Raw genomic sequence first — 57,671 nt, 5'->3', positions numbered from 1 at the left:
TGCACCTCTATCCGAGTGCCAAGCTCCTTGTTGCTACCAAGAAGGATTTTGAAACAGCAAACCGCAAGAAGTTCTGCGCTCGTATCGCAACGGGTGACTATGATGCAGTCATCATCGGTCACAGCCAGTTTGAAAAAATCCCGCTTTCTGCTGAACGACAGGAACGGCAGCTGCGGGAGCAGATTGATGAGATTGAGGGTGCGATTGCGGAGCTGAAATGGCAGCGTGGCGAAAACTTCACGATCAAGCAGATGGAGAAAACACGAAAATCACTGGAAGCCAGACTGGATAAGCTCCTTGCCGCCGACAAGAAGGATGATGTCATTACCTTTGAGCAGTTGGGTGTAGACCGGCTGTTTGTAGACGAAAGCCATGCGTTCAAGAATTTGTTCCTCTACACAAAAATGCGAAATGTGGCAGGTCTGTCCACCTCCGAAGCTCAGAAATCTTCGGATATGTTTATGAAGTGCCGCTATATGGATGAGCTGACCGGCGGGCGTGGCGTGATCTTTGCAACCGGTACCCCCGTAAGTAACTCGATGACCGAGCTTTATACGGTCATGCGCTATCTCCAGTACAGTACGCTCCAGCAAAAGAACCTGACCCATTTTGATTCCTGGGCATCGACCTTCGGAGAAACGACGACTGCGATTGAGCTTGCACCGGAAGGCACTGGCTATCGTGCCAGAACCCGATTTGCGAAGTTCTTCAACCTGCCTGAACTGATGAATATGTTCAAGGAGGTTGCCGACATCAAGACCTCTGACCAGTTGCATCTCCCTGTTCCCGAAGCAAAGTTTGAAACGGTTGTGGTTCAGCCATCTGAGTATCAGAAGGATATGGTGGCTTCCCTTTCAGAGAGAGCGGCGGATGTTCATGCCGGTATCGTTGACCCGTCCGTCGATAATATGCTCAAGATTACCAGTGACGGGCGAAAATTGGGACTGGATCAGCGGCTGATGAACCCTCTGTTACCTGATGACCCTGACAGCAAGCTCAATGCCTGCGTGGGAAATATCCTGCGTATCTGGCAGGACGGTCAGGCTGACAAATTGACCCAGTTGGTGTTCTGCGATCTCAGCACACCAAAAAATGATGGAACCTTCAATGTCTATGATGATGTCAAAACTAAGCTGATTGCAAACGGTGTGCCTGCGGAAGAAGTTGCCTTTATCCATGATGCAGATACCGAAGCAAAGAAAAAAGACCTCTTTGCCAAGGTTCGTACCGGACAGGTACGAGTGCTGCTTGGAAGTACGCAAAAGATGGGCGCAGGAACCAACGTCCAGGACAAACTGGTGGCAGTTCACCACCTGGATGTGGGCTGGCGTCCGTCTGATATGACCCAGAGAAACGGTCGTATCATCCGTCAGGGCAACCGGAACAAAGAGGTTCAGGTGTACCAGTATGTGACCGAGGGAACCTTCGATGCTTACCTGTATCAGACCTTGGAAAACAAGCAGAAGTTTATTTCTCAGATTATGACCTCCAAATCGCCGGTTCGCTCCTGTGACGATGTGGACGAGCAGGCGCTGTCCTATGCGGAGATCAAGGCGCTGTGTGCCGGCAATCCGCTTATCAAGGAAAAGATGGACTTGGACATTGATGTGGCAAGGCTGAAGGTGCTGAAAGCCGACCACCAGAGCCAGCAGTACCGCATGGAAGATAAGCTCCTGAAATACTTCCCGGCTGAGATTGAAAAGCAGACAGGCTATATTCATGGCTTTGAAGCTGATATTAAAACCGTGGAAGCACACCCGCAGATTGCCGATAGTTTTTGCGGCATGGAAATCATGGGCAAAGCCTACACCGAAAAGGCAGATGCCGGTGAAATCCTCCTTGCGGCTTGCAAGGACACGAAAAGTGCCGATCCGGTTCCGCTTGGCAGTTACCGTGGCTTTCAGATGGAACTTTCTTTTGACAGCTTCCGGAACGAGTTTGATGTGACCTTAAAGGGCGCTGTGAGCCACAGAGTAGCCCTTGGCACGGATGCACGAGGAAATATCACCCGACTGGACAATGCCCTTGCAGGCATTCCTGAGCGCTTAGAACGAGCCAATGAACAGCTGAATAATCTCTACAATCAGCAAGAAGCAGCCAAGGCGGAGGTTGGAAAACCGTTTCCGCAGGAAGCAGAGCTGACAGCAAAAAGTCAGCGACTGGCAGAACTGGATGCAGCCCTGAATATGGAGGACTCTGCGGAAAAACGTGACGAAAGAAGCGAGTCGGAGCGTCCTTCTGTGTTGGCTGATCTGAAATCCAAAGCGGAACATATCCCACCTGCAAAATACTCTGAACCCCGTGAGGAGGTGTTATAATGGCAAAGCGAGACCAGGATGTTCATTTCCTTGCATCCAAGGAGGAGGTCGAGCGAATCCATGAGAAGATGGACGAGCTTGGCATCCGCAGCATGGGAGCCTATCTGCGGAAAATGGCTCTGGACGGGTACTGCATCAGACTGGATTTGCAGGATGTGAAAGCCCTGGTTTCGCTCCTGCGAATCTGCTCCAACAACCTGAACCAGTACGCAAAACGAGCGAACGAAACAGGCAACATCTATCATGCTGACATTGAGGATTTGCAAAAACGGCTGGATGAAATCTGGACGGATATGAGAGAAGTTCTTGTCCGTCTGTCCTCAATCCAGTAATCCGACAACTTGTCGGGAAGTCGCAACTGCGGTTGCGGCTTTACATAGGGACGTATAACCTTGTTTAGCTGATAGAATTATTCATATTCATGTGCTACAATTATTTCTAGTATCGAACAGAACGTTGTTGTATTATGATTTGCTTTTAATTGTCACGGCAGTGTTTAAGGGACGGAACAAAGGCCTTGAGTTTATTGGTTTTAAAGAGGTGCGGTGTAGAAGTTGATTATCAATGTAATCGCAAGAAAAAAGCAAGAATCTAAGCATGGAGTTTTTTTAAGATAATGTTAAAATAAATATACCGGTATTGAGAAAGGAGTCAAGCCTATATGCCTAAAACTACACTGATCGATTGTTGTATTAAGAAATATGCTTATCGAGAAGTATCACAAATATATCAGGAATTAGAGATATCAGGGGAAGGCCTGTCACAATCACAGGTTGAATTGATGAGGGAGAAGTATGGTATAAATAGTTTTTCGCAAAGAAGAAATGATACCATGTTACGACTACTGCGGCGTGCCTTCATCAATCCATTTAATATCATTCTTTTAGTTCTTGGAATCATTTCACTGGCTACAGACGTGGTTCTTGTATCGAATTTTGCCAGAAATGCAACGACTGCGGTTATTATCTTTTCAATGATTTTGATTAGCGGAACGATCCGTTTGGTTCAGGAACTTCGTGCAAAGAATGCATCAAAACAGCTAAACCGGCTGATACATGAAAGCATTACTGTACGGCGTGCGGGAGAAGTGAAAGAGATTCCAGCTGAGGAACTGGTGGTTGGAGATATTGTTCTGCTTGCGGCAGGTGATCGTGTTCCGGCTGATCTGAGACTCACCAAAGTAAGTGATCTATTTCTTTCCCAGGCAGCAATTACAGGTGAAAGTGCGATCCTGGAAAAAAATGCACAGGCAATAAGTTACAGTAATTCGGAATCCTTGACGCAGCTTGAAAATCTTGCATTTATGGCAACGACTGTCATCAGTGGAAAAGGTGAGGGTATTGTGCTTGCAGTCGGAAAAGACACACTATATGGTAGTTTTACGAAAGAAGATCCAGATGAAAAACAGTCTTTTCAAAAAGGAGCCAACTCTATTGCCTGGGTCATGCTTCGGTTTATTGCAGTATTGATTCCTATTGTATTCATACTATTGCAGATCACAGGTGGAAGGTGGCTGGAATCCTTTGCCTTTGCACTGTCTGTTGCCGTTGGCTTGATGCCAGAAATGCTGCCGATGGTGATCACAGCCTGCCTTGCAAGGGGTAGCCTGAGTATGAGTAAAAAGCAGACAATCATTAAAGACATTAATGCAATGCAAGGATTTGGCAGCATGGATGTGCTCTGCATGGATAAAACAGGAACACTGACCAATGAAAGTATCCTATTGGAATACTACATGGATGTGTTGGGAAACGAAAGTGGGAAGGTATTGGATCTTGCTTTTTTAAACAGTGCTTATCATTCCGGTGTATGTAATCCAATCGATAATGCAATCCTTGCCTGTCAGACAATGCCGGGGCATGAACAACATTTTGCGGATCTTCTTATGCGGTATCAAAAAGAGGATGAAATTCCATTTGATTATTCCCGCAAATTTGTCAGTACACTGGTGACAGATAAAAATGGAGATTGCCAGCTTATTATGAAGGGTAATATTTCCCAGATTGTGTCTCGGTGCAGTCATGTGGAATTTCGTGGCGAAATCCTACCGATGGAAAAAAAAGGGATGCAGAGTGTTGCTTCTGTAGTGGATGAGATGCTGCAGGATGGAATGAAAGTGATTGCTGTTGCACGGAAAAAGATTGAGAAACAGGATCAGATCATACCGACAGACGAAAACAATATGATCCTGATGGGATATCTTGCATTCTTTGATGCACCGAAAAAGACAGCAAAGACATCTGTGGAGGCTCTAAAAAGACTGCAGGTAACACCGAAAATACTGACAGGTGATCATGCTGATGTGGCAGCTTCTATTTGCCGAAGGGTCGGAATCTCGTCAGAAATCATATTGACTGGTGTAGATTTGGATCAGATGACGGACGATGAACTCGGCAAAACAGTAGAAGATATTCATGTATTTGCAGAATTAACACCAGGGCAGAAAGTCCGTATTGTTTCTGCTTTAAGGCAAAATGGACATACTGTAGGTTTTCTGGGCGATGGAATTAATGATATCCCAGCTCTTTGTGAATCTAATGTTGGTATTTCAGTAGATACAGCGGTAGATGCAGCGAAAGATGCAGCGGATGTCGTATTACTTCAAAAGGATTTAGGTGTATTAGAGCAGGGGATTCTGGAAGGGCGTAAAACATTTACAAACATGCTCAAGTATATTAAAATCACGGCAAGCTCTAATTTTGGCAATATATTTTCTATCGTTTGTGCCAGTGCATTCTTACCATTTTTACCAATGACATCTTTGCAGATATTATTATTAAATCTGTTATATGATATTTTATGTATTATCCTTCCATGGGATAATGTGGATGAGGAAGAAACACTCTCACCAAGAGACTGGTCCGGGAAAACACTGGGACGATTTATGTTATTTTTTGGTCCTATCAGTTCGATATTTGATATCGTGACATTTTTGTTTTTGTATTATATTCTCTGTCCATTATTGTGTGGCGGTACAACGTATCTGAATATGGTAGATCCAGTGATGCAGTCGCAGTATGTTGCTTTGTTTCAGACAGGATGGTTTTTAGAATCAATGTGGACGCAGGTTTTGATTCTTCATTTTCTCCGGACAAGGAAGATACCATTTGTGCAGAGCAGTCCTTCCATTCCGGTTGTTTGTACGACCTTTGCAGGAATTATTGTATTTACTTCACTTACTTTTACCAAAAGCGCAGGTGTTATTGGATTGGCGAAATTGCCAATCATGTATTTCCTGTTTTTATTTGTTGTAGTCTTACTCTATATGCTTCTGACTACGGTGGTCAAAAATGTTTATCAAAAGAAATATCATGAGCTGATCTGAAAGGAGGGAAACCATCGTGAAAAAGAATATCAGTGTTATTTCCATGGATTCTGTCCTGCAGGAATGGCTCATTCAAAAGCTGATCAAAGAACCACCAGATAGTGACAGTGCGAAAGAACTGCTTTCCGGTATCTATGATATGGTGAGTGGAGAGGTAAATTCATTGCTGCTCAGCACTGTAAAGAATTCAGAAATTGCATCTCTCAATCTTTCAGATGAAATGAAAATTGGGGAATTAGTAATCAATCCGAAAAGCAGGAGCGTTACAAGGATGGACCAAGCGGTTTCCCTGACTCCTAAGGAGTTTGATATCCTGTATTTCCTGGCTGAAAACAGAGGAGAAGTATTTACAAAGGAGCAGATCTATAAGGCGGTATGGTCTGAAAACTATCTTTTAGACGACAGTAATATTATGGCATTTATTCGAAAATTGCGAAAGAAGATCGAACCGAATCCGGATGAACCAAAGTATATACTTACGATTTGGGGGATCGGATATAAATTTAATGATAAGGTGTAAAACTGGCGGGCTGATTTAAGTCCGCCAAATTTTTATAATTCTTGCTAAATCGCAAGGAAATCGCAAGACTTTGGTCATGTGATTCTCCTTGCTTTTTTTGTATTCTTTAGGAGTCGAAGGGAGGCGGTATGTATGGTATACACAGATTTTGTATTAAGAATTTCCTTATCCGTGTTGCTTGGATTTTTTATTGGACTGGAAAGGCAGTTAACAGGGCATCCAGCAGGAATACGGATTAATGTTCTAATCTGTATGGGAACAAGTTTTTTTACTTTATTTCCAATGCTTTATGGTTCCGATCAGGTGTTTCGTGTAGGAAGCAGCATTATCTCCGGTGTTGGATTCCTATGCAGCGGTGTGATCTTTAAAGACAGCGGTACGGTAAGAGGAATGAACACAGCAGCAACACTTTGGTGTACAGCGGCAATTGGCATTCTTGCCAGCACAGGAATGTTTACAATGGCAGTCTCCGCTGCAGGCATTTTGATTGGTTCAAATCTGATCCTGCGTCCGCTTGCAAGAAAGCTGAATCCGATTGCTGTTGGAGATGAATCTGAAAAAGAATACTGCATCACAGTACTTTGTCAGGAAATTGCAGAACAGGATATAAGACTTTTACTGATTAACAGTAATTCCAGTAAGACTTTGTATCTGAATCATCTGGAAAGTGGAGATGTAGTGGGGGATAAAGTCGAGATTATAGCGAAGTATTGTTCTGCAGGAAAACCGAAAAGTAATGTTCTGGAAAGTATTGTTGGTCAGGCATTGGAACTTCCGGAAGTAATCAGTGCAGGTTGGGAGGTGTTGTAGTTGAAAAAAAACAAATGTGATAGATGGATAATTTTTTTCTTTCTTTATATTTTGTTCACTGCAGCATGCAGTTGTGTGAGCCTTATATTTTCGGCTCACCAAATTTTGGTGATAGAGGTCTGGTATCAAATATCTGTTGTTGTTTGGATTATTTTGGCAGTTACAATGGTGAAATTGCTTATCAGGCTTCAGAAAATAAATAAGCTCAGAATGAGATGAATCAATGAAAGGAGAAGAAAACCATGAATTTAACCTGTATCTTTTTTGGCATCATTTTCACGATTAGCGGTTTTTTGTTCGCCTGTGGAAAAGGTCATATTTATTTATCTTCCTGGAAAAATATGCCGCAGGAAGAGAAAGAAAAGATCAAAATTGTGCCGCTTTGCCGTAACATTGGTGAAGTCATTGCATTAAATGGTTTGATTTTTTTGCTGAAAGGTCTATGGTCAGGCTTTGAAAATCACTGGTTTGTGACTGCTATGATCGCATGGTTTATTGTGGCAGGATTTGATCTTTGGTATATCGAGAAAAGTGATCGATACTATAAAAAATAATTGCAAAACAAGGAGGTAAAGACCAATGAATAAGAAAGAAAATCGTATGGCTGTTCGTCAGGCAGCACAGCAGGCTGTGATCCGTGACGAGCAGAACCATCGCATCGAACATGCGGCCACCAATCCGATTAAGGAGGTTTTGAAGAGTCTGCACACAACACTTCGTGGACTGGATGCTGAAAATGTAGCGGTAAGCCGGACAAAATATGGATCAAATAAAGTAACACATGAGAAGAAACAATCCCTTGTGAAACGTCTGGCAGGAGCATTTATCAATCCATTTACAGCGATCCTTTTCTGTCTGGCAGTTGTTTCTACTATGACAGATATGGTTTTTCCATATTTTTCTCTGTTAGGAAGTTCACCAGAAGATTTTGATCCATTAACAGTGGTGATCATTCTGACCATGGTTATGATCTCCGGTACGCTTCGTTTTGTACAGGAATCCAGAAGTGGAAATGCAGCAGAAAAACTGTTATCCATGATCACAACTACTTGTACCGTTACAAGAAGAGAACAGGAAAAAGTTGAGATTCCTATGGACGATCTGGTGGTAGGAGATATCGTACATCTTTCAGCAGGAGACATGATCCCAGCAGATGTCCGTATTCTGGATGCCAAAGACTTATTTATCAGTCAGGCAAGCTTAACAGGTGAAAGTGAACCGGTAGAAAAGACACCGAAGGTATGTGCACAGAAAGAAAGCATCACCGATTACAGCAATATTGCTTTTATGGGAAGCAATGTAATTTCCGGAAGTGCAACGGCAGTGGTTATCTGCACGGGAGACCGCACTTTATTTGGTTCCATGGCATCTGCAATTGCAGGTGAAGCAGTGGAGACAAGCTTTACCAAAGGCGTGAATGCAGTGTCATGGGTTCTGATCCGGTTTATGCTGGTCATGGTTCCGCTGGTATTTTTTATCAATGGTATCACAAAGGGAGACTGGCTGGATGCCTTTCTGTTCGGTATTTCCATAGCTGTCGGACTGACTCCGGAGATGCTGCCGATGATCGTAACAACCTGCCTTGCAAAAGGTGCCGTTTCCATGAGCAAAAAGCAGACGATTGTTAAGAATCTGAATTCCATCCAGAATTTCGGTGCCATTGATATTCTTTGTACAGATAAAACAGGAACATTGACACAGGATAAGGTTGTGCTGGAATATCACCTGAATGTGAATGGAGAAGATGATACAAGAGTACTGCGCCATGCATATTTAAACAGCTACTTCCAGACAGGTTATAAGAACCTGATGGATCTGGCGATCATTCACAGAACAGAGGAAGAAGAGGCGGCAGATCCAAAGCTCCTCGATCTGTCAGAAAACTATGTGAAGGTAGATGAGATCCCATTTGATTTTACACGTCGTCGTCTGACTACGGTAGTACAGGATAAGAAGGGAAAGACACAGATGGTGACAAAAGGAGCTGTAGAAGAAATGCTATCCATCTGTTCTTTTGCGGAGTGTGATGGCACTGTGAAGCCACTTACTGAAGAAGTTCGCATGCGTATTCTGAAAACGGTAGACGAGCTGAACGACAAAGGATTCCGTGTGCTTGCCATAGCACAAAAAAGCAATCCTTCTCCAGTGGGTGCATTTGGTATAAAAGATGAGTGTGAGATGGTACTAATCGGATATCTGGCATTCCTTGATCCACCAAAGGAGTCTACTGCAGATGCAATCCGGGCATTGAAAGCACACGGCGTAACGACAAAGATTTTGACAGGTGATAATGATAAGGTGACACGTACAATCTGCAAACAGGTAGGACTTGAAGTACGCAACATGCTTCTGGGCTCTGATCTGGATCATATGACAGATGACCAGCTTGCAAAAGCAGTAGAGACAACAGAGGTATTTGCAAAGCTTACACCGGATCAGAAAGCTCGTGTGGTTTCTGTTCTCAGGGAAAACGGTCATACCGTAGGATTTATGGGTGATGGAATCAATGATGCTGCGGCTATGAAGGCTGCCGATATCGGAATCTCTGTAGATACTGCGGTAGATGTGGCAAAAGAATCCGCAGATATCATTTTGCTGGAAAAAGATCTGATGGTTCTGGAAGAGGGAATCATAGAAGGACGCAAAACTTATGCCAATATGATCAAATATATCAAGATGACAGCTTCCTCTAACTTCGGAAATATGTTTTCTGTATTAGCTGCTTCTGCACTTTTACCTTTCCTTCCAATGATGAGTGTACATCTGATTTTCCTGAATCTGATCTATGATCTGTCCTGTACAGCGATTCCTTGGGACAATGTAGATGAGGAATTTATTGCAATACCACGTAAATGGGATGCATCCAGTGTGGGTAGCTTTATGATCTGGATTGGACCTACAAGTTCGATTTTTGATTTTACAACTTATATTTTCATGTACTTTGTATTCTGTCCGTTATTTGTGTCAAAGGGCATCCTGTTCAATGATTTGGCAGCCCATTACAGCGGTGCAGAGCTTGCTGCTATGCAGGCACGTTATATCGGAATGTTCCAGGCTGGATGGTTTGTAGAATCTATGTGGAGCCAGACATTAGTCATTCACATGATTCGCACACCAAAGCTTCCGTTTATCCAGAGCCGTGCATCAGCACCGGTAACATTGCTTACCATGACAGGTATTGCAGTTCTGACTGTGATTCCGTTCACACCATTTGGAACTGCACTTGGTCTGGTAGCATTACCGGCATCATACTTTGCATATCTGATACCATGTATTCTGCTGTATATGATGCTGGCAACAAGCTTGAAAAAAGCATATGTCCGCTATTATGGCGAACTGCTCTAGGAGGTGGAAAGAATGAATTGGAAAGAATTATGGATGACACTTTTTGGAACCTGTGAATGGCTCGGACTCAATATGGGATTCTGGGTATCTATGGCTGCTGTGCTGTTGATCGTAATAATTATGAATGTGGTATTCTGGGGAATAAAGCCAAAGAATAAAAAATAGTATGGTTGAAAATAAACTGTACCCTAGATAGTAGACAGTTTAAAAAGTGGTTTAGAAATGTTATTTATAGTGTCAAAGTATCAGCAAAGAAAAACAATTGTAGCTTTCCACAAAATTAATTCTACGATAATAACATACCGTCTAGATTACTTGTTAAACCAGTAAAATCAGCAATTAGTTATATGCCGACAGCTCCGTATGAATTACCCTATGAGGGAGCAAAAGAGATGTTGTTGGTAGATGAAGTTGATAATAAGGAATTTTTGACAGGCTTGTTTCATGCAATGTATGATGAACTGCCAGCCCCAAAACCGAAAAAGAAGAAATAAACAACTTCAAGTTTGTTAAACTGAATCCGAAAAACATTAGGGCGCAGAGGAGATAAAATCCTTTGCGTCCTTCCTTTTTATACAAGGGTTGACATCATTGCGTTATGGCAGATACCCTTGTACAATGTAGTTAGAAGAAAGGGGTTGAGCCTATGAAGCTGGTATTGAAGATATTGGCACTGCCGGTACTGTTCGTTGTAAAATTGATTTGCGTTCTTGGAAATCTGCTTACAAATGTTGTATCCTATGTGATTGGCATACTACTTTTGGTTATTGGTGGCTCTGCGATTTACTGCATTGTAAAGGCTTTGTGGCAGTCCCTGCTTATCCTTGTGGTTCTTGGAATTGCGACAATAGCAGCGGTGTTCCTGCTCGTCTGGGCGGTTATGAAAGTCGAGAATATAGGAGAAAGTCTGGGCGCATTTATCAGGTCATAAGATAATATCAGAGAAAAGTCACCGACCGGTGGCTTTTTCTTTTTGGGAAGGAAGTGATGGGAATGGCAGCAACAAGATTGATTGCGCTCCATGTGAATAAGGGAAAGACGGTCGCTCAATGTTTGGCAGACAGAACCGACTACTCACAAAATGCTGCAAAAACCAATGATGGCGAATTTATCAGCTCCTATGAGTGCGATCCAAAGACAGCGGATGAAGAATTTCTGCTTTCCAAACGGCAGTACCAACACATTACCGGCAGGCAGCAGAAGAACAATATCATCGCATACCAGATACGCCAGTCTTTTAAGCCAGGAGAAATCACTCCGGAAGAAGCGAACCAGGTCGGCTATGAAACAGCGATGCGATGGACAAAGGGAAAACACGCTTTCATCGTTGCAACTCACATCGACAAATCCCATATTCACAACCATATCATTTATAATTCGACCTCGCTGGATGCCACACGGAAATTCAAAAACTTCTTCCTTTCCGGTCTTGCGGTGCAACGGCTCAGCGATATGGTTTGCCTGGAACACGGTCTGTCCATTATTACTCCAAAGCCGTATCGGGAGCGTCAGAAAAGAACCGTTTATCCCAAGAAGCGTTCCCAGCGTGACGAATTATGTGATGCGATTGATGCGGTGCTGAAGCAGAAACCAAAGAGTTTTGATGGCTTTGTTCAGGCATTGACTGACATGGGATTTGAGTTCAAGGATGGAAGGCAGCCTGCGTTCAAGGGCAAGAATCAGAAGCGTTTCATTCGGCTGCGTTCTCTGGGCGAAGGATATAGCAAAGAGGAAATTCAAGCAGTTATCTCCGGTAAGAACCTGCACAAATCAAAAGGTAGCTCTGCCAAGGCTCCTGCCCCGAAGCAGTTCCAGATGCTGATTGATATTCAGGCAAAGATGGCCGAGGGTAAGACGGTCGGTTATGAAAAGTGGGCGAAGAAGTTCAACCGCAAAGAAGCTGCCCGTACTGTGATTTTGCTGAAGGAAAAAGGCTTGGGCAACTACGACGATCTGACTGCTCATATTGAAAATCTGTCTGCTCGGTTCGATGCGCTTTCTGATTCTATCAAGGCCGCAGAGAAAAGGATGGTTGAGGTTCAAGCGTTGCAGCAGCACATGAAAAATTATCGCAACACAAGGCAGATCTATATCGAGTACCGCAAGTCTGGATATAGCAAAAAGTTCTTTGAGGAACACCGTCAGGAAATCACAATTCATAAAGCGGCGAAGCAAGCCTTTGACGAATTGCAGATTACAAAGCTCCCATCCTTGCAATCATTGTATGAGGAGTTTCACCAGCTGGCAGTCCAGAAAAAGCAGGACTACGCTGAGTACCGTCAGATCAGAAAAGAGAAAGAAGAACTGCTGATTGCCAAACGGACGGTTGAAACGATTTTGAATATCGACAGACAGAAAGAGCAGGAAAAAGAAAAAGAGAAAGAGGAAAAGAAGAACTTCCGTTAAAGCAAATAGCCACGGTCTGCACTCCCCAAAGGGTGCGGATCGTGGCTACTTTTTTATTTTTCGACCTCGGCACTTTCAGCCATTTTAATAATTTCAGAGTCGTCAATTTTGCTTGGATCATATTCCAGAACATAGGTGATTTCGGGAGAATATGTCCAGCAGAGGAACGCCTTGTCATCGTTTTTGTAGAGGGCGCCATACCAATCCTTAATCATCATTTCTTCGCAACTGTCCATGCTATCGACCGGGAAAAGCACCCCAAGAGCTTCTGTGTGCAAGCCGGTGATCTCAGCCGGATCGCCATCATAAAATGTCGTTTTCAAAATACGGTAGTAGATGGTTCGGTCTTTATCGGTCTGATCTCCGTAAGTAAGCGTTGCTGCGAGTTCTGTTTTTGCGACCTTCTTTACATCTTCTCCAAGAACTTCTTCAGCGCTTTTTTCAAAACGGTCAGCAAATTCATCGAAGTCCATTTCCTTTTTCTGATGTGAAGTCACCGCAATTATGATTCCAACCGCCACAACAAGAATGACGGCAAAAAGAATAGCTATTCGTTTCTTTTTATTCATGTTCTTCCTTTCCGAGAAAAATAAAGCGAAGTCAACGAGGTACATCTGTCAGATTCATGATCTTTGCATCTGACTTTTTTGCATATTTCATGGTCTGATAGGCTCCGCCAGAATTGTGTTCTATGCAGAAAATAACTAAATCCGACCGGTCAACCATGGATCGATTTCTGACTTGATGGGCGGACTTGAAGTGCTTTTCTGCGGATTCGAGACAGATTTCAATTTCATCATAATACTCATGAAAAGACTCCTCGTTGTTCCGGTATTCCGCCGTCATATATGGCAGTACAAGAACGAGAGAACTGTTGTCATCACGGATGGTTCGCTTGCATCTGCGAACCGTTGATGAAACAAGCTGATCAAATTCTCCGTCTCGCCCAACAAGGAATTCGACATATTCTTTGGTAAGAAGCAGCTCACGGATGATTGATTCCAACTGTTGCTCAATCCAAAACGGATCATCAACTTGTCTGTGTCCAAAGAAACTGACAGCGAATAAATTCATAGAAATCTCTCCTTTGGAGATGCTTAGTACTGGTATCACCAATCAAGCCAAGATATTGATAATTATATCACCAATACAAGAAAGGATAAAGAGAAAATTCGTTTTCTCGCTACCAACGTCGCCTTCCGATTCATACTACAATAGTTGAGAAAGGAGGGACAGGAATGGCCAACACGCAGTATGATGAATTTATTCGTATCAGGATTACAGAATTAAGAATAGCAAAGAATATTTCCGAACACAAAATGAGCTTGGATTTGGATAAGAGTGGCTCATACATTCGTGGAATAACCAGCGGAGCAGCCTTGCCGTCTCTCAGGGAACTGTTCAACATCATCTCGTATTTTGATATGACACCGGCAGAATTTTTCGCCCCGCTGGACGATGCGAATACCCCGTATCGTGAATTGTGCGAGAAGCTGAGAACCATGAATGAGGAAGAACTCGAAAAGGTCAGCACCTTTATTGGCTGGATTGAGAAGAAAGAATAATCAAATGGAATTAAGATTTTAACCTGGATGCCAAATGGCAGTCCAGGTTTTTTCTTTCTCAGGAAAGCGTTCAGAATGAACGAGTAGCCGGTATCGTAGATACCGATCAAAGGGGATTGGGGATGCTTCCCCAACAAGCAAATTTGCGAAGATTGCACCGAAGGGAAAATCGAGAAAATGAGTGAACCTGTACAGGTTTACACTGCTTGCCAATTTGTAAAACCCCAAAATTCCGCTTCTCTAAGCTCTAAAAGTCCTTCCGCTTCAAAAATTCGGATAATTCTTTGAAATGAGAAAATAAAATGTAGTGGTAGCTCACTTTCTTGTTGGGTTTACCTATTTGCGTGCTATAATTATAAGCACAGGTACTTTTTGAACGAAATAGCTGGAAGAAAGGAATGGTGAAATGATGGCTGTCAGCTATAAGAGACTATCTTAAATTTTCTAACTTTTTCTTGAGAGCTATTATCAGAAAATGTACAGATGCTGATTTTGACCTTCCGGACGATGAGCCTGTTTGACTTCCTGATGACAACTAAAAAGTCCACCAGTCATGATGCACTACGCATCGTACTGGTGGACTTTTTCTGTAAAGATATAAAAATAGATATTCATATATCGCCATAACCAATGTCGCTATCGTAGGCATGAAGATCTTCTTTCAGGAAATCTGCTTTACGAATATACATCGAATTTACCAGCTCTCCTTTTTCGTGGAGCAGGCTGAATTTGTAGTCTAATAATGCTGCCGGTACATAGAGCATTTTAGCCGTTTCAAAAAATGTGTGTTCCGAAAGGCATTCCAGGACTTCCCCATCTTCTAACAGAAGCTCCGCCGCAAAGAAGTTTGCTTCATTTTCTTCGATTGATCTATCATCAAAAACTTCCATTTCTTGAAAGCCGTGCATCATGGCGATTTTTGTATGCAGGACAGCGTGTCCTAATTCATGTGCGACTAATATACGCTCCAGGATACCGTTCACATTGTGATCTATCACGATATTCTTTTGTCTGGACTGGTAATAGAAGAAGCCCTTCAATTTCTTCTGTAAATCGTAATAGTGGATTTTGATACCTAACAGCTGACATAGCTCGTAAGGGTCTCTGGTGTGATATTTTCGCACAAGCTTATCGACAGTTTCAATGATATGCTCTGCCGTTTTCATTTGCTTCACCTCCGAATCGCACACAGAAAACATATTCTGTGCTTGAGGATTTTACTCTTTATCTTTATGCTTTCTGTATTTCTTCGGAGTGTACTTTTCCCGTGCTGTTTTCTTAGAGTCCATATAAACTGACATAATCGCCTGGAAGAATACATCTTTTGCGTCCTCGTCCAATTCTCCACCGGCAAACAGAGAATTTACACGACCCAACACTTCCTGAGCTTCTTTTGCTCCTTTTGAACCGAAGTTTTCCTTTGCTTCTAAAATAAACATATCCTGATCTATATGGCTCTGGCTATCCGTTTCAGATTCGTCCAAAAGATAGGACACAGAGATATGCAGCGCTTCAGCAAGTTTTCTGATGTTGCTTTTTCTGGGGAGTGTTCCGAGCTGCTCATAGGTGTAAAGGGATCTTTCGGAAATGCCGGTCATCTGGGCAAGCTCCGTTTGAGATAGGTTCATAGCCAAACGAGCTTCTTTAATTTTTTCTCCAAATGTCATGGTAGTATCCTTCCTTTCAAAAAATATTTATTCGTAACTTCCGATTATTTGTTGACAAACTTCTGGAAAATGCTATAATGAGAATCAGAACAGAAGTTTTAGTTCCACTTAATTATATATCGGAACTTTTATAAAGTCAAGAACTTCCGATTTCACTTCTGTTATTTTAATCAAATATCGGAAGTTATAGTCATTCTTGTCCCATGGTATTTGTTTCCCTTTAGCCAAGTGACAGGAGTTAGAAAGGAATTCTTATTTTATGGATTAGGCTGAAAGGAGATTCTGAATGAGCAGATATAATACACTGGTATTAAGCAATATTCGAATGCTTTGCCGGATGCAGAACATTGACGAGAAGGTTCTGTATGAAAGAGCAAAGCTGATTTTATCCATATATCGAGAGGTGTGCTGGTCTACCATTGATCGTGCGAATGATGTATGTGATACCCTTATTTGTACTTACGGTGACAGCTTAGATGGTGCATTGATTTATCTGGAGAACTTTGCTCCGGATGAAGCGAGAGAACGATTTGAAGAACGCATTCGCAGCTTATTTGAGACAAAGTGGATCATTGAACTGGTAGATATGGCTATGTTGAAAATCAGAGAATATCCAGATAAAGGCGCTCTGTACTGTGAGATTATCTCCAAGGCATATCTCAACCGCTTCAAGTACAGGGAATCAGAAATGCTGGAGGTTTTGAATATGGAACGCAGCACCTACTATGACCGAAAGAAAGAAGCGATACTGTTATTTGGTCTGTCACTTTGGGGAACAGCCATTCCTAAATTGAAAGATTTCCTGGAAAGTGCCAGGGAGGAAGAAGCCTTGTGTTATTGTGAGTGCTAAGGCAGGATTTTAGTCCGACTAAAATCCGATGAAAATACGACGGTTTCCCTACTGAAAGTCCGACTTGTTCAGTGTTAAAATGGCTATGCTGGGAGATAGCGGCATAAAATTGAATAGAGAGAGTTACGCCTCGTGCCTGTAATGGGTACGGGGCTTTTTTTATACCTGCCTATCTTCCTTCATTTTAACACAAAGGCATGAACGAGAGCTTGGAGTAATTTACTCCGGCTCTTTTTTTATGCCTGCAAGGAGGACAGGCAGATGGCAAAGGGTATTGAGAATCGGGCACGATCTCCTCCCTCTGTTTTTGATTTTGCAACTTCACAAATTCAAAAACACGGAGGAACGAAAATGTATTACGACTTGGTTGAAAGCGGAAAAAGAATTAAAGCCTTGAGAAAGGAACATGGGCTTACACAGGAACAGCTTGCGGAGCAGTTAGGTGTTGCCGCAAACACCATTGCACGAATTGAAACCGGCAACAGAGGTATCTCTATTGATTTGGCAATCGAACTGGTTGTGCGCTTTGAGACAACCCTTGATTACATATTTTTAGGTCGTGAATAACCTCAAAACTATACCTACGAGGCAATAAAAACCTGCATTTGGAACAGGTACAATTTAGATACAGCCAAAGAAAACGGCTGATTGTTCCTTGAAAACTAAATAGTCATTCATCAGATACATTCCTGTTGTCGGTGCGAGAGCATCAGCCACATCAGCGATACGCAATGACCTGCTACTTAGGAGATAGAGTCACTTACGTTACTTTTGTCTGTCCTTCCTGTGGCAAGAGCGAGAACTATCGGCTCGTAAATATCGGGTTGCTCCCGATACGGCAATGAAAACAACAGGCACAATGATACTTCTGCCCAGCCACAGCCCCTTTTCTCTTTTCAGGGAACGGGGATCACGCAATGGGGGTAGCCCGGTGAGAACCACGGGGAGGTTAGATTCCTATGGAGTCGGTTAGCAGCTGACCGTCTGATGATTTCCCAGACAGTATTCTGTCTCCCAGGGGTGTCGAGGACAAATATGGGAACGACATAGTAAACACGAAGGGGCAGTTTCTGCCCCTCTTACATAAGACGATGAAAGGAGGGCAAACAGGTGATGGATAAAAATTGGGAATACCGCCGTGGCGATATATATTTGGCTGACCTGTCTCCGTTCTGCGGCTCTGAACAAGGTGGTGTTCGCCCGGTTGTTGTTATTCAGAACAACACCGGCAACCGGCACGCCCCTACTCTGGTTGTGGCAACCGTCACAGCCAGAACCAGAAAAAAGACAAAACAGCCAACCCATTTTCTGATTAGAGATAACCCGGCTCTCAGCAGACCTTCTATGGTGTTGTTGGAGCAAATCAGAACCATTGATAAGCAGCGAATTGAAAGATATTTGGGTAGAGTTACCCGACAGGAAATGTTCGGTATCAATAGAGCGTTGCTTGTCAGTCTTGATTTGAATACATCCTCTCGTCAGTGAAAACTATGGGCAGACCTACCTTTGTGGGGCTGCCTATACTTTTGCCGATGAGGTTCCATGAATAACTCAGGGAGATTTTGGCAAGAATGATAAACGAAGGTGGTGATTGCAGATGACAAGAAGTGAAGCGACAAAATCTACAGCAGCTGAACAGCTGGTGGATATTCGAGATGTGAAAATTGATCGCTCTTTGCCGAGTGAGGAAAGAATCAAATCCTTTATCGAGCAGATTAAAAATCCTTACCAGTTCAAAGTAGGCAACACGGTTGTGAGAGTGTCGTTTGCAAATACGCAGAATACGATTACTGACAACTTCATCAACATGATTGCTTCTATGTAACGGATAAATCCGTTGGAAGAAATTGGCGAGATACTAATGCGGTGACAAACTGGATTTTCGCAGTCCGCTATGGTAACATAGCCTTGGACAAAATCATGCGAAAACTCCGGTTTGTTTTTTCAGCTTCGGACGATTAACAAACAGGAGTGGCGCACTATGCAAAAAAGTATTGATAAGATTTACTATGCCGCCATCTACCTGCGTTTATCGAAGGAAGATGGTGACCTTTCTTCTGGCGAGAAGAAAGAAAGCAACAGTATCGCTAACCAGCGAAAGCTGATTGAAGATTATTTGAGCAGAAACCCTGAGATCACTTTGGTTCAGGAGTTCTGCGATGATGGTTATACAGGTGCTAATTTTGACCGTCCTGACTTTCAGCGAATGATGGAACAGGTCAAAACAGGAAAAATCAACTGCATCATTGTCAAAGACCTTTCCCGTTTTGGTCGTGACTACATTGATTCCGGCAGATACATTGAGAAGATTTTCCCGTCCCTGGGCATCCGTTTTATTGCCATCAACGACAACTACGACTCTGCACAGTCTCAGCAGGCAGGCAACGAAATCATTCTTCCGTTCAAAAACCTGATTAACGACTCTTATAGCAGAGACATTTCCATCAAGATTCGTTCCAACTTGGAGACCAAGAGAAGAAATGGCGAATTTGTTGGAAGTCATGTGGTCTACGGCTACCGTAGATCTGACGATGATAAAAACAAACTGGTCATCGACCAGACAGTTGCTCCGGTCATCCAGAGCATTTTCAGCATGAAGATGGATGGCTTCAGTCCTGCACAGATTGCAGACAAGCTGAATAAAGACGGTGTTCCGTCCCCTTATGAATATAAGAGACAGAGTGGTTCCAAATACCAGTCTGGTTTCAAGAAACAGATTCAGACCGATTGGGGCGCAAAAGCGATTTATCGCATTTTGAAAAATGAGATGTACACCGGCACTCTGGTTCAGGGAAAGACAACAACTCCAAACCATAAAATCAAAAGCAGAACCACAAAAAATGAAGCGGATTGGATGAGAACGGAGAACGCACATGATGCGATTATCTCTCCTTCCATTTTCGATATGGTTCAGAAGCTCATGCTTGAGGACACAAGAAGTCCTTCGGGTGATAATTCTGTGCATCTGTTTTCAGGTAAGGTGTTCTGTGCTGATTGCCAGAGTACCATGACCAGAAAGAAAACCAAGTCCGCAGGCAAGGAGTATGTGTACTTCGTTTGCAATGCCAATAAGGTAGATCGCAAGGTATGTGATGCACACACCGTAAAGGAACAGGTTGTTTACGATGCTGCTCTTGCGGTCATTCAGGCACAGGTTTCTCTTGCCTTAAACTTGGAAATTGCCCTTGGGGAATTGAACGGTATCTCTTGGGAGCGCCGTGAAATGGAGCGTATCGCTTCAATAATTGCCAGACAGGAAGAAGTTATCGAACACAACAAGCAGATGAAAGCTCATGTGTACGAGGACTTCAAGACAGAAATGATTACTCGTGAGGAATACTTTATTTTTAAGGCTGAGTTCGACAAGAACATTCAGGAAGCCAAAGAAGCTATTGCCCGTCTGGTAGGTAATAAAAATCAAATCAGTTCTGGTCTCACGGAACAGCAGAGCTGGCTTGCACAGTTCAGAGAATACGAAAACATTCAGGAACTGAACCGCAGAGTCGTAGTCAATTTCATTGATAGAATTGAGATTACCGAGGATAAGCAGGTTCATGTTGTTCTGAATAACGCAGATCAGTTCCAGGCGATTATGGAGTTCCTGGAGGAAGAAAAAGCGAAAGCCGACGCAAAGAAGGTGATTTCGTTCATAAGGGAGGTGAGCTAAATGGCAAGACCGTCAAAGCGCCGTCAACAGGCATTAGCCAGTCAGACCGTTGCTGCGGAACAGTTTACTGTCGTTCACAAGACTGCTATCTACGCTCGTCTTTCTCGTGAAGATAATCTGAATAGCTCTGATTCCATCGAAAATCAACTGGCATTGCTCAATGAGTATGTAAGCAATCGTCCGTATCTGGAACTGGCAGGAACCTTTGTTGACAATGGCTATACCGGAACGGACTTTGACCGTCCTGAATGGCAGAAGCTGATGGAAGCAGTTCAGGCAAAAGAGGTTGACTGTATCGTAGTAAAAGACCTTTCCAGACTTGGACGTAACTATATCGAGACCGGTGAGTTCCTTGAAAAAATCTGTCCGTTCTTCGGTATCCGTTTCATTGCTATCAATGATGGTTTTGATACCGACACCGTAGAAGCAAGCGGTCAGCTTTCTGTGTCCCTTTCCAATATCATCAACGATTACTACGCCAAAGACATCTCTCGCAAGGTATCATCTGCCCTGAGAAACAAGATGGAAAACGGCGACTTTATTGGTGCATGGGAAAAGTATGGATACCTGAAAGACCCAAACAATAAGAATCAGCTGATTATTAACCCGGAAACCGCACCTGTCGTAAAGCAGATTTTTCTGTGGCGTAGCGAAGGTATGAGCTACATGGGTATCAACAAGAAGCTCAATGACAGCGGTGTTCTCTCTCCGGGGCAGTACAAAGCAAACCGTGGCATTGTTACGAACAACAACCAAAAAGACCGTGTTATCCTCTGGAACAAGCACATGATTACTGAGATCCTGAAGGATATTACTTATCTGGGTCATTTGGCTCAGAGAAAGGCTTCTCAATGTTTATATGCCGGTATTTCCTTCCATCGTACAGAGGAACAGAACTGGATCATCGTTGAGAATACCCATGAGCCTATTATTGAACAGGAACTGTTCGATAAGGTTCAGGCTATCAACAATGCTGCCGCTGAAAAGTCAAAGGCAAACAGCGGTAAGTATGACCACTTACCGAAAGCCGTAAACATCTATGGGAAGAAATTCACCTGTGCTGACTGTGGCTCTGTAATGAAACTTGTCCGTTCTTTCAGCACAAAGAAAGACAAGGTGTACTTTACCTTTAAGTGTCCGACCTATGCCGAGCATGGCACAAGAGCCTGCAATGCGAAAAAGATGCGTAAAGCAGACTTGGATGAAGCTGTGCTTTCTACAATCCAGGCACAACTTGACCTGTTTGTAGATATGCAGGACAGTCTGCATCAGTTGTTGGCTATGAAGAAAGCCATGGCGAAGCAGAATGGACAGAAAGATGAACTCAAGTCTCTGAAAAAGAAGCTCGACCAAAAAAAGGGGTTGTTTGGAGGGCTTTATCGAGATTTGCGTGAGGGTCTTATCTCTGATGAGGATTATGCACAGACCCGTGAAGTCATTCTGGGCGAGATCAAACGCTTGGAAAAGCAGTTGGCAGAGCTTGAAGGAACCACGAACAGATTTGAAGAACAGCTCCGTGGTGAAAAGAAATGGGCTGAACTTGTAAAGAAATATCACAATGCCACCGAGGTTACTGCCGAAATGGTGGATGCAATGATTGTTTCTATGAAGATGAACAAAGATAGCTCTCTGAGCATTGAGTTCAACCACATGGACGAGTTCAAGGCTATCTACGATACTATCGACATTCTCAGGAAGGAGGTTGCGTAATATGAAAAAGTGCATTGGCATCTATCTCCGTCTTTCTCTGGAAGATGTAGACAAGAGAACCAACAGGACGAAGGATGAAAGTAACAGCGTTACTGCACAGCGTCAGCTGATCCAGCGACATATCGAACAGAACCTTTACCTTTCTAATCTGCCGCAGATGGAGTTCTGCGACGATGGCTTTAGTGGCACGAACTTTGAGCGACCGGACTTTCAGAGGATGATTGATCTTATCCGTGCCGGTGAAATCCATATCGTGATTGTCAAAGACCTTTCCCGTTTTGGTCGTGACTATCTGGAAGTAGGCGACTACCTGGAACACATTTTTCCGTTCCTTGGTGTCAGAATGATTTCCATTAACGACCATTACGATAGCGAAAAGTATCTTGGCAATACCGCAGGTATGGACATTGCCTTTCGTAACCTGATTTACGATTACTACAGTAAAGACCTTTCCAAAAAGGTCAAGTCGGCTATGAGAACAAAACAGCGTAATGGTGGCTATATCACCTGCTGTACTTATGGCTACAAGGTTTCTCCGAAAAACAAGCATCAGATGATTATTGACCCCGAAACGGCACCGATTGTACGCAGGATTTTCACCGATGTTATCGCTGGTAAATCCACCAGTCAGGTTGCCAGAGAGTTAAATGCTGAGGGCATCCTCACTCCGCAACAGTACAAAGGTGTTGCCAGAAGAAAAGACAGCCCTTCCAAAGCGTTATGGACACATAACCGAATATTGGATATGTTGAAGAATGTCAAGTACACCGGTTGCATGGTGAATCACACTCGTGAGAGCATGGTGATCCGTGCGAAGTCACAGCGTAGAGTTCCAAAGGAAGATTGGATATACCATGAAAATGCCCATGAAGCCATTGTGACAACAGAGGAATTTGAAGCAGCACAGGCGGCTCTGCGTAAGGTCAGACCCCACACAAAAAAGAACAAAGAAAACTCATTTCCATTCTATTGTGCTCATTGCGGTCGTAAGCTCCAAAGAACCTTTGGCACGGATGTCCACTTCTACTGCGTAACTCCGTATTGGGACACCGATGCAGAACCGTGCAAATCAGTCAGATGGGACAGGACGGATATTGAAGAAGTTGTTCTGGCTGCGTTAAAGGCTCAAATTGCCGTTATGACGGTCGAAACTGTGGGTAAAACTCAGAATACCATTTCCGAAGGAGCTTTGCTCAGACAGCGTCTGAAGGTACTTGCAAGCCAGTTGGAAAGTGGTGATACCCAGAAGGTCAAAAGTTACCTTGACTATCGTGAGGGACGCATAACCAAGGAGGATTTTATCGTTCTCCGTTCTGAGCGTGAAAAACGCATGGAAGAATTAAAAGTTCAGATTGCGGAAACAGAAGCTGCGTATGAAGATTTTCTTGAAAAGGAAAATCAGGCAAAGCAGGAACAAGCAATCGTTGAGCGTACAAGCTCCATGAATGATGAAGCTCTGAAAGAACTGATGTATGATGCGGTTGAGCGTATCAATGTCACGGACAATCAGAATATTGAAATCATCTGGAAGTTCGATGATCTGTTTGCAACAGCATAACAAAGAGCCAGTCAGAAACGACTGGCTCACATCTTTGAATAAGATGTCGATTTTTGTCCTAAAATGACTCAATGAGTAGGACGGGTGTGAAAGCTCCAAAAGCTGAAGAATCCTTATATTTCAATGCTTTTCGGGGCTTCACAAAAATTTTTTGCACCTGATTGACACAATCAGATGATCTGGGTCGCGTTGTCATCCCGAAAGAGATACGCCGGACGCTGCGCCTTCGGGAAGGGACGCCGCTTGAGATATTCACGGACCGCGAGGGCGAGATTATATTGAAAAAATATTCACCGATGGTGGAGCTGGCGGCATTTGCCGTGCAGTACGCGGAGGCGATGGCGCAGTCCACGGGGCTGATGGTCTGCATCGCGGACCGGGATCAGATCATCGCGGTATCCGGGGGACCAAAGAAGGAATATTACCAGAAGACGATCAGCCGGGCGCTGGAGCTGGCAGTCTCCGAACGTCAGAATATCTGTGCGGCGCGGGGAGAAAAAGCATTTATCCCGATTACCTCGGATGAGGTGGAGGAGAGCAGCGCCGAGGTGATTGTGCCGATTTTGAGCGAGGGAGATGCGATCGGGGCGGTGATTCTCCTCAGCCGGGAGGCAAAGCAGGCGCTTGGAGGGGCGGAGATGAAGCTGGCAGCGACGGCAGCCGGATTCCTGGGACGTCAGATGGAAGGATAAAAAAGATAAATGAGATAAATCTGCCTGGAAACAGGCGGTGAGAGAAAAAAGAAGACGGGATCGATGGAAAACGTAAAGAGAGATAAAACTCCTGGGCGGTTGTCCATCGATCCTGTTTTTGATAGTCCTGTATTTGATAAAAACTGGTATTTGATATAACAGATATATCGAAAAGCAGACGAAAGCGCAAGGAAGTTCACAGATACTCCATGATTTTTCACAGAAAAAACACAGCAAGGCGCACGACAAACGCATGAGTAAATAAATTGTGAACACGCCCTCTTTTTTGTTAAAATTAAGAAAGAGAGGTTATATAGTGAAACTTCGAGATATTTCATAAAAGAGCTGTCTGATGACGAGAAAGTCGGACAGCTCTTCTTATGTTTAGCTTTTTATGTGTACAGTGGAAAGGGTTCCGCTGTTATTTTTTTGCCTTGACACGGTCTCCGCGCTCTGGAAGCAGAAAGATACAGATTAAAGAACTGATAAACAGCATGCTTGGATAGAACAGAAGCGGCATGACCTCAAAGGCAGACAGTTCATAGCCCAGCTCATGAACCGCCGATAATGCTACCAGCATCTGAGCACCGTAAGGCAGGATTCCCTGGGAGATACAGGAAAAGGTATCCAGAAGGGAGGCTGTCTTTCTGGCACTGATGCCATAATCTTCAGAAATTTCCTTTGCAATAGGGTTGGCCATAACGATAGCTACTGTGTTATTGGCAGTTGCGATATCCAGCAGGGTAACTAAAAGGCCGACACCAAACTGACCGCCGCGTTTTCCACGGAAGATGCGATGAATAACGTTAAGAAGAACGTCGAAGCCACCGTTTTCACGGATCAGTGCGCACATAGCTGCAACTAAGATGGCAACCATACTGGTCTCAAACATGCCGGAAGTGCCGGAACCCATGTTGGTAAGCATTTCCCAGGGAGTAGTCTGGCCGGAGCCCAGCATAATGATGGCACCGGATACGATTCCGACTAACAGAACGACAAATACCTGAATACCGGCAATGCCGCCTGCTAATACCAGAAGATAGGGGATCAGCTGAATCAGGTTGTATGGTTTTATGATGGCAGCTCCCGGATCCTGATGGAAGGAAACGACCAGGATAAGTGCCAGGGAAGCGATGGCAGCCGGAAGTGCGATGCCGAAGTTCTCACGGAATTTATCCTTCATAGCACATCCCTGACCGTTGCAGGCTGCGATGGTTGTATCGGAGATGAAAGAGAGATTATCTCCAAACATGGCACCGCCGATGACAGATGCGACGCAAAGGGCCAGAGAGAAACCAGAGGTCTCAGATACGGCAGTGGCAATCGGAACAATCAGGGTGATGGTTCCAACGGAGGTTCCCATGGAAGTAGAGACAAAGCACGCTACCACAAAGAGAACAGCAACGGAAAAACGGGCCGGGATAAGAGACAGCATCAGATAAGCAACGCTTTCAGCACTGCTTCGTCCTACGACACCGACAAAGGTTCCGGCTGTCAGGAAGATGAGAAGCATGGTGATGATGTTCTTATCTCCGATGCCTTGCCCCATCAGCTCCAGTTTCCGGTCAAAGGAAAGAGAACGGTTCTGGAAACAGGCCGTCAGGATCGCAAGCATAAATGCGACAACAATCGGAATGTTGTAAAAGCCCATCGGGATCTTCATGATATATTCTGACCAGATTCCTAGCCCCAGATAAAAGATCAGAAATACAGCGATAGGCAGAAGGGAAGATAGTTTTTGCTTTTTCATAATAATTTTCAGCCTTTCTATATGTTTGCCGTAATAGGCCGGATATACATTATTTGATCTTACCATAAGAATGGGATTCAGGCAAGTAAAGAAGACAGTGTAACTGTAACGAAAAGGTTGACGAAAGCCTGTAAAAACGATATTCTGAAAGACGGAGAAAAGCATGCAAAAACGATAGAAAACATGATCGGAAATGAGATAAAAGCACAAGGGATTTCACAGATACTACACGGGTTTTCACCAGAAAATCACAGTGTGAAGTGCTTGCGTGTGCTTCACACTATGATTTTGGCGATGCTTCGCATTTAAAATCGGAATAATCTGCTGCCTCAACGGCATCGTACGGAATTTTCAGTTTAGAAAATTCCTATTTGCGAGTCGTAACGATTGTCGGTTCGGAATGTGAGGAAAAGTGCAAAAAACCTTGACAAAGCAAGGAGAAATGTATATAAATGTAAAGTAAGATTTGCGGGCATGTACGAAGAAAACTAAGAGGATTCATGTGCAAAGATATAAGCTAGGAGGAATATACGATGAACAAGACAGAATTAATCGCAGTTGTAGCTGAGAAAGCAGAGCTTTCCAAGAAAGACGCAGAGAAGGCAATCAAGGCTTTCACAGATGCAGTATCCGAGGAACTGGTTAAGGGCGGAAAGATTCAGCTGGTTGGCTTTGGTACTTTTGAGGTAGCTGAGAGAGCAGCTAGAGAGGGAAGAAACCCGAAGACCGGCGAGACCATGCCGATCGCAGCTTCCAAGACTCCGAAGTTCAAAGCTGGTAAAGCATTAAAGGATATGGTAAACGCATAATTATCTCAGACATATATGTGTGACAGACAGCCCTTCGTGATGATACATCATGGAGGGCTTTTGATATTATGGGGATTGAGGGAAATCCGCTATGATGAAAATGCCCTGCAAGGGTTATGGAAAGGGAAGATATGAGATTAGACAAGTATTTGAAGGTATCCCGCATCATCAAGAGAAGAACCGTAGCCAATGAAGCGTGTGACAGCGGACGAGTGATGCTGAATGATAAAGTGGCAAGAGCCAGCGCGGAGGTCAAGGTTGGGGATGTGATTGAAATTGCCTTCGGCAATAAATCGGTGAAGGTCCGCATTACAAGCGTACAGGAGACCATCCGCAAGGAAGATGCCAAAGAAATGTTTGAATACCTGTAAAAATCCAAGAGACGTCAGTAAAAGGCGCGGAGGACGAAATGCCAAGAAATATAGAGCGGGATGAAAAAGAGGCGATGCGCCGGAAAGAACAGCTGATGGAAGCTGGATTCAGGCTGTTTTCGCAATATGGGATCGAGAATGTCAGTTTACAGAGGGTGGCGGACGCTGCGGAAGTGGGCGTTGCGACCCTATATAACTATTATCAGACGAAGGTCAAGCTTGTGATAGCGATCAGCGGAAAAATCTGGGGCGATCTCTGGAAGGAGATTCTGGAAGAAAAGGGACCGGAGATATTTGAATCATTCACGGCGTATCAGTACATTGAGTTTTATACGGACCAGATCATCCGGATTTACCGGGAACGACCGGAAATGCTCCGGTTCAGTAATAACTATAAAAACTTTATCTCCCGGGAGAAGGTCAAGGGTGAAGTGCTGGCTGAACATCTGGATGTTTTGAAGCCGGCAGGAGCGCTGTATCATAAGTTCTATGAGCAGGCGAGGAGTGATAAAAGCATCCGGACCGATATTCCGGAGCAGCAGTTATTTACAAGCGTTGCGATTGCGATGCTGGCAGTGGCTGAGCGCTATGCACAGGGAATTGTGTGGGCGGACGATCACAAGGCAGACCATACGCAGGAACTGGAATTTTTAAAAGAAATGCTCCTGACATGGTGCAGAACCCCGGAGACGCTGAAGAAATAATCATATAAAGAACGGAAATAAAAAAAGAAGTCAAGAGAATGCAAGCTTTTCGGGCTTCTTTTTTGTTTATGCGCTTAAAAGAACAGCTCCTGTCTTGAAATCGCGAGGGATGTTTATTATAATACAAATATAGTTATGACTCATTTGTGTATGTACACTTTATGACTAATAATAAAGATTTCGAGAATGAGAGGAAAAAGCGTATGAGAAGGAGAAAAAGAAGAATCTTGGCAGCAGGAATGGTGGTAGTGATAACGTGCAGTTCATATGGCTCTGTGCCGAGAGTTTATGCGAACTCGAATTTTTATCAGATCAGGGAGATCGAAAGTTTATCGGAACAGGTTCTGTATCAGAAAGTTCCCTATGGCACCCGGTATCAGGATCTGGAGATGCCGGACAGCATAGACGTTTTTGTCAGCGGGGGGGGCAAAATGAAGATGTGCCTGACGCAGGGAACGATGAGAATGTAGTTGCGTTTGCCAACCGCACAGATGATGATGCCGTGCTGGAAAAACTGGACAGCGAAGCGAAGGGAGAAAACGAAGATACCGAAGGAAAAGATGCCGGAGAGGATAGCAAAGACAAAGGCGAAGAGGACTTAGAGAAAGAGGAATCCGGTTCAGATGAACAGGGAGATTCTGGGAAAGATGGAAATTCGGCAGGAAATGGGGACTCCCAGGATGAAAATGCAAATCCGGGAAACGGTGAATCGGACGGAAAAGGCGAAGATTCGGATTCTGGAGAGAATGGATCGGATGAAAGGGGCGAAAATTCAGATTCTGGGAAGAAGGAATCCGATGAAAAAGATGATTCCGGTAAGACAGATTCCGGTTCTTCGGGTGGAAATGCAGATTTGAATGAAGATGCCGATTCTTCGAATGGAAAAACGGATGAATCGAATGAAGATGTCAAGACGGATGAGAAAACCGAGGAAGAGATTGACGAAAAGGAAGGTTTCTGGCGAAAAGTAAGGGTGCGCTGGGTTCTGGATGAAGAAGAGAGCCAGGCATCCCGTTATGATGGGGAAAATCCGGGCATCTACCTGTTCCGTGCAGAGCTGAAAAGCAGCAATTATGAGGTAGATGAGGACGAACTCCCGGTGATCCAGATCACGGTCCTGGAAGAAGAGCAGGCGAAAACGACGCTGGAATTTGCACCGTTGGAAGAATCGATCGCCGATCAGCTTCTCCCGCTGGGAAGCAAGGAATCCGACATCCGGTTCCCGGAGACTCTTGCCGTGCGTGAGACGATGGGAGAAGAAACCACCGAGCGGACCTTGTCGGGTGTTACGTGGAAACTGGATGCGGAAAACAGCGCCTATTCCGAATTTCAGGGCGGACTGGCACCGGAGGACTATTTTGACCGCTTCGATGAGGACGGTGAACCAGAAGAAACTGAAGAAAAGACCTGGGAGGGCTACGATAAAGCCAATGAAGAATACAATGGGGCGATCTATACCTATGTTCCGGTGATTCCGGAAAGCGAAGAGATACCGGAAGACACTGCTTTGCCGGAGATCCATGTGCAGGTGGGAGACGCGGGGATTGCGTTGTATAGTGGTAGGATAGAAGGGCAGGGAACGGAAGAAGAACCGTGGCAGATAAAAAATGAAGAAGATTGGGAAACCATTACAACAAATCCTCGATATTGTAAGTATGGTAATTTGCAGGGATGTATTCGATTAGAGGGAAAAATTGATTTTAGTCAAATTAAAGAGGAGAGCCGGAAGATACCGCTTAAATTACATGACAAGACATTTGATGGAAATGGATATCCGATAGAGAATCTCAAAAAACCATTATTCAGTGTCGCGAATGGTACAGTGAAAAATTTAATTTTACCAGATGTAGAGATTGATGGAAATGGAAATCAAGGAGCGATTGCTCAGACGGTAGGAGATAAAGCAAGAATTGAGAATTGTTATATTAGCGGTAGTATCACAGCGACAGGAAGTAATAATGGTGCAGCAGGTGGATTAATTGGGGCGGCTCAAAATGCCCAAGAAGCTCCCCTGACGATTGAAAATTGTGTTGTTAATGCAAATATCACAAGTAAAGGAAAATTTCTGGCAGGAGGTTTGATCGGTTCTGTTAGTTGGAGTAATGCGGTAACAATCAAAAAATGTATTGCAATGGGAACTGTCTCAAGTGAAAATGGTCAAGGTGCAGGTGGATTGGTTGGTGGACCAAACCGAACGGTCACAATTAACAATAGCGCAGCATTGCAAGAAGAGGTTTCCACAAAAAAATCGAAATACTTTGTAGATCGAATTTTTGGTTATGACAACGATAAGGCTTATGTAAACGATGGACAAAATTTTGCCTATCAGGATATGAGGGTTAAATGTGGTGAAATCCTTCTTGATAAAAATAATGATAAAAATTATAAAGATTGGCCAAAGTCGCATCGTGGCGAGCGTGTTTCCAAAACAGACCTTTTAACAGCCGATTTCTGGAAAAATATGATTGGCTGGGGAAGTGATACGGAAAACTGGAAATTTTATGATAAGCAGCTTCCAACGCTAAAGATGGAGAGAAGTAATGATAATAAAGAAGTAGAGATATTCTCTGGAACAGACATACCAGATTATCTTGAGGCAACCGAGACAAAAAAAGGCTCAGTAAAGTCTGGAGAAACCGGAATCGCAGGCGCAGAGATTACTTTTAAAAAGGGCAGTAGCGAGAAAAAGGCGGCAACAGATTCCGATGGAAATTTTAGCATTGATCTTGCCAACGGAGAATATGACGTAACAATCAAAAAGACCGGATATCTTACGGTTAAGAAAAAAGTTACGATTTCGGATTCAGAAGCTCTTAATTTCACCATGGAAACAAACCCGGTTTCCATGCTTTCGGGACAAATTGTGACAGGAACTTTCCAGACAACCGATGCGGACACTGTCACGGCAGATGGAAAAATTGCGCTTACGTATACCGGAAATGACAATTTACAAGCGGAGGATTTTAAACTTTCATCCGAGGAAGATGGAACGGAGTATGACGGAGTTACAATTCTTGCAGTGGACAATACAGAAAATGGACGGGGTATAAAGATTCAATTTGCTAAATCGTTGAATCTTGGCAATACGAATGAAATAACATTATATGTCCATTACAAGGGAAGTTCGATTGGTTCAATTGTGCTGAAAAAAGAGGTAAATCTTGTTCAGCTTGCGGCGCCTGCGGATGTCAAATGGGATGAGACAGTAAAAGGAAAGACCGTCTGGAGTCCGGTTGCATATGCATCGGGCTATAAAGTACAGCTCTATAAGGATGGTTCAGCACTGGGGAATCCGGTAACACTTGGGGCGGATGCAGCCGGTCACGATTTTACCGCCCAGATTGCAGAGAGCGGAACCTATACGTTTAGAGTCCGGGCAACGGGAGATGGTTCAACCTACGGTGACAGCGAGGAGGCGAAGAGTGGAAATTATGAATTTTCCGAGCAGACCTTAGAGGATGTTAAAACAGCGGCACAGGCAGCGCTGCAGGCGATGACAGTGACAAATGAGACAACAGCGGATGAAATTTTGCAGGCTGTACGGAACATTATCACAAATCGAAAAATTCATGCGAGCTGGTCCGATGAAAAAGGGTTCCATCGAACACCGGCAACGGATGGCGAAGATCCGGGACAAAACGGAAGTATCACGGGAACGATTGTTTTGAGCGATACATCTGAGGGCGCGTCAACAGAAACAATCGAAATAAATCTTCCAATCGCGGCGAAGTATGCAATTACTTTTGCATCCGGACGCCAGGATTCACAGGGAACTGCGCCGACACTGGGAAATGCCGCAGCCGGAACTGTGATTACGCTTCCGAAGAATCCCTTTAAGGTATATGGCATGAATTTCGGAGGCTGGAGTGACGAAATTCATACATATGCCAGCGGTGCAAGTTATACAATGCCGGGAGGAAATGTGACATTTAAGGCGGTATGGGTGCAGGATCAGTGGGATGGAACGACAGTTGTGGAACCGACCAAAGATGAAAATGGTTATTATCAAATTAGTACCGGGGCGGAGCTTGCGTATTTCCAAACTCACGCAATGCAGAAAGCAAAGCTGATGTGCGATATTGATTTGGGAGAACATCCATTTACGCCGATTTCAAACACAGTAGTAGAGTTTGATGGATGCGGACATACGATTCGAGGCTTGAATGTGATCGGCAATGTTTATGTGGGATTGTTTCAAGCAATTTCTTCGAATTGTGAAATTAAGAATCTGACCATAGAAAATGCGGAGATTAAAGCTTCCCGCGATGAGGCGAGAGTTGGCATCCTGGTGGGTGATGTACATGATTCTCTGACAGTAGAAAATTGTTACGTCAGTGGAACAATCGAAACTACAGATGGAACGAATAAGATTGAATCGGCAGGTGGTTTGATTGGAAACGTAATGGAGAATTATTCGGTAAAGATTCAGTCCTGCTATGCAGATGCTAAAATCAAAAGAACCACCGACAGGGGGTTTGCGGGTGGTTTGGTCGGCTGGACCGGTGGAACTACAACCATTGACAACAGCTATGCAGTTGTGGATATGGACGTTGATAAGGGATTTTATATCGGCGGACTGGTAGGAAGCGGCAACGTAACGATCTCCCACAGCTACGCGGCAGGCGAAGCGCTGACAAAAAATTCCACTGGCGCAGCCGTGGCGGGCATTTCCGACAACGGTTCGATTTCCTCCTGTGTCAGCATTTTCCCGGAGATGCGATCGCTCAACCGGATTGGCGGAACGTCAGGAAAGTATACGAATAACTACGGCTTTGCCGGAACAGTTGCGAGAAAATTAGATGGGACGATTTTGACCCCAGATCCGAATACGATGGGGGCAGACAAGCTATATGGAGCGGACGTAACAGAGGCAGAACTGAAAAATTCAGAATTTTATGAAAAACTGGGCTGGGATTTTGATTCTACCTGGACGATGGATTCAACCGGCGAGTATGCCTTCCCGATTCTGAAAAACCAGACCTTACGTCCGAATCTGACGCTGGATCTGAAACCGTCGGTTACTGGAATTACGCTGGATAAGACCGATGAGACGATTTATCCGAGAGGAAGCGTCCAGCTCACTGCGACCGTCGATGTGGCAAACGGAGCGTCCAGAGATGTGACGTGGAAAAGCAGTGATCCGGCGGCAGTCAAGGTAGAGGACGGCTTGGTAACCGCTGCGGCTGCGGCAAATGGAATTTATACGATCACAGCCACCAGCGTGGCGGATCCTTCCAAGCAGGCAGTATGCCAGCTGACAGTTGATACGGCGGAGCACATGGTTACAGTAGGACGGGAGAAGAAGAATACCAACTCTCCGAATGCAGTCGTGAAAGCCTATGCATCTCTGGAAGATGCAATAAATGGAATAAATCCGATTTCTACGACAGGTAGTGAAACTGGTACATTTACATTTTCACGGAAAGCCGGAGAAAAAGTTTACCTTGCATTTACGGGTCTGGATTCGGGAGATGTCGTACACCAGGTGACAATTACCGATGGGAATGATTCACAGGTGGATGCGGCAATCTGCAATCTGGAGAATCCGACGGTGTATTGCTTTACGATGCCGTGTTCAAATGCCTCCGTACAGGTTTCCTATGCGGAAAATATGAACGCGTACCAGTATACCTGGTTCGTAGGACAGGAATGGGGTACCTGGGGAACAACGGCAGCCTTTGAAACCAAAGAGTGGAGTGGAGTGGACCATATTGGCTCTCTGGAAGTAACAAAGATTATCAAAGGCAAGCAGTTTAAAAAATTTAATATAAAATCAATGTCGTTGTATAAGAAAGGTTCAGTTACACCGAAAAAGGTAAATAGTAGAGCAGAACTTAAAGAGAACGGCGATTATTACATCGAAAAAGATAATACAACCGGTCTCCCGACTCTCTATGTATACTTAGAAGGACCGGGCATGGTAGCTGTGGATATCGAGGTCCAGGATGATCCAACTGCGGTATTTTCGATCACGCAGAAGCCGGAAAGCAGTTCTTATTATACGCTGGACAAGACTACAGTAAACGCCGGGAAGCAGGTAACGGCGACCTTGACAGATGAAGGTGTCAGACGGATGAAGGAGAATCCGAACAAGAATGCATGCCTTACATACAGCGGTGGTTTACTTGTAGTTATTTACCCGCCGAAATTTACCGAATCCGACGGCAAATGGACGGCTTCCTTTAAGATGCCGGCGCAGGATGTTGAGACCCATGTGTATTTTGGGGACAAAGATAAGGTTACACTGAATGGTACGGATAAAGAGGTTGATTACGATGGAACGCCGAAGTCTGTGGGGGATGGAATTCAGGCAACGATAGGTGGACAGGATCTTTCGGAACAGTTTCAGGGTCAGTATGAGGTTCACTATGAAGGTGTGAACGGAACCGTTTATTTCAGCACGACACCGCCGACCAATGCGGGAACGTATTCCTGTAGGATTAAGATCCCGGACAGCAACGTAAATTATAAGAGTGATCCGATTACAGTGCGCCTGACGATCAAAAAAATAGCAACAAAGACCCCGAAAGCACCGCAGGCAGCAGCGTGGACAGACACCAGCGTGACCCTGGAAGCACCGTCTGCATTTGTGGATGGAACCGCGATTCCGGCAGGATATGAACTGGAATACTGCGTGGATCAGGGAGAATGGCAGGATTCACCGGTATTTACCGGGCTGACACCGGAAACGACTTACAATTTCTATGTGAGACTCAAAGAAGGTGTCAATACGACAGCATCCGCAGCCAGCGAGGCGGTCGCGGTCCAGACAAAGAAAGCATCGTCTGACCCGTCCGATCCGACGAAACCGGATCCATCGAATCCGACCCCGTCCACCCCAGGCAATCCGCAGGGAACGGCCACTTCCGGCCGCGACAGAAGTACCAGCACATGGGTAAAAGAGAGTGCCGGATGGCGCTACCGCCTGTCAAATGGCACGTATCTGTCCGGAAGCCTGGTTCTGGATCCGGCGACCGGCAGGCAGGTTGAACAGGTTGTGTGGAAACAGCTCCGGGGCGCATGGTGGGCATTTGGAGCCGACGGATATATCCGGACGGGCTGGGTCTATGATTACAGCGCAGGCAAATGGTACTATGTGGACGAAAACACAGGCATGCGGACGGGCTGGTATCTGGATCCGCAGGACGGCAGATGGTATTATCTGGATCCGGCAACGGGAGAGATGCTGACGGAGTGGCAGCTGATTCCGGATTTAGGATATGTATACTTAAATCCGTATGCACCGCAGCCGACCTGGGCGTATGATGAAGCATTAAAAACCTGGGTTTACATGGAGGGCGCAGGGCGTCCATACGGCTCCCTTTATATGGCTGAGTGGACACCGGACGGCTATTATGTAAATGCAGACGGTGTCTGGGAACCGGCCAGATAATCATTCATAAACCTGAAAACCTCCCAATATATTTAACAATAGGCAGCTATAGGCTATAAGTTAGATAAATTGGGAGGTTTTTTGCATGGAAGAAAAATTGGATGCCAGACCTCACAAGCTGGAGCTTCTGAACCGGGAAAAGGGGAGTGTGACGGGGATCCAGGATGTGGTGTCATTTGATGAGAACCAGATGATTCTCGATACAAACATGGGGCTTCTGACGGTGCGTGGGAAGGCGCTGCATGTGAGCCGTCTGACGTTGGAAAAGGGCGAAGTGGATATTGAGGGCGAGTTTGAAAGCTTTTCGTATTCCTGCAACGAGTCCCACCGGAAATCGCAGGAGTCGTTCTTTGGACGGCTGTTCCGTTAGGCGGTGGCGGATGAACGGGACGGTGAGAGGGGAAATATGGCTGCTTGGCGGCAGTGTGTGTACGGGAATCGCGCTGATGATGATGTATGACGGGCTTAGGATCTTCCGGTGGCTGGTACGGCACAGCTCATTTTGGACAGGCATGGAGGATGCGGCGTATTGGCTCTTTGCCAGCTTTGCGACGTTCCGGCTTTTGTTCGGGCAGAATGACGGAGTTCTGCGCGGTTATGCGGTGGCGGGCGTGCTTGGCGGCATGGTGTTTTATGACCGGACGGGCAGCCGTCTTTTGTTTGCGGTATTGAAAAAATGCAGCGGATGGATTAAAATGAAAAGAAGAGGCAAAAAAAGCCAGAAGACCGGAAAGAAACGTACAACAAGGGGACAGGCAGAAAACATGGAAAGGAAGTGAGATGAGAATGCGTAGACAGATGTCGGAAGGCAGACCGGGTGGAAATGTGCGGAAAAAGAAAAAGGATAATTTAAACAACCGGATGGCGCTTGTGGGCGTTACGATGGTAGTGCTGAGTCTGGCGGCTGCCGTGCACATCAAGGGCATCGATCTCAAGGAAAAGGATAGGAGTTATTCAATTCGTGAGGAAAATCTGGAGGCGCAGGTTGCGAAAGAAGAAGAACGTGCCAAACAGCTTGAGGAATACCGCGTATACGTGCAGACCAAGCAGTATATCGAGAAGGTAGCGAAGGAGAAGCTGGGGCTTGTAAACCGCAATGAGATCCTGCTCAAGCCGTCGAATCCGAATTAGACTTGCAGCACATCATAGAATGCCTGGAGTATGGCACACGGGGGAGCAGTGTTCATAGATAGGTCGGAAAATGTCGAAGTTTTCCCTGGTTTTGCTCTGTCCGTTTGACAAATATTTCTCTCCAGCCTGTATATAATGGCGTTATACAGGTTAGGAGGGATTTTTTGTGCTTAAACGGAGAACTTTACATAGAGATATGGCGGATGTCAACGTCTACACGGCAAGACGTTTAAAGAGCATGGCACTGTCGCTGGGCGGTCTGGCGCAGGCATTTGCGGATGAGATCGGCGGGCAGGGGCATCTGACGAAGGAGGACGGGCTGGCGGCAATGCAGACGGCGGCGTCGGCGGTATGCGGCGATTGTACACGGTGCAACCTGTATTATGGCAACCGCCGGGACGACAGTTATTATCTCTATTATCTGCTTCGGACGTTCGAGCAGAAAGGGAAAATCGACCTGGAGGACATGCCGCGCCTGTTTCATGAGATTTGTTCCCAGAGAGGGGCATATTTGCGGGAATTGAACCGGAGCCTCGGCCGGGCGACGATGAATCTGGGGTGGAAAAACCGTTTTCTGGAAAGCCGGGATGCGGTGATCGTCCAGTTCCGGGAGCTGGCGGCGATTCTGGAGGAATTTTCCAACCAGATGGAGCAGGCGTCGGATGTGACGGCATCCTGGGAGGAGATGCTTTCGGGGATACTTCGCAGAAGCCATCTGCGCGTGGACAACATGCTGGTGCTTCAATATGAAAATCAGCAGAAGGAGGCGTTTCTCACACTCCGCAGCGTCAATGGGCGATGTATGACGGCGCGGGATGTGGCGGAACTTCTGGGACGCGCGATCGCCGGAAGTCACTGGAGTGTGGCGAAGGACAGCAAAAGCCTTATCACCCGCAATGCGGCGACCTTCCGTTTTGTGGAAGAAGGTAAATACCGGATGGTGTACGGCATGGCGTGCAGCCCCAGGGAGGGAGAACCGATTTCAGGCGACACGTGCACGGTGCAGACCGGGCTTCCGGGGCAGGTGATTATGAGCCTGTCGGACGGCATGGGAAGCGGCAGAAGCGCCAGCGAGGACAGCGAGAAGGTCATTGAGCTGACCCAGCGCCTGCTGGAGACGGGATTTTCGGCGCGATCGGCGCTCAAATTGGTAAATACGGTGCTTCTGCTGGCGGGTACGGAGCAGAATCCGGCAACAATCGATCTATGCTGTATCGATCTGGGGACAGGTGTGCTGGAAGCGATGAAGCTGGGCGCGGTGCCGACCTTTATTCTGGGGCGTGAGGGTGTTGAGTTTTTGGAAGCAGGCGGACTGCCGATGGGAATTGTACAGAACGCGGAGCCGGTTCTGATGTCGCGGAAAATGTGGGACGGCGAGAAAATCATTATGATAAGCGACGGTATTCTCGAAGCGATGCCGGGGGAACACAAGGAAGAGACGTTCATGGAATTTGTATCAAACCTTTCCGGCGGCAACCCGCAGGAACTGGCAGAACAGATCCTGGCGTTTGCGTCCGGGCTTTCGGACGGGGGTGTGGTGGATGACTGCACAGTGTTGGTCGGGACGGTGCTGGAACGTGGGTAGTTACTGTTTACGGGTAGGCACTTTTGGAACCGAAAGTGCCGTAAGAAAACGCGGTGGCAGCAGGAATTTGCCGTATTTAAATACGAAGCCACGGCAAATTCCGTTACTGGGCACGTATGCGTGAACAGTAACCGTGGGTAAACGGTAGAATCTGGCAGGTTGAGAAATAAGGGGAGATCCGTTATACTGTGAAGGTATTGAACAGTTACGAGTGGATTTATTTTTAAGAGGGATAAAAAGAAATATAAAAGAATGCAGAAACAAACAGAAATTTATATGAAACAAAATCATATGACCAGGCCGGGGGATGGCGTTCTGGTCGGTTTATCCGGGGGAGCGGATTCCGTCGGTCTTTTGCTGGTACTCTGGAAGCTGCGGGAGACGTTTCAGATTTCCCTGCGGGCGCTCCATGTCCATCACGGGCTGCGCGGCGCGGAGGCGGATCGGGACGCGGCATTTTCACGGATGCTGTGTGAACGGCTGGAAATTCCTTTTTATGAGTTCCGTATCGATGCGGCAAAAGAGGCGCTTGACCGGAAATGTTCCGTCGAGGAGGCGGGACGACTGGCACGGTACCGCCTGTATGAGGAGACGGCGCGGGCGTGGGAGGAAGAGATTCGGCAGGTTCATATCGCCACCGCCCACCATGCGGATGATAATGCGGAAACGGTTCTTTTTAACCTGTTCCGCGGAAGCGGTCTGACCGGGCTTTCCGGCATTGCTCCGGTGCGGGGGCGCATCATCCGTCCTCTTCTCTGGGCGCAGCGAAGCGAGATTCAGACCTGGCTTTTGCAGCAGGGACAGGACTGGGTCGAGGACTCGACGAACCAGGAGAGTGAATACAGCCGCAACTGGCTTCGGAATGAACTGCTTCCGGCGGTAGAAGAGCGCCTGAATGCACAGGCAGTCCGTCATATCGACCAGGCGGGCAGACGCATCCGGCAGGCAGATGCCTATCTGGAAGAGGTGGCAGAAGAATGGCTTCAAAAGCATGCACCGGACGGAAAGGCGGATGCAGGAGCGCTGGCAGAACAGGCGGAGATTGTGCAGGGTTATATCGTGCGGCGGTTGTTTTTAAAGAGCAAAATGCCGCTCCGGGACGTGACGGAGACGCATGTGCAGGCGGTGCGGGAACTTCTGCATCAGGGAACCGGAAAGAGTATTTCGCTGCCGCATGGGTTCCGGGCGGTAAATATATATGGATTTCTTGAAGTGCGCCCGCTTAGTCATCCAGGGGAAAGAAAAGGGGTTTTGCTTCCGGGCATCCAGAATGGGAATCTTTTGCAGATGCATACTTTCCCCTGTGAAAATGGGGATGAATTTCCGAAAAACCAGTATACGAAATGGTTTGACTATGATAAAATAAAAGGTACCTTATCGCTGAGACACCGGCAGCCGGGGGACTACCTGACATTGCCGTCCGGCGGTCGGAAGACGCTGAAATCTTGGATGATCGATGAGAAAATTCCGAGACAGGAGCGGGAGGAAATCTGGCTTCTGGCGGAAGAAAAACATATCCTGTGGATAGTGGGGCACCGGATCAGCGCATATTATAAGATAACAGAACAGACAAAAACCATCCTTGAGGTGGAATTTAACGGAGGAAAAAGCAGTGGCTGATAAGATTCGTGTATTATTAACGGAAGAAGAAGTAAACAAGAAGATCAGTGAAGTGGCAGCACAGATCAACAAAGATTATGAGGGAAAGGAAGTCCACCTGATCTGTATCTTAAAGGGCGGCGTATTCTTTACCTGTGAACTGGCAAAACGCCTGACCATTCCGGTTTCCCTGGATTTCATGTCTGTATCCAGCTACGGTTCCGACACCAAGTCAAGCGGTGTGGTAAAGATTATCAAGGATCTGGACGAGCCGCTGGAGGGCAAGAATGTCATCATCGTGGAGGACATCATCGATTCCGGACGCACCCTGGCATATCTGATCGAGGTATTAAAACAGAGAAATCCGAAAAATATCGAGCTGTGCACCCTGCTTGACAAGCCGGAGCGCCGCGTGAAAAAACAGGTTCAGGTTAAATATACCTGCTTTACAATCCCGGATGAGTTTGTCGTAGGTTACGGCCTGGATTACGATCAGAAATACCGCAACCTGCCGTACATCGGTGTTGTGGAAGTATAAGGAGGAAGCCAGTTGAAACAACGTCAGTCGATGGGAGGCGTGGGGCTTCTGATCCTCATGCTGCTCGTTATCATGTTTTTCTCGTTGAAAGTCCCTGGAATGGCGACGGAGCGGGAATTAAGCTATCCGGAGTTCATGGTATATCTGGAAAATAAGACCGTAGAGAGCGCACAGATCCGCCCGAACCGCGAGGTGCCGACCGGTGAGGTTATTTTTGAGACAACCTCCGGCGACCGGGAGGAGTTCAATGTGCTGGATGTGAAGGAAGTAGAGATGGCGCTTCGCAAGGCGGGGGTTCCGTACACGACCACCAGCGTCCGTCAGGACAGCTATTTTATGACGGTGATCCTGCCGATCGCTTTGTCCGCAGGCGTCCTGATCTTCCTGTTTATGTTTATCAATTCCCGTTCCGGCGGCGGGGCAAATGCCAAGATGATGAATTTTGGACGCAGCCGTGCCCGGATGGTATCGACCAGCAAGGTCAACTTTACCAAAGTTGCAGGTCTGGAAGAGGAGAAAGAGGAACTGGAGGAGATCGTAGATTTCCTGAAAAACCCGCAGAAATACACCGGTGTCGGGGCGCGCATCCCGAAAGGCGTGATCCTAGTCGGACCTCCAGGAACTGGTAAAACCTTGCTTGCTAAGGCCGTAGCGGGCGAGGCGGGTGTCCCGTTCTTCTCGATTTCCGGTTCGGATTTTGTTGAAATGTTCGTCGGTGTTGGCGCATCCCGTGTCCGCGACCTGTTTGAGGAAGCCAAAAAAAATGCCCCGTGTATCGTCTTTATCGATGAGATCGATGCGGTTGCCAGACAGCGTGGTACCGGCATGGGCGGTGGTCACGACGAGCGCGAGCAGACGCTCAATCAGCTTTTAGTTGAGATGGATGGTTTCGGCGTCAATGAGGGCATTATTGTCATGGCAGCGACGAACCGTGTGGATATTCTCGACCCGGCGATTCTGCGGCCGGGCAGATTTGACCGAAAGGTGGCAGTCGGACGACCGGATGTCAAGGGTCGCGAGGAGATTCTCGGCGTCCATACGAAGGAAAAACCGCTGGGCGAGGATGTGGATTTACACCGCATCGCGCAGACAACCGCTGGATTTACCGGAGCCGATCTGGAAAACCTGATGAATGAGGCGGCGATCAATACCGCAAAAGAGGGACGTAAGTTCCTGACCCAGACGGATATTGAGAAAGCCTTTATTAAAGTGGGAATCGGCGCTGAGAAGCGCAGCAAGGTAATTTCCGAAAAAGATAAGAAGATTACCGCATACCATGAGGCGGGTCATGCGATTCTGTTCCATGTCCTCCCGGATGTGGGACCGGTTCATACCGTTTCGATCATTCCGACCGGCGTTGGTGCGGCAGGTTATACGATGCCGCTTCCGGAGCAGGATGAGCTTCATATGACGAAGGGCAGAATGCTTCAAAATATCATGGTTTCGTTGGGCGGACGAATCGCCGAGGAGATTATCTTTGACGACATCACGACCGGCGCTTCCCAGGATATCAAGCAGGCGACCTCGATGGCGCGCGCGATGGTAACCGAGTACGGTATGTCAGAGAAACTGGGCATGATCAACTACGGCGGCGACAACAACGAGGTCTTTATTGGCCGCGACCTGGCGCATACGAGAACCTACAGCGAGGAAGTGGCGAGCGAGATCGACAGCGAGGTAAAGCGCATCATCGATGAGTGCTACGCCAAGGCAAAACGGATCATTCTCGACCATGAAGATGTGCTTCATTCCTGCTGTGCCCTGCTGATGGAGAAGGAGAAGATCGGCCAGGCTGAGTTTGAAGCGCTGTTTCAGGATGGAGAAAAGCCGTCAGGGGAAGCTGAAACTCCGGTGACAGAAGCATAAAAAGTTGAAAGCATGAGACAGGTCTGGAAATAAGCCTGAAAAAAGGTGCCAGTCAGCTGCCAGAATGTGCGGGAAAGATCCCGGACAGCCGTCTGATAGATGGAAATGGCAGCGGCGGCATCTTCTTTTATGCAAATTTCAGACGGGTTTTGCTGGATATTTCGGGAGAGAGTGCTGATTTGCACAAAAAAGAAATCGAAATAAAACGATGTTTGTGCACACTTATTTCCGCTCCTATGCTATTATAATAGACGTAACCCCCCCAATACATTATATAGTTTTTGCTACACCCCATAAAACGAAATACCTTCTCCTAAAAAGGTCAGCTACCCCGCTGACCTTTTTTATTTCATAGGAAATTACGTCCTATGAAACAAAAAACGCTCCGCGAGGATGCGCACTCGCGCGAAGCAGAAACATGTCGCAAGCGACCGCGCGAGACGCCCGAATGTGCCAAGGCACATTCTTTTTTATTACCTAAAATTAGGGGCGTGAAAATAACTTGTGTAATTTGGGGAAATCCTGTAAAATATGGGCAGAAAATAACATGATTGTGAAAGTGGTGAAACCGCTGGAAAGGGAAACAGATGGAGCAGATCAATCGCGACGCGCTATTTTGCGACGAGACAGAGGATTACCGTTGTCCTTCGGAGGCAGATGCGGGTGAAGTCGTTACATTTTATTTCAGAACAGAGAAAAATGGAGCAGATGCGGTTGTACTGCTGGAATATGACCCGGAGACCGGGGCGCTTTTGCAGGAGTGGCAGATGAAACGGCTTTCGTGGGAGTGCTGTGCTGGCAGCGTTGGGAACGGTGCAGATACAAATCGAGGCATAGATGGTAGCGGTATGGCTGACAAGTCAGACAGCCGTTTTGATTACTACAGCTGTGCGCTGACTCTGGGAACGAAAACATTTCCGTATGCATTTCAGGTAACCTGGGGCGAGAATGTCTGTCTTTACGACCGGATCGGGCTGACGGAGGATGCGGCGGCGCACCCGTTTCGCCTGATTCCGGGATTTCATGTGCCGGAGTGGAGCAAGGGCGCGCTGATGTACCAGATCTATGTGGATCGGTTCTGCAACGGCGATCCCACAAACGATACGGAAACCAATGAATATATTTATCTGAAAAAGCCGGTCACCCGGGTGACGGACTGGAAGGAACCGATCAGTACACTCGATGTGGGACGGTTTTACGGCGGTGATCTGCAGGGTGTTTTAGATAAGCTTGATTATTTAAAGAGTCTCAAGATAGAAGTGATCTACTTAAATCCGGTATTTGTATCACCGTCGAACCATAAGTATGACTGTCAGGACTACGACCATATCGATCCGCATTATGGAGTGATTCTGGAGGACGCAGACGGACTGGTGTGCCCGGAAGATACGGACAATGACCGCGCACATAAATATATGACGCGGACGGCGGATGAGCAGAACCTGGAGGCGAGCGATGCCTTTTTTGCCCGCCTGATTGAGGAAGCACACAAGCGGGGAATCCGGGTGCTGGTGGACGGTGTGTTCAACCATTGTGGTTCTTTCAATAAATGGCTGGATGCGGAACTTCTGTACCAGCACGCGGGCGGCTATCCGCAGGGGGCATATGTCTCGGAGGACAGCCCGTATCGCTATTTTTTCCAGTTCCACAATGAAAATGCCTGGCCGTTTAATGACAGCTACGACGGCTGGTGGGGACACGCGACGCTTCCGAAGCTCAATTACGAAGAATCGCCGGAATTGTACCAGTACATTCTGGGGATTGCGAAAAAATGGGTGTCGGCGCCGTTTGGAGCAGATGGCTGGCGGCTGGATGTGGCGGCAGATCTGGGTCGGAGCGCCGGGATGAACCATCAGTTCTGGCGTGATTTCCGCGCGGCAGTCAAGGAGGCAAATCCAGAGGCGGTCATGATTGCGGAACATTACGGCAGCCCGTATGACTGGCTGAAGGGCGATCAGTGGGATACGGTCATGAATTATGATGCGTTTATGGAGCCGCTGTCATGGTTTCTGACCGGTATGGAGAAGCACAGTGACGAAGAAAATCCAGCGCTGTTTGGGGATGGATGCGCCTTTTTTGAGGCGATGCGCTACCATATGAGTGAAATGCCGACGGCTTCCGTGCAGTGTGCAATGAACGAGCTGTCCAACCACGATCACTCCCGCTTTATGACGCGGACAAACCGCCGGGTGGGCCGTCTTGCGTCGGCAGGTGCAAAAGCAGCGGAGGAAGGCATCAGCTATGGCATTTTCCGCCAGGGTGTTGTCATGCAGATGACCTGGCCGGGCGCGCCGACGATCTATTACGGCGACGAAGCGGGCGTCTGTGGATGGACCGATCCGGACAGCCGCCGGACGTACCCGTGGGGCGGGGAAAACCTGGAGCTGATCGAGTTCCACCGCTACATGAGCGGCATCCGGAAACGCTGTCCGGCATTTAGAAATGGTTCCCTGAAAGCGCTGGCGGCGGGAGATGGCTATATTGCCTATGGACGTTTTCAGAGTGCTCAGAGAGCTGGCGGCGCGTGCTGCGGCGTGACGGCGGTCAATACAGGTGATGACTGGCTGACGCTCAAGATTCCGGTCTGGCAGATCGGGGCGCGCGACGGGGCGGTCCTGCGCCGGGAAATGATGACCTATGAGGACGGTTACAACGCCGGACAGGTTGAACATGAGGTAAAGGACGGCTATATCGAGGTGAAAATCCCACCGGTCGGAAGTATCGTTTTGACGGGAAATGATACGGCATTGTAGGAAATGCGGCTTCGACAAGATATATGATTTCTGGCAGTTGAACGAGAAGAATCAAAAGCAGGAAAAAATGGAAATAAAAATATTAAATAAAATATATAAAAACACTTGCTTTTTTGAGACAGCCATGTTATAATCTTCAACTGTCAGAGCAATTTTGGATGGGTTCCCGAGTGGCCAAAGGGGGCAGACTGTAAATCTGTTGCGTCTCGCTTCGGTGGTTCGAATCCACCTCCATCCATTTGGCTTTGTGCCAGTCATGAGTAATCATGATGCCGGCGTGGCGGAACTGGCAGACGCACAGGACTTAAAATCCTGCGAGGGTTAAACTTCGTACCGGTTCGATTCCGGTCGCCGGCAGTATCGGGAACAGTTTTTAACTGTTCCCGATTTTGCGTTATACGGACGTATTTGCAGCGCTGGTTTATATCGGGATATAGAAATCCTGTCATAAACCGGCGCTTCTTTTGCATATAATACAAAGCAAAGGAGTGAAAACATGTCTGCATATCATCGGTTAATATCATATATCTATGCATACGAGGGCGGAATCAAAGGGAAAAATACGGGATTTGCGAAATTGGAGACGCGGGGAACTTCCTGCCGGATTCAGGTCAGCGTCCGCCGTGTCTTTGCGGGCGGCAGCCCGATCGGCGTATACCTTCTGGCAGGGCAGGAGGAGATCCGTATCGGCACCCTGTTTGTCCGTGGCGGAAATGGGGAGTTCCGTGCCGTCGTCAATTGTGAAAATATTGAAGGAAGCGGCTGCAATATGGAAGAGTGCTGTGGTCTGACTCTTCATGAGACGGACAGCGCATGGCGTGCCTATACGACGATCTGGGAAGATGCCGTCGCGCATGCGGCAGAGGTTGAGCTGGCGGATGTGACTGCTGAGAAAGTGCGGGAGCAGGAAGCGGAGAAGGAAGGCGCAACGCGGAAACTGGCAGAAAATGTATCTGGGGAAGTGAACAGCGCGTCTGTAGGGAAAGAAAAATTGGATGAGGCGTCAGAACTTACCCGGTCGGGAGAAATGGAGAGTCAGGACACATCCACGGAGACAGAGAAGAAAGAAGCTGTGAATATAAACGAAACGGACTTCGGAATCAGCCAGCCCCAGCCAGAAAAGCTGGAGGATTCAAACCTGGAGATTTTCGAGGACACGGAAACCATGGAAGCGGTTCCAGATATCTCAGAAACATCCGATCATCAAGAGGCAGAAGTTGTTCAGGAAACGCAAACGGAAACACCGCAAGAAAGTTTTCAGGAATCCACTCAAGAAGTGCAAACGGAGACACCGAAGGAAAGTTTTCAGGAATCCTATCAGGAAGCACAGACAGAAGCACGGCGGAAAGATTCTCAAGAATCCACCCGGGAGGTCCGGAAAGAGGCGCTTCCAGATTCTCCACCAGACCATCAAGAAGCATTTCAGCCAGGCTCTCAAAATCAAAAACAACCGCAACCAGATTCTTCCAAGGAATTTCCCAAAGAAGATCCCGCCGAGTCCCTCTGGAACCGTCTGCGTGCTGCCTATCCCAAAGTAACCGCCTTCGAATGCGCCGACGGCTGCGAGATTCTGGTAATCAAACCGCAGGATATCGGGCTTCTGCCGCGGGAAAACTGGGTGTATGGAAATAACAGCTTTCTTCTGCACGGTTACTACAACTACCGATATCTGATTCTGGCGAGACTGGGGAAACCCGGCGAACGGGGGCGCTACATTCTGGGCGTGCCGGGACATTATGGAAACAATGAAAAATATATGGCGGCGATGTTCGGCTTTGACCGCTTTGTCCGTTCCACCCGCCAGCCGCCGCGCGACAGCCGGTTCGGGTACTGGTATACAGATTTGAATTTTACATAAAAGCCGGTCGCTCCTTTTAGAGAACTCTTGACAAAGGATAGCTTTTCTGGGTAGGATGGACACGGGTCAAATGCTTTCAGGTGTTTGGTTGGCAGCGGAGCAAACTTGCCGGGAAACTGAGATAAGGATGTCTGTTGTTGGAAGCGGATAAATTTGAATGGAGGAAAAGATAGAAATATATAAAACAAGAAAGAGGAAAAAACAGTGGCAGCAAAATTGACACGGGAAGAGAAATATATGAAAGCGGCGATCCGCGAGGCGAAGAAAGCCTGGGCGCTCGGAGAAGTGCCGATCGGCTGCGTGATCGTGTATGAGGACAAAATCATCGGCAGGGGTTACAACCGTCGGATGGTCGATCATAGCGCGCTGGCACATGCGGAGATCGCGGCAATCAAAAAAGCGTGCAAGCGCATGGGCGACTGGCGCCTGGAAGAATGTGAGCTGTACGTGACGTTGGAACCATGCCCGATGTGCGCAGGGGCGATCGTGCAGGCGCGGATTCCAAAAGTTTACATCGGTTCCATGAACCCGAAAGCCGGCTGCGCCGGTTCGGTACTGAATCTTCTGGATGAAAAAAGATTCAATCATCAGGTGGAGACAGAAGAAGGACTTTTGGGCGAGGAATGTTCGATGATGTTGAAAGAATTTTTCAAAGAATTGCGTGAAAAGAGAAAAAAGAAGAAAGAAGAAAAAGCTGGCAAATAAACCTCTGCCAGCTTTTTTAATTTCATATTTTCCGTTCAAACTGAAAGGTACAGTCCTTATTTGATTACGTGGATCCAGCCCTCCGGAGCTTTGATGTGACCCATCTGGATGCCGGTCAGTGTCTCGTAGAGTTTCTGGGTAACCGGACCCATCTTCTCCATACCTGCCGGGAAGCAGATTTCCTTGCCGTGGTCAACGATCTTGCCAACCGGGGAGATAACAGCTGCGGTACCGCACAGACCGCACTCTGCGAAATCCTTTACCTCGTCTAAGTATATTTCACGCTCTTCGGTCTCCATGCCGAGGTAATCTCTTGCAACCTGCAGGATAGAACGGCGTGTGATAGACGGAAGGATGCTGTTGGACTTCGGAGTTACCAGCTTGCCGTCTTTGGTGATAAAGATAACGTTTGCGCCGCCGGTCTCCTCGATCTTGGTACGTGTCTGCGGATCCAGGTAGATGTTCTCATCGAAACCGTTCTTATGAGCATCGACGATCGCATGCAGGCTCATCGCGTAGTTTAATCCGGCTTTGATGTGACCGGTTCCGTGAGGTGCTGCACGGTCGAAATCGCTGACGCGGATGGTGATCGGTTTAGCGCCGCCCTTGAAGTACGGGCCAACCGGTGTACAGAATACACGGAACTGATAGATGTTTGCCGGTTTAACGCCGATGATGGAATCATAACCGAACATATACGGGCGGATGTACAGGGTTGCACCGGAACCATACGGCGGTACGAATGCTGCGTTGGCTTCTACTACTTTTGTGATGGCGTCTACGAAGCGTTCCTTCGGGAATGGCGGCATTTCAAGGCCTTTTGCGGAATTCTCCATACGCTCGCCGTTTAAGTCAGGACGGAACGTAACGATATGGCCGTCCTCGGTCGTATACGCTTTCAGACCCTCGAAGCAGGTCTGTGCATACTGCAGAACACAGGCGCATTCATTCAGGGTAATATTCGGGTCGGAGGTAAGGACGCCTTCGTCCCAGGAACCATTCTGGTACATGGAAACATAGCGGTAATCCGTTGGCATATAGCCGAAACCGATGTTGCTCCAGTCGATATCTTTCTTTTCCATAATCGTTGCTCCAATCTTACAGAATTTTATGATTTAGTAACTGTTTGACTTTTTGCAGTCGCTAGATTTATACCTATTATAATGATTTCTTTCTTCTGTTGCAAGATTCTGGGATAAAAAATGATAAAAAAACAATAAAATGTATTTTTATACAATGCTTGTTAGTCAAGCTCCGGCTTGACAAAACGGTGGCTGCCATGTATACTAAACAGGCTGACGGTCTGCAGGTCATTCCGTCATATAAGACCAAGTCATAAAGTTTCCGCACAGCCGGGGAGTTAGCGGTGCCCTGTACCTGCAATCCGCTATAGCAGGGGTGTTGTCCGACCGAGGGCGTTTTTACTGTGGGGCTGCCCCTGAAAAGTGGCGTTGAAGTCTGGGTCTTGCGCAACAGAAATCTGTGAACCGTGTCAGGGCAGGAATGCAGCAGCACTAAGCAGAACCTTCTGTGTGCCGCAAGGCAGCCTGGACCGAGTTAACTGTCAGGGTAACGTTCATGGCATACGTTCGAAGCCGGGCGTGCGGATTTTTTTATTTCATAGGAAATTGCTTCCTATGAAATAAAAAATAGAAAATAATAGATACAGAAACAAGCATTTTTGCAGGTGTGTGAATATAGCCGGGATATGTGGAATTTGATTTGCCAAGGGGTAGGAATACCGTGCCGGAGCAGATTAAAAGCGCGTATCCCGGTATTTTTATGTCTATGATATTTGTAAGGAATTTTTTCTTGCCCGCGGGATATGATTGTATTATAATTACAAAATGGGTGTAGTTTATCCTGATATGGGGGTTGTTGGAAACTTAGAATAAGGGTAACTGTGAAGGTACTGGACGGTTATGAAGAAAGGGAAAGCGCTCATGAGAAGAATCGGTATGTTAACCAGCGGCGGCGACTGCCAGAGCTTAAATGCGACGATGCGAGGCGTGGCAAAATCGCTGTACAAGATGTTCGATGACATAGAGATAGTTGGATTTGAAGACGGCTATAAAGGTCTTATGTATGCAGACTACCGGATTATGAAACAGTCGGATTTTTCCGGGATTCTGACACGCGGAGGTACGATTCTGGGAACTTCCAGACAGCCTTTCAAGCTGATGCGGACGCCGGACGAGAACGGTCTGGATAAAGTGGAAGCGATGAAACACACCTATTACAAGCTGAAACTGGAATGCCTCGTCATTTTAGGCGGCAACGGCAGCCAGAAGACGGCAAATCTGCTGCGGGAGGAAGGACTCAATATCGTTTCTCTTCCGAAGACCATAGACAATGATCTCTGGGGCAGCGATCTTACGTTTGGATTCCATAGTGCGGTTGATGTAGCGACCAATGCCATCGACTGTATTCATACGACGGCGGCGTCTCATGGCAGAGTCTTCATCGTGGAGATCATGGGTCACAAGGTGGGATGGCTGGCGCTCTATGCAGGCATCGCGGGCGGAGCTGACATCATTCTCCTGCCGGAGATCCCGTATGATATTGATGTGGTGGTAAATGCGATCCGCAGCCGTACTAAAAATGGCAAGAATTTCACGATTCTGGCGGTCGCAGAGGGCGCGATTTCCAAGGAAAATGCAGCCCTGACCAAGAAAGAATTAAAAGAAAAGAAGAAAAATGGACCGGTTTATCCGTCGGTCGCTTACGAGCTGGGCGCCCAGATTTCCGAGCGGACGGGGCAGGAGATCCGTGTGACGGTTCCGGGGCATATGCAGCGCGGAGGCGAGCCATGCCCGTATGACCGCGTGATTGCGACGCGCCTCGGCGCGGAGGCAGCAGAGATGATCCGCCGCAAAGAATACGGCTATATGGTCGCTTTAAACAACAATAAGATTGAAAAAATTCCGCTTGCGGACATTGCCGGTAAATTAAAGATGGTCGATCCGAAGAGCGATATTATCCGGGAAGCTAAGGATGTAGGCATCAGCTTCGGCGACGAATAGTAAGGAAGTAGTAGTTTATGTCATATACAGCACTGTACAGAAAATGGCGTCCGACGTCCTTTGAAGAGGTCCGGGGTCAGGACCATATCGTAAAGACCCTGAAAAATCAGATCAACTCCGGGCGGATCGGGCACGCGTACCTCTTCTGCGGGACGCGCGGAACCGGTAAGACGAGTATTGCCAAGATCTTTGCACGGGCAGTCAACTGTGAACATCCGGTGGACGGCAGCCCCTGCGGCGAGTGCAGTATGTGCCGCCAGATTGCGGAAGGAGCTTCCCTCAATGTGGTGGAGATCGATGCGGCATCCAACAATGGTGTGGAAAATATCCGCGATATCCGGGAGCAGGTGCAGTACCCGCCGACGGATGGGCGCTACCGCGTCTACATCATTGACGAGGTTCATATGCTTTCGATTGGCGCGTTCAATGCGCTCTTAAAGACGCTGGAAGAACCGCCGTCCTACGTTATATTTATCTTGGCGACGACGGAGGTCCACAAGATCCCGATCACGATTCTGTCCCGGTGCCAGAGATATGATTTCAAGCGGATCTCGATCGATACCATCGCGGGACGGCTGGCGGAGCTGACGCAGGCGGAGCAGATCGATGTAGACGATCGGGCACTTAGGTATGTGGCACGTGCGGCGGATGGCTCGATGCGAGATGCGTTAAGTCTTCTCGATCAGTGCGTGGCGTTCCATTTCGGGGAAAAGCTGACGTATGACAATGTGCTCGAGGTGTTGGGCGCGGTCGATAACCGCGTGTTCAGCAAGCTGTTTCAGGCGGTGCTTGCAAGTGATACGAAGGCGTGCATCCGTGAGATTGAGGAAATGATCATCCAGGGGCGCGATCTTTCGCAGCTCGTCAACGATTTCGTCTGGTATATGCGAAATCTCCTGATTGCCAAGACGACCGACGAACCGGGCGATATGCTCGATATGTCGGAGGAAAATCTGGCAGTTTTAAAGGAAGAGGCGGCAGGCGTTGATACGGAAACGCTGATGCGTTACATCCGTATTTTCTCGGAACTTTCCGGGCAGCTGCGCTACGCGTCACAGAAGCGGATTCTGGTGGAGATTGCCTTTATCAAGCTGACGACGCCGTCGATGGAACAGAATCTTGATTCCATTTTACAGCGGATTACGCTATTAGAGCAGAAAATGCAGGAAATGCCGGACAATCTACAGAAACTGGCGTCCCTTGCACCGGCAGCGGGGCAGGCGGCATCCTCCAAAACGGCTGTGGTGGAAACGCCGCCTGAGCCGAAGACGGTATCCCTTCCGCCGGCACAGTACGAAGATCTGATGCTGATGCGGAAAGAATGGGGACGGATTGCGTCCCTGAGCCAGCTTGTGGGTTCGATTAGACTCAGTCTTCCCAAGACAAGTGTAGAACCGGCGGGCGAAGGCTGCCTTTGCATTGTGTGTACAGATGAAAATACGTTTGGAATTATCAATCGGGAGCCTGAACTTAAAAATTTGCAGGAAGTAGTGCAAGAAAAATACAAAAAGACTCTGCAATTTAAAGTCCGTTTAGAATCATCTGCTGTGCCGCAAAGAACGGTTTATGTCAGTGATGAGGATTTAAAGAACGCAATCCATACCGATGTGATTGTCGAAGAGGATGATTCCGTGTAGTGGAGCTTGCCAAAGATGAGCCTTGTTTTGTAATGCAAGAAGCTGTGATTAAATGCAGATAAATGATATTAGTGGGTTTATATGATATATAGAACCGGCTGCAATCGGCAGCCAGTCTGAATATAAATAAAAAGAAGTGAAAGAGAGGAATGACACCATGGCAAAACGTGGCGGTTTCCCAGGCGGTATGCCGGGCAATATGAACAATTTAATGAAGCAGGCGCAGAGAATGCAGCGCCAGATGGAAGAGAAGCAGAAAGAGCTGGAGGAGAAGCAGTACAGCGCATCCGCGGGCGGCGGCGCTGTAACCGTGACCGTATCTGGTAAAAAAGAGGTTCTTTCCGTGAAACTGTCTGAGGAAGTAGTGGATCCGGATGATATCGAGATGTTAGAGGATCTGATCGTGGCGGCGACCAACGAGGCATTCCGTCAGGCGGAAGAGGACAGCAGCCAGATGATGTCCCAGTTGACCGGTGGCCTTGGCGGTCTGGGAGGCGGATTCCCGTTTTAAGCGATGGATTATTACAGCAGCCAGATTAGCAAGCTAATCGAAGAATTGTCAAAACTTCCCGGAATCGGAAGTAAATCGGCGCAGCGTCTTGCATTTCATATCATCAATATGCCGGAAGAACAGGTCAGGCACTTGTCCGGCGCGATTCTGGAAGCCAAGCAGAATGTGCGTTACTGCAAGGAGTGCTGCACATTGACTGATAAGGAACTGTGCCCGATCTGCAGCAGCGACCGGCGAGATCATGAGACGATCATGGTGGTGGAAAATACGCGCGATCTGGCGGCATATGAGAAGACAGGAAAATACAACGGGGTCTATCATGTGCTGCATGGGGCGATCTCCCCGATGCTGGGGATCGGGCCGGGCGACATCCGGCTCAAGGAGCTGATGACTCGCCTGCAGAAAGAGGAGGTTCGTGAGGTCATTATCGCAACCAACTCAAGCCTGGAGGGCGAGACGACCGCGATGTATTTGAGCAAGCTGATTAAGCCGACAGGGATCCGGGTGACGCGAATCGCCAGCGGCGTTCCGGTCGGGGGCGACTTGGAATATATTGATGAGGTAACGCTTCTGCGCGCGCTGGATGGGCGTACAGAGCTGTAGCCGGTGAGCAAATAAAACGTTACTGGGCACGTATGCGTGAACAGTAACAATAAAACTTCTGCCGCGGCAGGAAGTTAGGAGATGCATAAGATGGATAAATACGAGTTTAACATCAAGGTAGAGCAGATTAAGAAACTGGTTAACAAGGGAGATTTCGAGACGGCGATGAAGATCGCCGATACCATCGACTGGCGTCGTGTACGCAGCACCAGCCTGCTTACGATGATTTCCCAGATTTATGAGAAAAATGCAGAGTATCAGGATGCCAAGGATATTTTATTGCTGGCATATGAGAGAGCGCCGCTTGGAAAGGGGCTTTTATATAAGCTGACTGACCTTGCATTGCGTGAAAATAATATTCAGGAGGCAGAGGCATATTACCGGGAGTTCTGTGAGCTGTCCGGCGATGACCCGCGCCAGTATCTGCTTCGTTTCCTGATTCTGGAGGCGAAGGATGCGCCGTTAGAGCAGCAGATCAATTCTCTGGAGAGATATTGTCAGGAAGAGCTGGATGAGAAATGGCTGTACCACCTGGCAGAGCTTTATCATCAGGCGAACCAGGCGGACGACTGTGTGCGGATCTGCGACAAGATCATGCTGATGTTCGGTCTTGGCAAATATGTGGACAAGGCAATGGAACTGAAACTTCAGTATGCGCCGCTGACGAAATATCAGATGGATCTGGTGGAAAACCGCGAGAAGTACGAAGAGAAGCTGCGTGCGGTGGAAGAAGAGTACAAGAACGGTACATACCGCAAGCCGGAGCCGGAAGGAGAGTATCTGGATACGGATGAGCCGGAGGCAGAGCTGGACGACGAACCGGAGAATGAGCCGGAGGGACAGTCAGAGCAGGCAGAGCCAGAAGAGAAGGCTGGAAAACCGAAAGCCGAGACAAAACCGGCGGACGAGAAAGTAGAAAAGACTGCGCTGGACGAGGATGTAGTAGCAAGCCTTCATGAAGCACAGGCGGAAGAAGCGCTGGCAAAAGAAGTGTCCAAGATCAAGCCTTACGATGAGGAAGAGGGCGCATCCGAAGGGGAGACACGTGTTTTCAGGAATCTCCGCGACCTGGAACCGGCAGAGGCAGAGGAAAAGAGCGAGGAAGCTCCGATTCATGAATTTGAAGAGGAAGAGGAAACCATAGTGGAAGACTGGGATTTCGAACCGGAAGAGGAAGAAGAGGAGATCAAGGAATCAAATCATCTGATGATCGAGGCGGAAGATCCGGCAGCCGGTCTTGCGATGGCACTTGATTCCCTGAAAAAGATTCACCGCGAGCTGGGAACCAAGCATCCGGTTGCCAAGATCAGCGGTGCAAACCTATCCCATCGCGGCATCGCATCGGTGGCGGAGCGCCTGGCAGGCAAGGATCTGGTGGTCGAGCATGCAGCTGATCTGGACGATTTGACGGTGGAAGAGCTGGAAGAACTGATGACACAGGATGAAACCGGCATGGTCGTTGTTCTGATTGATACGCAGGCACGTTTAGAGCAGATGCACCGCGCATATCCGGCATTAGCAGAGCGTTTCCAGTATATCGGCTGTGAAAACCAGAAAGACGATGCAGCGAAGCTGGCACAGGCGCGCGAGGAAGAGCTGAAACGCCAGCAGGCGCAGCAGGAAGCAGAAGCAGCCAGAAAACGCCAGGCAGAGCGTGAGGCGGAGATCCGCCGTCAGGCAGAAAAAGAGGCAGAGGAAAAACGCAGACAGCAGGAAGCAGCAGCCCGCCGTGAGGAAGAAGAGCGCGCCAAGGCAGAAGCACAGGCACTGGCAGCCAAAGAGGCAGAAGAAGCGCGTAAAGCGGAGGAAGACCGCCGTCTGGCAGAGCGGCAGAGAGAAGAACTGCGCCGTCAGGAAGAGGCAAGACGCGATGACGAGCCGGAGTATGAAGACGAAGAAGATCACTACGAGAAGGACGAGTATGAGCCGGAGGATGATTATGCGCGTGGCGGCTATCGTGATGATTATAAGGACGATTACAAAGACAGCTATAAAGACGAACGCGAAGACGACGAGTATTCCAATTATCCAGAGGATGAGCCGGAAGAGAAACCGTCCAAAAAGTCCGGCGATATGGATGTTGAGGAGTTTGTTCAGTATGCCTGCAAATATGCATCGGAGATCGACTGCAGTATTTCGGGAAAGAGCATGCTGGCTCTGTACGAGCGCGCTGAGATGATGGAGGAGGATGGAGAACCGCTTACCAAGACAAGTGCCGAAGATTTGATCGAGGAAGCTGCAGATAAGGCGGAGAAGAAATCCTTCAGCGGACTGTTCTCATCGAAATATGATAAGGATGGACTTCTGATTCTGAAAGAGAAACATTTCTTTGATTAATTAAAACAATTCGAGAAATTTTAAAATTAAAACTAATTAGTAAAAGAGAGCGCTGCGGGGGAATGCTTCCCGGCAGCGTTTTCTGGTAGTGGACAGTAAAAAGAGATACGGGAGAGAAAGATGGGAACACGGTTAATAGCCCTCGATTTAGATGGGACACTGTTAAATGAAAAAATGCACGTGTCGGAAAAAACAAGACAGGTGATGGAACTGTGCGCGCAGCGGGGGATTGAGATTGTCCCGGCGACCGGGCGCGCGCTCCCGGCAGTGCCAGAGGAGGTTTTGAGCCTGCCGGGCGTCCACTATGGCATATTTACAAATGGGGCGGTCGTCCGGGATTTCGGGAAAAATACCTGGGTGTCGGAAAGCTGCCTGAGCTGGGAAGAGACGATCCGGGTGATTGAGGTGCTGCGCCGGCATCCGGTTATTTACGATATGTATGTATCGGAGGGCGGCGTCAGCGAGACGCGATTGCTGGCACAGCTGGAAGAATACGGGATACCGGAACGTGAATGCGCCTATATCCGGGCGACGCGCCGGGCAGTTACTGACATGGTGGAGTATCTGCGGGAGAAAAAATGCCCGGTGCAGAAGATGAATTTAAATTTTAAGGACCGGGAGAGCAAGCAGGCAGTCCGGGCAAAGCTGGAAGCGATGCCGGAGGTTCTGGTGACCTCCTCGCTTCCGTGGAATCTGGAACTCAACGCGGCGGGCATCACAAAGGGAAGCGGGCTGCGGAATCTCTGTCAGTATCTGGGAATTGAAGCGGAGGAGACGATGGCATTTGGAGACGGCGAAAACGACTGGCCCATGCTGGAGGCAGCAGGAATCGGCGTAGCGATGGGAAATGGCGCCCCATTTTTAAAGGAACGCGCAGACCGGATTGCCGCTTCGAACCGGGAAGAGGGCGTAGCGGAGGCGATCAGACAATGGGTGCTTATATAAAAGAAAACTGGCTGTTCGTGGTGGTGGCAGTCTATCTGGTTTCCATGGTACTGTACGGGCATTACCGCGGATTTGTCCGCCTGGCAGTCTCGGCCGTTTCCCTGGTGCTGTCGCTGGGGGTGGTTCATTTTGGTGCGCCGTCTGTCGCGAATCTGCTTCGCAGCAATGAGGTGGTCTATCAGGCGGTGGAGGACAGCGTGACGAAATTTATTCAAAAGGACGATGAGGCGGAAAATGAGGCAGCTGACGCGGCGCCGCCATCCGTACAGCGCAGTATTATTGAAGAAATGGAGCTTCCGGAACAGTTAAAGGATGCGCTTCTGGAGAATAATAACAGCGAAGTTTACGAGGCGCTGGGTGTAAGCAGCTTTACCCACTACGTCAGCCGTTATCTGGCAAACAGCCTGATCAATATTATAAGTTTTTTTCTGCTGTTTGCAGCCGTGTTCGGCGGACTGCGTGTTCTGTCCGTATCGCTCAATGTGGTCTCCCGGCTGCCGATCATATCGGGACTGAACCGTCTGGCAGGTGCCGTGCTGGGGGGTGCGGAAGGGATCTTTTTCGTCTGGATTGCAGCACTGCTTATTACACTGTTCTCGGCAACGGCGATTGGTGAACTTTTCCTGAACCAGATAGAAAGCAATATCTGGCTGACCTGGCTGTATGACCACAATATGCTTGGAAGCATCCTGATGGGTGTTGTGAAACGGATTATTTAAAATTTTATAGAGAAGAAAACCTGTGATATTGAATGCTTCGTTACAGCTTTCGTGCTGTGCAGATGGGAATGAGAAATTTGAGAAAAGCAAGTAAAAAATCCCTTGACAAGTTAATGTTGAAATGGTAAACTTTAACTCTAACGTATTTTGACGTTGGTCTGCATATGCAGAGAGAATCGAATATCACAGGTTTTCTTATTTACAGAAATGTTTTGGAAATTAAGAAAAAACAGTTGACAACGACAACTACCTATGATATGATATTCAAGCTGTTGGACGAGAGTTCGGCTGCAAAAAATAAAATAAAAAAGTTGTTGACAAAGTCAATTGCTTATGGTAATATAAATAAGCTGTCGCTGAGACAACAACAAAGAACCTTGAAAACTGAACAGTATGTAAAA

General features: G+C 47.2%; 50 protein-coding genes, 2 tRNA genes and 1 other RNA gene (1 of these 53 running past the window's edge). 47 read left to right on the top strand and 6 right to left on the bottom strand.

All coding sequences use genetic code 11. The annotated features are described in order from the left end of the window. The 12 genes from DWX68_RS12825 to DWX68_RS12770 form a co-directional block, all read left to right on the top strand. Positions 1-2,318, top strand: partial view of an LPD11 domain-containing protein gene (locus tag DWX68_RS12825; protein ID WP_347475197.1) — the final stretch only. It extends 4,726 nt beyond the left edge of the window; 2,318 of the gene's 7,044 nt are visible here — the last part of the coding sequence; its start codon lies off the left edge, out of view; it ends in the stop codon at positions 2,316-2,318. Beyond that, entirely contained in the window at positions 2,318-2,650 is a 333-nt protein-coding gene (gene mobC, locus DWX68_RS12820; protein ID WP_008982564.1) for a plasmid mobilization relaxosome protein MobC, read from the top strand. The genes DWX68_RS12825 and mobC overlap by 1 nt, the downstream gene beginning before the upstream one ends. A gap of 329 nt (positions 2,651-2,979) precedes the next feature. Then, positions 2,980-5,643 carry a magnesium-translocating P-type ATPase gene (gene mgtA, locus DWX68_RS12815; RefSeq protein ID WP_118629773.1) on the top strand — a complete coding sequence of 888 codons (2,664 nt, stop codon included), beginning with the start codon at positions 2,980-2,982 and terminating at the stop codon, positions 5,641-5,643. A 16-nt stretch (positions 5,644-5,659) separates the two neighbouring features. Continuing rightward, entirely contained in the window at positions 5,660-6,163 is a 504-nt protein-coding gene (locus DWX68_RS12810) for a winged helix-turn-helix domain-containing protein (protein WP_118629771.1), read from the top strand. A 132-nt stretch (positions 6,164-6,295) separates the two neighbouring features. After that, complete coding sequence (locus DWX68_RS12805; RefSeq protein ID WP_118629769.1) at positions 6,296-6,973, top strand: MgtC/SapB family protein; 678 nt, start codon at positions 6,296-6,298, stop codon at positions 6,971-6,973. A gap of 23 nt (positions 6,974-6,996) precedes the next feature. After that, positions 6,997-7,176, top strand: a complete 180-nt coding sequence (locus tag DWX68_RS12800) for a hypothetical protein (RefSeq protein ID WP_182432192.1) — start codon at positions 6,997-6,999, stop codon at positions 7,174-7,176. A 39-nt stretch (positions 7,177-7,215) separates the two neighbouring features. Next, the gene (locus tag DWX68_RS12795) at positions 7,216-7,527 is read left to right on the top strand and encodes a DUF3784 domain-containing protein (RefSeq protein ID WP_118629765.1); all 312 of its coding nucleotides are present in this window, start codon (positions 7,216-7,218) and stop codon (positions 7,525-7,527) included. Between the two features lie 25 nt (positions 7,528-7,552). Continuing rightward, positions 7,553-10,318 carry a magnesium-translocating P-type ATPase gene (gene mgtA / locus DWX68_RS12790; RefSeq protein WP_118629763.1) on the top strand — a complete coding sequence of 922 codons (2,766 nt, stop codon included), beginning with the start codon at positions 7,553-7,555 and terminating at the stop codon, positions 10,316-10,318. A gap of 12 nt (positions 10,319-10,330) precedes the next feature. Next, positions 10,331-10,483 (top strand): hypothetical protein, encoded by a 153-nt coding sequence (locus DWX68_RS12785; RefSeq protein ID WP_118629761.1) that lies wholly within the window; start codon positions 10,331-10,333, stop codon positions 10,481-10,483. Between the two features lie 134 nt (positions 10,484-10,617). Next, positions 10,618-10,812: a transcriptional regulator gene (locus DWX68_RS12780; protein WP_207663961.1), complete on the top strand. Its 195-nt coding sequence runs from the start codon at positions 10,618-10,620 to the stop codon at positions 10,810-10,812. A gap of 152 nt (positions 10,813-10,964) precedes the next feature. After that, positions 10,965-11,249, top strand: coding sequence for a hypothetical protein (locus DWX68_RS12775; RefSeq protein ID WP_118629759.1), 285 nt, complete (start codon positions 10,965-10,967; stop codon positions 11,247-11,249). Between the two features lie 62 nt (positions 11,250-11,311). After that, positions 11,312-12,724 (top strand): relaxase/mobilization nuclease domain-containing protein, encoded by a 1,413-nt coding sequence (locus DWX68_RS12770; RefSeq protein ID WP_118629757.1) that lies wholly within the window; start codon positions 11,312-11,314, stop codon positions 12,722-12,724. Positions 12,725-12,777: 53 nt separating this feature from the next. Here DWX68_RS12770 and DWX68_RS12765 read toward each other — a convergent pair whose 3' ends face one another. Continuing rightward, positions 12,778-13,293 carry a hypothetical protein gene (locus DWX68_RS12765; RefSeq protein ID WP_118629755.1) on the bottom strand — a complete coding sequence of 172 codons (516 nt, stop codon included), beginning with the start codon at positions 13,291-13,293 and terminating at the stop codon, positions 12,778-12,780. A 31-nt stretch (positions 13,294-13,324) separates the two neighbouring features. After that, on the bottom strand, positions 13,325-13,798 hold the full coding sequence (locus DWX68_RS12760; RefSeq protein ID WP_118629753.1) for a hypothetical protein: 474 nt from the start codon (positions 13,796-13,798) through the stop codon (positions 13,325-13,327). A 164-nt stretch (positions 13,799-13,962) separates the two neighbouring features. Between DWX68_RS12760 and DWX68_RS12755 the strand changes: the two genes are divergently transcribed. Next, on the top strand, positions 13,963-14,289 hold the full coding sequence (locus tag DWX68_RS12755; protein ID WP_008982557.1) for a helix-turn-helix transcriptional regulator: 327 nt from the start codon (positions 13,963-13,965) through the stop codon (positions 14,287-14,289). A gap of 611 nt (positions 14,290-14,900) precedes the next feature. Here the strand turns inward: DWX68_RS12755 and DWX68_RS12750 are convergent. Together DWX68_RS12750 and DWX68_RS12745 are read right to left on the bottom strand one after the other, a co-directional pair. Next, complete coding sequence (locus DWX68_RS12750; protein ID WP_118629751.1) at positions 14,901-15,455, bottom strand: ImmA/IrrE family metallo-endopeptidase; 555 nt, start codon at positions 15,453-15,455, stop codon at positions 14,901-14,903. 51 nt (positions 15,456-15,506) lie between these two features. Next, positions 15,507-15,956, bottom strand: coding sequence for a helix-turn-helix transcriptional regulator (locus DWX68_RS12745; protein ID WP_002304411.1), 450 nt, complete (start codon positions 15,954-15,956; stop codon positions 15,507-15,509). Positions 15,957-16,242: 286 nt separating this feature from the next. Here DWX68_RS12745 and DWX68_RS12740 point away from each other — a divergent pair, with 286 nt between their 5' ends. The 8 genes from DWX68_RS12740 (at position 16,243) to spoVT (ending at position 24,433) form a co-directional block, all read left to right on the top strand. Further along, complete coding sequence (locus DWX68_RS12740; RefSeq protein ID WP_118629749.1) at positions 16,243-16,806, top strand: hypothetical protein; 564 nt, start codon at positions 16,243-16,245, stop codon at positions 16,804-16,806. A gap of 261 nt (positions 16,807-17,067) precedes the next feature. Then, positions 17,068-17,373, top strand: coding sequence for a helix-turn-helix transcriptional regulator (locus tag DWX68_RS12735; protein WP_182432191.1), 306 nt, complete (start codon positions 17,068-17,070; stop codon positions 17,371-17,373). Positions 17,374-17,919: 546 nt separating this feature from the next. Further along, a complete protein-coding gene (locus tag DWX68_RS12730) occupies positions 17,920-18,291 on the top strand; it encodes a type II toxin-antitoxin system PemK/MazF family toxin (protein ID WP_147354954.1) in 372 nt (123 codons plus the stop codon). Between the two features lie 112 nt (positions 18,292-18,403). After that, a complete protein-coding gene (locus DWX68_RS12725; protein WP_118629745.1) occupies positions 18,404-18,631 on the top strand; it encodes a DUF6870 family protein in 228 nt (75 codons plus the stop codon). Between the two features lie 156 nt (positions 18,632-18,787). Then, positions 18,788-20,473, top strand: coding sequence for a recombinase family protein (locus DWX68_RS12720; RefSeq protein WP_118629743.1), 1,686 nt, complete (start codon positions 18,788-18,790; stop codon positions 20,471-20,473). Continuing rightward, the gene (locus DWX68_RS12715) at positions 20,474-22,183 is read left to right on the top strand and encodes a recombinase family protein (protein ID WP_118629741.1); all 1,710 of its coding nucleotides are present in this window, start codon (positions 20,474-20,476) and stop codon (positions 22,181-22,183) included. It begins immediately after the preceding gene. Position 22,184: 1 nt separating this feature from the next. Further along, the gene (locus DWX68_RS12710; protein ID WP_118629739.1) at positions 22,185-23,741 is read left to right on the top strand and encodes a recombinase family protein; all 1,557 of its coding nucleotides are present in this window, start codon (positions 22,185-22,187) and stop codon (positions 23,739-23,741) included. Between the two features lie 161 nt (positions 23,742-23,902). After that, positions 23,903-24,433, top strand: a complete 531-nt coding sequence (gene spoVT / locus DWX68_RS12705) for a stage V sporulation protein T (protein ID WP_118629737.1) — start codon at positions 23,903-23,905, stop codon at positions 24,431-24,433. 421 nt (positions 24,434-24,854) lie between these two features. Here the strand turns inward: spoVT and DWX68_RS12700 are convergent, their stop codons facing one another. Further along, positions 24,855-26,183 (bottom strand): Na+/H+ antiporter NhaC family protein, encoded by a 1,329-nt coding sequence (locus DWX68_RS12700; protein WP_117796660.1) that lies wholly within the window; start codon positions 26,181-26,183, stop codon positions 24,855-24,857. Between the two features lie 533 nt (positions 26,184-26,716). Here DWX68_RS12700 and DWX68_RS12695 point away from each other — a divergent pair. The 17 genes from DWX68_RS12695 (at position 26,717) to tadA (ending at position 47,495) form a co-directional block, all read left to right on the top strand. Continuing rightward, complete coding sequence (locus DWX68_RS12695) at positions 26,717-26,992, top strand: HU family DNA-binding protein (RefSeq protein WP_022360642.1); 276 nt, start codon at positions 26,717-26,719, stop codon at positions 26,990-26,992. 131 nt (positions 26,993-27,123) lie between these two features. Continuing rightward, a complete protein-coding gene (locus DWX68_RS12690) occupies positions 27,124-27,363 on the top strand; it encodes an RNA-binding S4 domain-containing protein (RefSeq protein ID WP_022346712.1) in 240 nt (79 codons plus the stop codon). Between the two features lie 38 nt (positions 27,364-27,401). Next, positions 27,402-28,067 carry a TetR/AcrR family transcriptional regulator gene (locus tag DWX68_RS12685; protein ID WP_118629735.1) on the top strand — a complete coding sequence of 222 codons (666 nt, stop codon included), beginning with the start codon at positions 27,402-27,404 and terminating at the stop codon, positions 28,065-28,067. Between the two features lie 227 nt (positions 28,068-28,294). After that, the gene (locus DWX68_RS12680; RefSeq protein WP_182432190.1) at positions 28,295-28,537 is read left to right on the top strand and encodes a hypothetical protein; all 243 of its coding nucleotides are present in this window, start codon (positions 28,295-28,297) and stop codon (positions 28,535-28,537) included. Beyond that, positions 28,507-35,460, top strand: coding sequence for a ZmpA/ZmpB/ZmpC family metallo-endopeptidase-related protein (locus DWX68_RS12675; protein WP_118629731.1), 6,954 nt, complete (start codon positions 28,507-28,509; stop codon positions 35,458-35,460). The genes DWX68_RS12680 and DWX68_RS12675 overlap by 31 nt, the downstream gene beginning before the upstream one ends. Positions 35,461-35,545: 85 nt before the next feature. Next, positions 35,546-35,830, top strand: a complete 285-nt coding sequence (yabP, locus tag DWX68_RS12670; protein ID WP_022360387.1) for a sporulation protein YabP — start codon at positions 35,546-35,548, stop codon at positions 35,828-35,830. Positions 35,831-35,840: 10 nt separating this feature from the next. Then, positions 35,841-36,239, top strand: coding sequence for a spore cortex biosynthesis protein YabQ (yabQ, locus tag DWX68_RS12665; protein ID WP_118629729.1), 399 nt, complete (start codon positions 35,841-35,843; stop codon positions 36,237-36,239). Positions 36,240-36,246: 7 nt separating this feature from the next. Continuing rightward, positions 36,247-36,591 carry a septum formation initiator gene (locus DWX68_RS12660; RefSeq protein ID WP_182432189.1) on the top strand — a complete coding sequence of 115 codons (345 nt, stop codon included), beginning with the start codon at positions 36,247-36,249 and terminating at the stop codon, positions 36,589-36,591. 166 nt (positions 36,592-36,757) lie between these two features. After that, positions 36,758-38,176: a SpoIIE family protein phosphatase gene (locus tag DWX68_RS12655; RefSeq protein WP_118629727.1), complete on the top strand. Its 1,419-nt coding sequence runs from the start codon at positions 36,758-36,760 to the stop codon at positions 38,174-38,176. A 276-nt stretch (positions 38,177-38,452) separates the two neighbouring features. After that, positions 38,453-39,796 carry a tRNA lysidine(34) synthetase TilS gene (gene tilS, locus DWX68_RS12650; protein WP_243027774.1) on the top strand — a complete coding sequence of 448 codons (1,344 nt, stop codon included), beginning with the start codon at positions 38,453-38,455 and terminating at the stop codon, positions 39,794-39,796. After that, a complete protein-coding gene (gene hpt / locus DWX68_RS12645; protein ID WP_022360393.1) occupies positions 39,789-40,313 on the top strand; it encodes a hypoxanthine phosphoribosyltransferase in 525 nt (174 codons plus the stop codon). Before tilS ends, hpt begins: the two co-directional genes overlap by 8 nt. A 57-nt stretch (positions 40,314-40,370) precedes the next feature. Continuing rightward, entirely contained in the window at positions 40,371-42,179 is a 1,809-nt protein-coding gene (gene ftsH, locus DWX68_RS12640) for an ATP-dependent zinc metalloprotease FtsH (protein WP_333489863.1), read from the top strand. Positions 42,180-42,766: 587 nt separating this feature from the next. Beyond that, positions 42,767-44,932 (top strand): glycoside hydrolase family 13 protein, encoded by a 2,166-nt coding sequence (locus tag DWX68_RS12635; protein ID WP_118629723.1) that lies wholly within the window; start codon positions 42,767-42,769, stop codon positions 44,930-44,932. 156 nt (positions 44,933-45,088) lie between these two features. Next, positions 45,089-45,170, top strand: a tRNA-Tyr gene (locus tag DWX68_RS12630). A gap of 33 nt (positions 45,171-45,203) precedes the next feature. Further along, positions 45,204-45,289: transfer RNA gene (locus DWX68_RS12625), tRNA-Leu, on the top strand. 139 nt (positions 45,290-45,428) lie between these two features. After that, positions 45,429-46,790: a DUF6128 domain-containing protein gene (locus tag DWX68_RS12620; RefSeq protein WP_118629721.1), complete on the top strand. Its 1,362-nt coding sequence runs from the start codon at positions 45,429-45,431 to the stop codon at positions 46,788-46,790. A gap of 216 nt (positions 46,791-47,006) precedes the next feature. Then, positions 47,007-47,495, top strand: a complete 489-nt coding sequence (gene tadA / locus DWX68_RS12615; protein WP_118629791.1) for a tRNA adenosine(34) deaminase TadA — start codon at positions 47,007-47,009, stop codon at positions 47,493-47,495. A 56-nt stretch (positions 47,496-47,551) separates the two neighbouring features. On the opposite strand, the gene DWX68_RS12610 is transcribed toward tadA, so the two are convergent. Continuing rightward, the gene (locus tag DWX68_RS12610) at positions 47,552-48,577 is read right to left on the bottom strand and encodes a branched-chain amino acid aminotransferase (RefSeq protein WP_118629719.1); all 1,026 of its coding nucleotides are present in this window, start codon (positions 48,575-48,577) and stop codon (positions 47,552-47,554) included. 262 nt (positions 48,578-48,839) lie between these two features. On the opposite strand from DWX68_RS12610, the gene ffs reads away from it, so the two are divergent. The 9 genes from ffs to DWX68_RS14770 form a co-directional block, all read left to right on the top strand. Next, positions 48,840-49,102, top strand: an RNA gene (ffs, locus tag DWX68_RS12605) — signal recognition particle sRNA large type. 336 nt (positions 49,103-49,438) lie between these two features. After that, the gene (locus tag DWX68_RS12600) at positions 49,439-50,518 is read left to right on the top strand and encodes an ATP-dependent 6-phosphofructokinase (RefSeq protein ID WP_117796688.1); all 1,080 of its coding nucleotides are present in this window, start codon (positions 49,439-49,441) and stop codon (positions 50,516-50,518) included. A gap of 17 nt (positions 50,519-50,535) precedes the next feature. Then, positions 50,536-52,155, top strand: coding sequence for a DNA polymerase III subunit gamma/tau (gene dnaX / locus DWX68_RS12595; protein ID WP_022359049.1), 1,620 nt, complete (start codon positions 50,536-50,538; stop codon positions 52,153-52,155). A gap of 157 nt (positions 52,156-52,312) precedes the next feature. Beyond that, on the top strand, positions 52,313-52,666 hold the full coding sequence (locus DWX68_RS12590) for a YbaB/EbfC family nucleoid-associated protein (RefSeq protein ID WP_022359050.1): 354 nt from the start codon (positions 52,313-52,315) through the stop codon (positions 52,664-52,666). A 3-nt stretch (positions 52,667-52,669) separates the two neighbouring features. Next, the gene (gene recR / locus DWX68_RS12585; RefSeq protein WP_022359051.1) at positions 52,670-53,269 is read left to right on the top strand and encodes a recombination mediator RecR; all 600 of its coding nucleotides are present in this window, start codon (positions 52,670-52,672) and stop codon (positions 53,267-53,269) included. A 90-nt stretch (positions 53,270-53,359) separates the two neighbouring features. Beyond that, on the top strand, positions 53,360-55,606 hold the full coding sequence (locus DWX68_RS12580; protein WP_118629717.1) for a hypothetical protein: 2,247 nt from the start codon (positions 53,360-53,362) through the stop codon (positions 55,604-55,606). A gap of 120 nt (positions 55,607-55,726) precedes the next feature. Further along, positions 55,727-56,551, top strand: a complete 825-nt coding sequence (locus tag DWX68_RS12575; RefSeq protein ID WP_118629715.1) for a Cof-type HAD-IIB family hydrolase — start codon at positions 55,727-55,729, stop codon at positions 56,549-56,551. Further along, on the top strand, positions 56,536-57,270 hold the full coding sequence (locus tag DWX68_RS12570; protein WP_107001682.1) for a CvpA family protein: 735 nt from the start codon (positions 56,536-56,538) through the stop codon (positions 57,268-57,270). The genes DWX68_RS12575 and DWX68_RS12570 overlap by 16 nt, the downstream gene beginning before the upstream one ends. A 212-nt stretch (positions 57,271-57,482) precedes the next feature. Continuing rightward, positions 57,483-57,671, top strand: a 189-nt coding sequence (locus DWX68_RS14770) for a hypothetical protein (protein ID WP_207663960.1), incomplete at its 3' end; no start/stop codon positions are given.

The sequence above is a fragment of the Clostridium sp. AF20-7 genome (assembly GCF_003479275.1).
GTDB classification, from domain to species: domain Bacteria; phylum Bacillota; class Clostridia; order Lachnospirales; family Lachnospiraceae; genus Otoolea; species Otoolea fessa.
Note: the sequence above shows the minus strand (reverse complement) of the source record. Positions and strands in the feature narration are given on the sequence as shown.

Coding starts and splice junctions, on each gene's coding strand:
- mobC (WP_008982564.1), top strand. CDS start 2,318: ATGGCAAAGCGAGACCAGGATGTTCATTTCCTTGCATCCAAGGAGGAG.
- mgtA (WP_118629773.1), top strand. CDS start 2,980: ATGCCTAAAACTACACTGATCGATTGTTGTATTAAGAAATATGCTTAT.
- DWX68_RS12805 (WP_118629769.1), top strand. CDS start 6,296: ATGGTATACACAGATTTTGTATTAAGAATTTCCTTATCCGTGTTGCTT.
- DWX68_RS12800 (WP_182432192.1), top strand. CDS start 6,997: ATGGATAATTTTTTTCTTTCTTTATATTTTGTTCACTGCAGCATGCAG.
- DWX68_RS12795 (WP_118629765.1), top strand. CDS start 7,216: ATGAATTTAACCTGTATCTTTTTTGGCATCATTTTCACGATTAGCGGT.
- mgtA (WP_118629763.1), top strand. CDS start 7,553: ATGAATAAGAAAGAAAATCGTATGGCTGTTCGTCAGGCAGCACAGCAG.
- DWX68_RS12785 (WP_118629761.1), top strand. CDS start 10,331: ATGAATTGGAAAGAATTATGGATGACACTTTTTGGAACCTGTGAATGG.
- DWX68_RS12775 (WP_118629759.1), top strand. CDS start 10,965: ATGAAGCTGGTATTGAAGATATTGGCACTGCCGGTACTGTTCGTTGTA.
- DWX68_RS12770 (WP_118629757.1), top strand. CDS start 11,312: ATGGCAGCAACAAGATTGATTGCGCTCCATGTGAATAAGGGAAAGACG.
- DWX68_RS12765 (WP_118629755.1), bottom strand. CDS start 13,293: ATGAATAAAAAGAAACGAATAGCTATTCTTTTTGCCGTCATTCTTGTT.
- DWX68_RS12760 (WP_118629753.1), bottom strand. CDS start 13,798: ATGAATTTATTCGCTGTCAGTTTCTTTGGACACAGACAAGTTGATGAT.
- DWX68_RS12755 (WP_008982557.1), top strand. CDS start 13,963: ATGGCCAACACGCAGTATGATGAATTTATTCGTATCAGGATTACAGAA.
- DWX68_RS12750 (WP_118629751.1), bottom strand. CDS start 15,455: ATGAAAACGGCAGAGCATATCATTGAAACTGTCGATAAGCTTGTGCGA.
- DWX68_RS12745 (WP_002304411.1), bottom strand. CDS start 15,956: ATGACATTTGGAGAAAAAATTAAAGAAGCTCGTTTGGCTATGAACCTA.
- DWX68_RS12740 (WP_118629749.1), top strand. CDS start 16,243: ATGAGCAGATATAATACACTGGTATTAAGCAATATTCGAATGCTTTGC.
- DWX68_RS12735 (WP_182432191.1), top strand. CDS start 17,068: ATGGCAAAGGGTATTGAGAATCGGGCACGATCTCCTCCCTCTGTTTTT.
- DWX68_RS12730 (WP_147354954.1), top strand. CDS start 17,920: ATGGATAAAAATTGGGAATACCGCCGTGGCGATATATATTTGGCTGAC.
- DWX68_RS12725 (WP_118629745.1), top strand. CDS start 18,404: ATGACAAGAAGTGAAGCGACAAAATCTACAGCAGCTGAACAGCTGGTG.
- DWX68_RS12720 (WP_118629743.1), top strand. CDS start 18,788: ATGCAAAAAAGTATTGATAAGATTTACTATGCCGCCATCTACCTGCGT.
- DWX68_RS12715 (WP_118629741.1), top strand. CDS start 20,474: ATGGCAAGACCGTCAAAGCGCCGTCAACAGGCATTAGCCAGTCAGACC.
- DWX68_RS12710 (WP_118629739.1), top strand. CDS start 22,185: ATGAAAAAGTGCATTGGCATCTATCTCCGTCTTTCTCTGGAAGATGTA.
- DWX68_RS12700 (WP_117796660.1), bottom strand. CDS start 26,183: ATGAAAAAGCAAAAACTATCTTCCCTTCTGCCTATCGCTGTATTTCTG.
- DWX68_RS12695 (WP_022360642.1), top strand. CDS start 26,717: ATGAACAAGACAGAATTAATCGCAGTTGTAGCTGAGAAAGCAGAGCTT.
- DWX68_RS12690 (WP_022346712.1), top strand. CDS start 27,124: ATGAGATTAGACAAGTATTTGAAGGTATCCCGCATCATCAAGAGAAGA.
- DWX68_RS12685 (WP_118629735.1), top strand. CDS start 27,402: ATGCCAAGAAATATAGAGCGGGATGAAAAAGAGGCGATGCGCCGGAAA.
- yabP (WP_022360387.1), top strand. CDS start 35,546: ATGGAAGAAAAATTGGATGCCAGACCTCACAAGCTGGAGCTTCTGAAC.
- yabQ (WP_118629729.1), top strand. CDS start 35,841: ATGAACGGGACGGTGAGAGGGGAAATATGGCTGCTTGGCGGCAGTGTG.
- DWX68_RS12660 (WP_182432189.1), top strand. CDS start 36,247: ATGCGTAGACAGATGTCGGAAGGCAGACCGGGTGGAAATGTGCGGAAA.
- tilS (WP_243027774.1), top strand. CDS start 38,453: ATGAAACAAAATCATATGACCAGGCCGGGGGATGGCGTTCTGGTCGGT.
- ftsH (WP_333489863.1), top strand. CDS start 40,371: ATGCTGCTCGTTATCATGTTTTTCTCGTTGAAAGTCCCTGGAATGGCG.
- DWX68_RS12635 (WP_118629723.1), top strand. CDS start 42,767: ATGGAGCAGATCAATCGCGACGCGCTATTTTGCGACGAGACAGAGGAT.
- DWX68_RS12620 (WP_118629721.1), top strand. CDS start 45,429: ATGTCTGCATATCATCGGTTAATATCATATATCTATGCATACGAGGGC.
- DWX68_RS12610 (WP_118629719.1), bottom strand. CDS start 48,577: ATGGAAAAGAAAGATATCGACTGGAGCAACATCGGTTTCGGCTATATG.
- DWX68_RS12600 (WP_117796688.1), top strand. CDS start 49,439: ATGAGAAGAATCGGTATGTTAACCAGCGGCGGCGACTGCCAGAGCTTA.
- dnaX (WP_022359049.1), top strand. CDS start 50,536: ATGTCATATACAGCACTGTACAGAAAATGGCGTCCGACGTCCTTTGAA.
- DWX68_RS12590 (WP_022359050.1), top strand. CDS start 52,313: ATGGCAAAACGTGGCGGTTTCCCAGGCGGTATGCCGGGCAATATGAAC.
- recR (WP_022359051.1), top strand. CDS start 52,670: ATGGATTATTACAGCAGCCAGATTAGCAAGCTAATCGAAGAATTGTCA.
- DWX68_RS12580 (WP_118629717.1), top strand. CDS start 53,360: ATGGATAAATACGAGTTTAACATCAAGGTAGAGCAGATTAAGAAACTG.
- DWX68_RS12575 (WP_118629715.1), top strand. CDS start 55,727: ATGGGAACACGGTTAATAGCCCTCGATTTAGATGGGACACTGTTAAAT.
- DWX68_RS12570 (WP_107001682.1), top strand. CDS start 56,536: ATGGGTGCTTATATAAAAGAAAACTGGCTGTTCGTGGTGGTGGCAGTC.